Consider the following 56,174-nt stretch of genomic DNA (forward strand, 5'->3'; position numbering starts at 1 on the left):
CCGCCGCGATGATCACCGGCGGTGCCGCGGACTCCGTGCTGCTGATCGCGGCGGACACCTTCTCGACCATCGTCGACCCCGCCGACCGTCGCACCGCCTTCCTGTTCGGCGACGGCGCCGGGGCCGTGGTCCTGCGGGCGGGCGGCGGCACCGTGCACGACATCGTCCTCGGCAGCGACGGCGGCCAGGAGGACCTGATCATCACCCCGGGCGGCGGCTCGCGCGACCCCGGCTCCGAGGACCGCTGGTTCACCATGCAGGGCCAGGCCGTGTACCGCCAGGCCGTCGACCGGATGACCCGCTCGACCGAGGAGATCCTCACCCGCACCGGCTGGACCGTCGACGAGGTCGACCGGTTCGTCGGGCACCAGGCCAACCGGCGGATCCTGGACGCCGTGGCGCACCGGCTGGGCCTGCCCGCGGACCGGGTCGTGGCCAACCTCGACCGGGTCGGCAACACCGCCGCCGCATCCATCCCGGTCGCGCTGTCCGACGCGCACGAGCGCGGGCTCCTGCGCCCCGGCGACAAGGTCGTGCTCACCGCGTTCGGCGGCGGGGCGACCTGGGGCGCCGCCGCGCTCACCTGGCCCGACCTGCGCTGACCCGAGGCTCCGCAGGCAGCGGCCGGGCACCCTGCCCGACGCCCTGCCTGACACGATGGCCCCGTGGAGGATCTCGCGGGCTTCCTGGGACGGACCGCGCCGTTCAGTTCCCTCCCGGAGCACGAGCTGCGCCGGGTCGCGGAGGCGGCCGAGATCGTCGACCACCCGCCGGGCGCGCAGATCCTCGACGCCTTCGCGCAGGCCGGTGAGGCGGTGCACGTCGTGCTCACGGGACAGGTCGAGATGTGGACCGTCGACGACGCCTGCGACCGCCCCGCCGACGAGACCGTCGGGCGCGGCGGGGTCTTCGGGCAGACGTCGGTGCTCACCGGCGCGGCCGTCGGGCCGCGGACCGTGGCACTCGGCCCGGTGCGGCTGGTACGGATCCCGCGCAAGGCCGTGGCCTCGGCCTTCTCCTCCCCGGCCGGTGTGCGGCTGCTCGCCCACGACCTCTTCGCCGCCCGCAACCGCACGGGCCCGGCGCCCCGCTTCCGGACCGTCGACGAGCTGGTGGTGTCCGAGCCGGTGCTCGGTTCGCCGCGGACCACGGTGGCCGAGGCGGCCCGGCTGATGAGCGAGCGCGGGTCCGGCTACCTCGCCGTCCCGCTCGGCGAGGGCCGGTTCGGGCTGGTCACGGACGCGGTGCTGCGGGCGCGCGTCGTGGCGGAGCGCAGGCCGGGCGACACCCCCGTCACCGAGGTGATGACGCCGGTGGCCCGGACCGTCCGGACCGGCACCCCCACCGCGGACGTGCTGCAGGAGCTCACCGAGCACCGGCTCGACCTCCTGCTGGTGGTCGACGCCGACGGCCGGCTGGCCGGCGCGGTCGACCCGCAGGACTTCCTCGCCTCACCGTCCGCGGCCGGGGTGATGCTGCGCGAGCAGGTGGTGCGCGCCGAGCGGCTCAACGACGTCGTGACCCTGGCCCGGCAGCTCCCCCTCCTGCTCGGGGACCTGGTCCGGCAGCGGCGGGAGGCCTCGGAGACCACCGCGGTCTACTCGACGGTGGTCGACGCCGTCCTGCGGCGGGTCCTGACCCTGGTCCTCGCCGACCGTGCGGACCTCGACGAGGGCGAGGTCACCTGGATGCTGCTGGGCAGCAACGCCCGCCGCGAGCCCACCCTCGGCTCGGACGTCGACTCCGCCGTCGTCTTCGCGGAGTCCGTCGACGCGCGCCGGGCGGCGGCCTACCGGGGCGCCTTCGCCGAGGTGGCCGACGTGCTGTGCCGGGCCGGGTTGCGGGTCGACGCGCACGGCGCCACGCCCGCGTCGCCCACCTTCGCGCGCACCCGCACCGAGTGGCGCGCCGCCGCGGAGCGGTGGCTGACCGCGCCCCTGGACAACCAGGGGATGCTCATGGCCTCGCTGCTGCTCGACGGCCGCCCGATCCAGGGCGACCCCGCGCGGCCCGTGGTCACCGAGGTGTTCGCCGGGGTCCGCGACCATCCCGCCACGATGAAGCTGCTGGTCCGGGAGTCGCTGTCGCACCGGGCGCACCTGCGGTCGGTGCGCGACGTGCTCGCCGGGCGCGGCGGCACGTTCGACCTCAAGGCGCACGCCCTGCGCCCGGTCGTCGAGATGGCCCGGTGGGCGGCGCTCAGCGTGCGCTCGCCCGAGCTGTCCACGCGTGCCCGGCTGGCTGCCGCCGCGGGCTCGATGCTGCTGTCGAAGGACCAGGGCGACACCCTGGTCGAGGTGTTCGAGGTGCTCCAACGGGTCCGGCTGCGCCATCAGCTCGCGCAGTTCGACCGCGGCGAGCCCGTGTCGGACGTCGTGTGGATGCGCCGGCTCACCCCGCTCGACCGCAGCCTGGTCGCCCAGTCGGTGCGGGAGATCGCCACCGTGCAGAAGCGGCTCTACAACCTCCTGCAGTACACCTCCCCGCAGGAGTGGGGCCGCCCCGACCACGCCTGAACAGGTGAACGGCGCTCTCGCTCACATCTAGTGAGCGTGAGCGCCGTTCGTTCAGCTGTCGATCAGGCCGTGGATCTGGCCGTGGGTCAGGCCTTCGCGTCGGCCCGCTTGGGCAGCACCCAGTCCGGCCGCGGGAAGTGGCAGGTGTAGCCCCACGGGATGCGCTCCAGGTAGTCCTGGTGCTCGGGCTCGGCCTCCCAGAAGTCGCCCGCGGGCTCGACCTCGGTCACGACCTTGCCGGGCCAGAGCCCGGAGGCGTCGACGTCCGCGATGGTGTCCTCGGCGACGCGCTTCTGCTCGTCGTCGAGGTAGTAGATCGCCGAGCGGTACGACATGCCGATGTCGTTGCCCTGCCGGTTCTTCGTGGTCGGGTCGTGGATCTGGAAGAAGAACTCCAGCAGCTCGCGGTAGCTGGTCCTCTCCGGGTCGAACACGATCTCGATGCCCTCGGCGTGCGTGCCGTGGTTGCGGTAGGTGGCGTTCGGGACGTCCCCACCCGTGTAGCCGACGCGGGTGCTCACCACGCCCGGCCGCTTGCGGATGAGGTCCTGCATGCCCCAGAAGCAGCCCCCTGCCAGGATCGCCTTCTCGTAGCGGCTCATCTCTGCTCCCTCCTCGTCGTGCAGTCCCGTGGATCTCAACGGATCGGCGCCTCCCGATAGTCCCGCACGTCCCCGCCGGCGACGGCCGCGCGGGCGGCGGCGTCGTCGTGTTCCTGGATCGTGCGGGCCAGCGCGGCCAGCGTCGCCCGGTCCTCGTCGCCCCCCTCGTCGTCCCGCACGGCGATCGAGAACTCGACGTCCGTGACGACGCCCGCGAACCGCTCCAGGAGCCGCTCGGCGATGACGTCGTAGGTCCCGATCACGGCGAACCGGTCCAGCACCGCGTCGTCGATCAGGCCGGGCAGCTCCTCCCACCGCTTCGCCTTCGACAGCACGGCGGCCTCGGTGGCCAGGTCGCCGAGCCCGAGGTGCTCGAACGCGGCGCGGTAGCCCGGGGTGGAGGCGTAGAAGGCGATCCGGGCGCGGGCGTCCCGGACCTTGACGGCCAGCTCCTCGTCGGTGCGGGCCGAGGCGACCAGCGGCTTCATGCAGACCCGGAAGTCCTCGAGCGACCGGCCGGAGCGGGCGGCGCCGCGGCGTACCGCGGGCAGCATGACCTCGGCGATGTACGACGGGGTGCACACCGGGTGCGGGCGCACCCCGTCGGCGACCTCGCCGGCCACCGAGCACATGTAGGGGTTGACGGCGGCCAGGTGGACCGGGACGTCCGGGTGCTCGATCGGCCCGGCGTCGAACAGCGGGACCATCAGCGTGAGGTCGTAGTGCTCGCCGTGGAAGTCCAGCGGTTCGCCGGTCTGCCAGGTGTGCCACACCGCCCGGACGGCCCGCACGTACTCGCGCATCCATGGCCCGGGCGGCGACCACGGCATGCCGTAGCGGCGGGTGATGTGCCCGCGCACCTGCGAGCCGAGCCCGAGGGTGAACCGCCCGCGGGAGAGCTTCTGCAGCGTCCAGGCGTGCAGCGCGGTCACGGTGGGGCTGCGCGGGAAGGCGATCGCGACGGCGGTGCCCAGCCGCAGCCGGGTGGTCGCCTGCGCGGCGAGCGTGAGGACGGCGAAGGGGTCGTCCTTGGTCTCCTCGACGACCAGTCCGCCGTACCCGACCTCCTCCAGCAGCGCCGCCTTCTCCCCCACCGACCAGATGTCGAGCGGGGTGTCGGGCGTGCGGAGGCCGGGATCGACCTTCCCCAGCGGCAGCAGGGTCTCCAGGCGCATCGGCGCACACCCCCGGGTCTCGTCGTCGGGATCGGCTCCCCGCAGCCTAGGACCCGACCGGGCGCGCCACGTAGATCGCGTTCTGCGGGCGCGGGGAGGGCAGCCGGGCCTCGACGGCGAAGCCCGCCTCCGCGAGGAGCGCCTCCGCCCGTTCGTGCCCCCACATCGCGCCGAGCCCGGCCCCGCCTCCCGCGAGCGAGACGGGCAGGCAGTGCAGCACGCTGATGCCGAAGGCCGAGGTCGCGCCGGGGTCGCCGGCGAGAGCCGGCAGGTGCCCGGTGTAGGAGATGTCCACCATCACGAACAGCCCGCCGGGTGCCAGCAGCCGCCGGATCCCGCGCAGTGCCGCGGCGGGGTCGGCGAGGTCGTGCACCACGTCCACGGCCAGCACGACGTCGATCGATCCCGGCGCTCCGTCGAGGTCGGCGGCGTCGGCGACCCGGTAGTGCAGGTTCGTCCGCTCCCCGCCCGCGGCCGCGGCCGCCGCGATCGCCTCGGGCACGACGTCGACGCCGGTGACCGTGCTGGCGGGGAACGCGTCGGCGACGAGCCGGGCGACCTGCCCGCTGCCGCACCCGACGTCGAGCACCCGGGCCCCGGCGCGCAGCCGGTCGGTGAGCCCCGGGACCGCGCCGAGGAAGCCCTCGACGAAGTGCTCCTCGTACAGCCAGCGGCGGGAACCGCCGAGCGCCTCGCCGGCCCGCTCGGCGTAGACCCGCGGCGGGATGCCGCCGCCGTCGCCGAACCGGGCGCCGACCTCGGGCGCCATGCCGGTCAGCCGCACGAGCATGTCCGCGGTCGGGGCGAGGTTGGCGGCCGTCGGCCCGCTCAGGACGGCCTCGGCGCCGTCGGCGAAGCGGTAGGTCGCACCGGCGGGGTCCACCTCGACGAATCCGGCCCCAACCAGCGCACCCAGCCACTCCCGGACGTACCGGGGGTCCGCCCCGGCCCGCGCCGCGATCTCCTCGGCGGTCGCCGGTCCGGCGGCCAGCGCGTCGAGCAGGCCCAGGCGGTGCCCGAGGGCGACCATCGTGACCACGACGTGTCCGACCAGCATCTCCGCCAGCCGCTCGGCCGCAGTCCCCGCCATGCGCGGGACGCTAGGCGGGCGCGGCCTCCGTTGTCATCACCGTCATCACGAGCACCACCTTCCCCTGCGCGTGCCCCGCCTCCACCTCGGCGAGCGCGGCGCCGGCCTGATCGAGCGGCAGCACCCGCGTGACGTGCGGGTCGAGCGCGCCCTCCTCGACCAGCCGGACCAGCGCGGTGAGCACGGCGGTGCTGCGGTCGCGGACGACGTCCCGGCCGCCGAGCTCCTTCACCAGCGGCTTGTCCGCCACCGACAGCAGCCGCGAGCGATCCGCGAGCAGGGTGGCGACGGTACGCAGCGCATCGCCGCCGACCAGGTCGAACACGGCGTCGACGCCTTGCGGAGCAGCGGCCCGTACCCGGTCGAGCACGCCCTCGCCGTACGCCACCGGGACGGCCCCGAACCCCGCCACGAGATCGTGCTTGGCGGGGCTGGCCGTGCCGATGACGTGGAGCCCGCGGGCCCGCGCGAGCTGCACGACGGGCACGCCGACGCCGCCACCGGCACCGTTGACCAGGAGCGTCGATCCGGGCGGGAGCTGCAGGTTCTCCAGGGCGTCGTACGCGGTGCCGGCGGCGACCGGCAGCGCCGCGGCGGCCTCCGGTGCCACGCTCTCCGGCCGGTGCGCGGCGAACGACGCCGTGACCAGGGCCTCCTCGGCCCAGCCGCCGACCATGCCCGGGCAGCCGCCGAAGACCTCGTCGCCCACCGCGAACCCGTCGACGCCCGGGCCGAGGGCGACGACCGTGCCGGCCACCTCCCGGCCGAGCACCGCGGATCCCTCGGTGCCGTACGAGCCTTCGCGCAGCCGCCAGTCACCCGGGTTCACCCCGGCCGCACGCACCCGCACGCGGAGCTCGCCGGGCCCGGGCTCCGGGACCGGCACCTCGAGGAACGTCTCGTTCTCCGGTCCGCCCACCGCCGTGAAGCCGTACGCCCGCATGCCGTCACTCCCTCCGCCGACCCTGATGATCGCACCACCCGGGCGCACCGCCGCGCGTCGGCCGCGACGTGAGCCACGCCTCGCCGGGATCCACGTGTGACGGGCGGCGCGGTGTGCAAACCCGTGAGTAACAAACCCGAATCGCACGCCCGACCCGACGCACGAGGAAGGTTGTCCCGTGGCGAATCCCGCCGTCATCAGCCAGCTCCGCACCCTGGAGCAGCTCACCCGCACCGAGGTCCAGATCGCGCGCACCCGCGTGGCGCAGGCGCGCACCGACGCCGTGCGCCGCGAGCTGGAGCAGAACGGCGACAACGCCGAGCGCCGCGCCGAGCGCATCGCCGCCGCGCTGCGCGACCTGGGTGAGGTGCCGGACGTCGTCGCCCCGGCCGTGGGTTTCGCGGCGTACCTGGTCAAGAGCACGGTCGAGCAGGCCCAGCCGCTCGACGAGGCCCTGCTGGGCGATCTCGCGCTCGAGCACCAGCTGCTCGACCGCGCCCGCTACCTGGTCGGGCTGACCGCGACGGACGGCCCGGTGAGCGTGCACGCCCTCGCCGAGCAGCTGGTCACCGCGCACACCGCGACCGTCGACTGGCTCACCACCGTCCTGGCCGAGGAGGCCCTCGGCGGGCCGGCCGCGCTGCGCCCGACGCCGCTGCAGGCCGTGGCCGGGGGCGTCACCCGGGCCGTCCAGCTGCCCACCCGGCTCACCGTCGGCGGCGTGAACCGCGCCGCGCACCGGGTCGCCAGGGCCGGCGACGAGGTCCGGGCGCGGCTCGGCCGCATCGGTGACAAGGTCGGCCTGATCGGCAGCAAGGTCGAGCGGGTCGCGACCGACACCCGTGAGGTCGTCGGCACGGCCGTCGACGCCGGCCTGGAGCGGGCCGAGGACGTCGCGCACGCCGACGGCGGCCCCCGCGCCGGCGCCACCGTGCACACGGTCCGCCGGGACGCCGGCGCGCTGCGCGCCGACGAGCTGCCGATCGAGGACTACGACGCCAAGAGCGTCCAGGAGGCCGTCGCCGCGATCCGGACGCTCCGTACGCCGGACGGGATCCAGGCCGTGATCCGGTACGAGGAGCAGCACAAGAACCGTGCCCGGATCGTCTCGGCCGCGCAGACGCACTTCGCGTCGCTGGCCAAGGAGACCGTCAGCGTCGAGTGAGCACAGGTCACAGGCGGGGGGTCGCGCACGTCTCGTCCCGGACGGGACGGTGCGGCTCCCCGCCGGCGTTCTCCCCGAGGAGATGAGCACACCGCTGCGTTCGGCCTCCCGCACCCGGCTCTGGGTGCCGAAGCGCGTCCTGGTCACCCGCTCGGCCGCCGAGCTCCCGCACACCGCCGAGATCCTCGCGCGGTGCGAGGCCGCCGGCGTCGACGACGTCGAGTTCCTCCGCTCGGACCGGCTCCCCGGCCTGCGGGGCGAGGACGAGCGGGCCACCTACGCGCGGGCCAAGTCCACGCTCGCCGTGGTCGTCAGCCCGCCGTCGGCGCGCAGGCTCCAGCCGATCCCGCCCAGCGCCGACTGGCGCGTCGACCTGGCCCGCGGCTGCCCCGCGCACTGCCAGTACTGCTACCTGGCCGGCTCGCTCCCCGGCCCGCCCGTCACGCGTGTGTACGCCGACCTCGACACGATCCTCGCCGGGATGGACGCCTACGTCGGCACCGGCGCGGTCACCTCGGGCACCGAGGCCCGCGGCCACGAGGGCACCACCTTCGAGGCCTCGTGCTACACGGACCCGCTGGGCATCGAGCACGTCACCGGCAGCCTCGCCGCCGCGATCACGCACGTCGGCACACACGACTTCGGCGGGCCGGCGCAGTTGCGCGCGACCACGAAGTTCGGCGCGGTGGAGCCGCTGCTCGAGCTGCCCCACCACGGGCGCACCCGGATCCGCGCGTCGGTCAACGCCGACGCCGTCGCCGGTCGCTTCGAGGGCGGCACCGATCCCGTTCCCGTCCGGCTCGCCGGGCTGGGCGCGCTCGCCCGGGCCGGCTACCCGGTCGGCCTGACGATCGCCCCGATCATGCCCGTGGAGGGCTGGCGCGAGCGCTACACCGCGCTGCTCGCGGACGCCGCCGCGGCGCTCGACGGGGTGCCCGGGCTCGACCTCACCGTCGAGTGCATCACCCACCGGTTCACCCCGGGCAGCAAGGAGGTGCTCGAGGGCTGGTACCCGCGCACCAAGCTCGAGATGGACCCGGATCGGCGCTCGCGCAAGCGCGGGAAGTTCGGTGCGGTGAAGTACGTGTACCCGGCCGCGGAGATGGCCGAGCTGCGCACCTGGTTCAGCGCGGCGCTCGCCGACCTGCTGCCGGCCGGACGCCTGCTGTACTGGACCTGATCACGCGCCGAGCCGGTACAGGAAGATCCCGTACGGCTCGGCGTCGTCCACCCACGAGGTCTGCAGCGTGAACCCGTGCCGGCCGACCTCCTCGGCCAGCCCCTCGGGCTCGAACTTCGCCGAGAACCCCACGTTGATCGACCCGCCCCGGCGCAGGTCCAGGACCGTCCCGATGCCCGGGAGGGCGGCCGTGTGGTCCTCCAGCACGTGCAGGTGTCCCTCGACGACCGGGCCCACCGCGTGCGCCCGCGGCTCGTAGCGCTCCAGCCGGAAGTCCGCGCCGAACCGGTGGTTGAGGTGGCTGAGGTGGTTGAGCCGGAACCGGCGGAAGGCGTCGTGGCCCGGCGGGTCGTTGTAGCAGCGTTCGAGCTCCTCGGGCGGCTTGACCAGGTCGGCGGAGACAAGGAAGCCGTCGCCCGGCCGCAGCGCGGCGGCCACCTCGCCGAACAGGGCGTCGCGCTCCGCGGGGGTGGTGTTGCCGACGTTGCTGCCCAGGAACGCGACGACGACCGGCTCCCCCTCGGCCCCGCCGCCCGTCCCGGCCTCGGTGCGCAGCTGGGCCAGCCCGGCCTCGTACCGGCCCCACAGCCCCTGCACGACGAGCCCGGGCAGCGCGGCCGTGAGCTCCGCGGCGCTGTGCTCCAGCATCTCCCGGCTGACGTCGACGGGCAGGTACGTCGTGGGCCTGCGGCGCAGGCAGGCGTCGAGCAGCAGCCGGGTCTTCTTCCCGCTGCCGCTGCCCAGCTCGGCCAGCCGCGGCGTGTCCAGCGCGGCCGCGATGTCCTCGGAGTACCGCTCGAGCAGCGCCCGCTCCACCCGCGTGAGGTAGTAGGTGGGCAGCTCGGTGATCGCCTCGAACAGCCGGGAGCCGAGCGCGTCGTAGCCGAAGTGCGGCGGGATCCGGGGCACCGGTTCCCGCAGGCACTCGGCCAGCAACGCACCGTCGTCCCAGAAGGCGCGGTCGACGGGCAGGATCGAGACGTCGGCAGGCAGGGCGGCCACGCCCCCGGAGGCTACGGACGATCAGCGTCCAGCGGGAGCCGAAGGCTGCTCTCGCCCCGGTCCCAGCAGCCGAGCAGCCGCTCCCCCATCCGCTCGCCGAGGAACAGGCTCGCCCGGATCCCGAACACGACGTCCGCCGCCAGCTCCGGCTCCGCCTCCAGCAGCGGGGCCAGCACGCCGCGCCGCACGACCTGCTCGTGCACCGCGTCGGCCTCCACGTGCTCGTCGTAGAACCGGATCGAGGCCGGGCCGCAGCCCAGCCGGCGCATGCCGCGGACCAGGCGTTCCGAGCCGGGCGACGAGGTCAGCTCGACCATGGCGAACTGCCCGACCGACGCCCCGCGCAGGCTGCGGTGCAGCCCGCACAGCGACATCAGGTTGACCTCCGCCAGCGTCTCGCCCGGCACGTGGTCGACGTAGGCGCAGTAGGCGTCGGACAGCCCGAGCTCGGCCATCATCTCGGCGAAGAGCAGCGCGTGCATGCGCTCCGGGCGGCCGGAGCCGTACTCGTCGTGCTCCACGGTGACCAGCCCGGCCTTGGCCGCGCCGCTCAGCCGGGGGATCGCCCAGGCCTGCGGGTCGGCCTCCTTGAGGTGGTAGATCGAGCGGTGCGCCACGTACTCGCGCAGCTGGTCGAGGGTGCCCTCGCGCTGCAGGTGGTGCGACACCCCGCGCACGCCCGGCCCGATCGGCTCGACGAGCAGCGCGTCGACCTCGGCGGTGACGTCGTCGCCCGGCTCCACGTCGGCCCGCAGCGCGGCGAGGAACACCCGTTCCAGCTCGCGGCGCAGGCCGAGCAGCTCCGGGTCCCACTCGCGCTCGGCGTCGACCCCCGCGAAGCCGCGGTAGTGCAGCTCGTAGCAGCAGTGCAGGGCGAGCTGGAGGTCCTCGCCGTACGGGTCGGCGCCGGCGGCGTCGACCGACCGGAGCGGCCCGCCGCGCAGCGCCTCCACGACGGCCTCGGAGAGCGGGCCTCGCAGTGTGGGCAGATCCGGGGCCGCCGTCCGGTGCAGGAAGCTCGGTTCGAGGGTGCGGGTCACGCGTCGGGTCCTTCCTGCCGCACCTTGCGTCGGTGGCTGGCGTCGCAGATCGGGTAGCGCTTGCTGCGCCGGCAGTGGCAGACGGCCGTGACCGCCCGGTCGGAGCGGACCCGGGTGCCGTCGGGGAGCTCCAGCTCGACGGGCCCGGCGATCAGCGCGGGTCCCTCGTCCGTGAGCAGCACCCGGGTGGGCTCGGGTTCACCCACGGCGGCCCTCCACCACGACCAGCTCCTCCAGCCGGTCGCCCGGCTCGATGAGCCCGCGCTTCTCGAGCAGGGTCGCCCGGGAGCGCATCACGGGGCCGAACGGGATGCGGGCCCGCTCGACGACGTCCGCCGCCAGGCCGGTCCGCTCCAGGCGCTCGACGGTCTCCTCCGGCCCGCAGACCTGGGAGTGCACGATCAGCACCACGCCACCGGGCTCGAGGTGGTCGGCCGCGCCGTCGCAGATCCGGTCGAGGATCGCGCGACCGTCCGGCCCGGCGTCCCAGCTGCGGCCGGGGGTGTGCCGGGGCAGCACCGCGGTCTCCGACGGGACGTACGGCGGGTTCGCCACGATCATCCCGAACCGGCGCTCCGCGACGGGCTCGAAGAGGTCTCCGCGGTGCACGCGCGCGGGCGCCCCGTGCAGCAGGCAGTTCAGCCGGGTCGCGGCCACGCAACGCCGGGAGAGGTCGACGGCGGTCACCGACGCGGCACCCTCGCGCCAGGCCGCGAGGGCCAGCGCGCCGGTGCCGGTTCCGAGGTCCAGGACGTCGCGGCCGGCGGCGTGCCGGGCGAGGCGTCCGCCCAGCAGCTCGGTGTCGGACTGGGCCCGGTAGACACCGGGCGGGCAGAAGAGGATCACGTCGGGTCCTGCCTGTCGTCAAGGCCCGTCGCCGGGGGCACTGGTGTGGCGGTCGTGACGGTCGTGGTGGGCGACACCGCTGAGCTACCCGCCGGTCGGACGACTAATCCGACTCCGATGGCCGACTCCGACCACCCACTTCGCGCTCCGCCGGAGGCGCTCCGGTCGGGCCCCGGCCGCGTTCGATCAGAGCGGCGGGAGCGCCTGCGCCAGCCCGATCAGGGGCCGCAGCGGGTCGCCGTGCCGCGCCAGGCGCTCGGGCAGGGTCCGGACGGTCCAGCGGTCCGGGCGCAGGTCCGGGTCGTCGAGCTCGTCCCACTCGATCGGCACGGACACCGGGGCGTCGGGCGCGGGGCGGGCGCTGAACGGCGCGACGAGCGTGCGGTTGATCGCGTTCTGGGTGTAGTCCAGCCGGATGAGGTCGGAGCGGCGGTCGGTGTACCACTCCCAGGTGACCAGCTCGGGCACCGTCCGGCCGACCGCCTTCGACAGCCGCTCCACCCAGCGCCGGGTGTCGGCGAAGGTGTAGCCCGCCCGGATCGGCACCCAGATCTGCACGCCGCGTATCCCGGTGACCTTCGGGGCGGCGCGCACCCCGAGGTGATCGAGCGCGGCGCGGTAGAGCCGGGCCAGCACGAGCACGTCGGCGAACGTGCTGTGGGTGCCGGGGTCGATGTCGATGAGCGCCCAGGTGGGCCGGTGGACCTCGGGCAGCCGGGAGGTCCACGGGTGCAGCTCCAGGGCACCGAGGTTCGCCATCCAGACCAGCGCGGCGGCGGAGTCGACCACCGCGTGGACCTGCGTCTCCCCCGGGTCGGCGTCCGGGTTGCGCCAGCGCCGCAGCCACTCGGGCGCGTGCGACGGGACCTCCTTCTGCCGGAACCCGGGCCCGTCGACGCCGTCCGGGTAGCGGTGGAGGTCGACCGGCCGGTCCCGCAGGTAGGGCACGAGGTACGGGGCGACGCCGGCGTAGTGGCGGATCACGTCCCGCTTGGTCAGCGGCGCCTCCCGCGCGCCGGGGAACAGCACCGTGTCGAGGTTGGTGAGCGCCAGCTCGCGGCCGCCGACCTCCCACGTCCCCGTGCGGCCCAGCAGGTCCAGGGCGGCGAGCTCCTCGGGGGTGACGACGTCGGCGGGCCGGTCGCCGTCCGCGTCCGTCGGCGGGGTCGGTGACGGGGACGGCGGCAGGGACGGCACGGGCGCACCGCGTTCCCGGACGACGGCCGGGAGCGGGTCCCCGCCGGACAGCGCCGGCAGCACGATCTCCTCGGGCTCGCGGTCCGTCCGCAGGCCTCGCCACACCGAGTGCCGGAGCTTCCCGTCGTGGGTCAGCGTGCGGTACTCGACCTCACCGACCAGCCGCGGCTCGAGCCACGTGACGCCCCGGGCCTGCTCGCGCGGCACCGTCTCGTCGAAGGGGCTGGTGGCCCGCCGCAGCGGGGCCATGGTGTCCAGCAGCGCCCGCAGGGTCGCCTCGGTGAACCCGGTGCCGACGTTGCCGACGTAGCGCAGCCGCCCCTCGGTGTCCCGCGCGCCGAGCAGCAGCGAGCCGAGCGTGGAGCCGCGATTGCCGCGGCCGGGCGTCCAGCCGCCCAGCACGACCTCCTGGCTGTGGAACAACGCCGTCTTCACCCAGGCCGCCGAGCGCCGCCCCGGCTCGTACCGGGAGGTGCGGCGCTTCGCGACGATCCCCTCCAGCCGGTGCTGCCGGGCCACCTCCAGCGCCTGCGCGGGTGTGACGTCGGTGAACGAGGGCGGCACGGACACGCCCTCCCATTCCTGCGGGCCGAGCTCGTCGAGGCGCTCGCGCCGGGCGTCGTAGCTCTCGCGCAGCAGCCGCTCGCCGTCGACCCGCAGCACGTCGAACAGGTACAGCTCCACCGGGACCGAGGCGAGCAGCGCCGGCGGCGGGGTCCGCACGTGCATGCGGTGCTGCAGCAGCCCGAAGTCCGGCCGGCCCGTGGCGTCGAGGGCCACGATCTCCCCGTCGAGCACGAGGTCCCGGTCCGTCGGCACGGCCGCGACCAGCTCCGGGTAGCCGCCGGTGACGTCGTTGCCGTTGCGGCTGACGAGGCGCACCGCCCCGTCCTCGACGACCACGAGGGCGCGCACGCCGTCCCACTTGAACTCCACGGCCCACCCCGGGTCGACGGGCGGCTGCCCGGCCGTGGCGAGCATCGGGCGCAGCTCGGCGTCGTCACCGGGGGCGGCACCGGCGGCGCTGCGGTGGGCGCCGGGGGCTCGGCGCGGGCGGGCGGACACGGCCCCACCCTGCCCACTCCGCGCCCGGCCGGCCACCGTGAACCACCCGGTCGGGGTCTGCGGGGCTGCGTCGGGCGGCGGCCGGCCCGGCAGGCGCGCGCCGGGGAGGGCTCGGCCGAACGGGTCACATCACCGGCTCGCCCATCCGCGAGCCCCGCGCAGAGGGCGTGGTCGATCGCGTTGACCACGCCGCGGGCCAGTTCCAGCACGGCGACGCCCAGGGACCAACGTCCCGGCCGCGGCGGGTCCTCCGCCCGGATGCGGCGGACGGGCGCGCTGGAAACCTCGGCGGCCCGTCGAGCGGGAAGGGGCGACACCACGTGACCACGTACTCGTTCCGGTGCGAGGAGCACGGCACCGTCGACGTCCGCCGCGGCTTCGGCGCGGCTCCCGCCGTCGCGCCGTGCCCCGTGTGCGGCCGGCCGATGCGCCGGGTCTGGACCGCGCCGATGGTCTCCCTCGCACCGCGGGCGGCCGTCGAGGCGATCGACCGGGCGGAGCGCAGCCGCACCGAGCCGGAGGTGGTCACCCGCGTTCCCGGCAGGCCCGGCCGCACGGTCGCGCCGACCCCGGCGCAGCGGCGGCTGCCACGTCCCTGACCCGCCCGGCGGGCCCAGCGCCCCGCGGCCCGGCCGGAAGGACCCGACCGGACCCGGGGCGTACGCCCTGCCCGGAGAGGAGATCCCATGGCCAGCGTCGGCCTGTTGTACGTCGGAGCGGTGCTCTTCCTGAACGGCGCGATGCTGCTCGGCTGGGTCGAGGCGACGTCGGCGGCACCCCTGAACCTGTTCGTCGGCGTGCTGCAGGTGGTCACCCCGACGTACCTCATCTTCACGGCGGCGGGCGACCCGGCCATCGTGCTCAACGCCTCGGGCCTGTACCTGTTCGGCTTCACCTACCTCTACGTGGCGTTCAACCTGTGGGGCAAGCTCGACGGCACCGGCCTCGGCTACTTCTCCCTGTTCGTCGCGGTCTGCGCCGTCGCGTACTCGGTGCTCAACTTCGTCCGCCTCGGCGACCCCGTCTTCGGCGTCATCTGGCTCTACTGGGCCTTCCTGTGGGCCCTGTTCTACGCGCTGCTGGGACGCGAGGCCGGCCGGCTCGGCCGCTACACCGGTGCGGTCGCGGCGATCCAGGGCTGGGTGACCGGCGCGATCCCGGCGTTCGTGCTGCTCAACGGCTGGTGGGGGTTCGCCCCGGGGTGGACGGCCATCGGGCTCGCGGCCTTCGGGATCGTGGTCTTCGCCGCCCTGTACCCGCGCCTGACCCGCCCGAGCGCGGACACCACCCCGCCGACCGAGCGCACGCCGCAGGACCGCGGCGCGGCCGTCGGCACCTGACCCGCACCTGCACCGCCGGCACACGAATCGAGGTACCACCATGCCCGAGGTCGTCTTCCCCCTGGACTCGATGAAGCGGTTCACCGAGCAGCGGATCGTCGGCCACAACCGCTGGCACCCGGACATCCCCGCGCTCGTCCGGGTCAATCCGGGCGACACCTTCCGGGTCCACTGCCGGGAGTGGTTCGACGGCGCCATCCACAACAACGACTCCGCGGACGACATCCTCAACGCCCCGCTGCCGAGCGTGCACGTGCTCAGCGGCCCGATCTCGGTCGAGGGCGCCGAGCCCGGCGACCTCCTGATCGTCGACATCCTCGACGTCGGCCCCATCCCGCAGGAGGACTCCGGCCCGCTCGCGGGGCAGGGCTGGGGCTACACCGGCGTGTTCGCCACCCGCAACGGCGGTGGCTTCCTCACCGAGCAGTTCCCGGACGCCTACAAGGTGATCTGGGACTTCCGCGGCGGGGTGGCCACCTCCCGGCACGTCCCGGGGGTGTCCTTCGTCGGCATCGTGCACCCCGGCCTCATGGGGACGGCGCCGTCGCACGACCTGCTGCGCAAGTGGAACGCCCGCGAGCAGGCCCTGATCGACACCGACCCCGACCGGGTGCCACCGCTCGCCCTGCCGCCCAACCCGGACTCGGCGATCCTGGGCAACCTCTCCGGCGACGACTTCGACCGCGTGGCCCGCGAGGCCGCCCGGACGGCCCCGCCGCGGGAGAACGGCGGCAACCAGGACATCAAGAACCTGACCAAGGGCTCGCGGATCTTCTACCCGGTGTTCGTGGAGGGCGCGAACCTCTCCATGGGCGACCTGCACTTCTCGCAGGGCGACGGTGAGATCACCTTCTGCGGCGCCATCGAGATGGGCGGGTTCATGGACCTGGGCGTCGACGTGATCAAGGGCGGGATGGACACCTACGGCGTGTCGGAGAACGCCCTGTTCATGCCGGGCCGCACGGACCCGCAGTACAGCGAGTGGCTGGCCTTCTCCGGCACGTCGGTGACCCTGGGCGGCGAGCAGCGCTACCTCGACTCGCACCTGTCCTACCAGCGGGCCTGCCTGCACGCGATCGACTACCTGCAGAAGTTCGGCTACTCCGACATCCAGGCGTACATGATCCTGGGTGCGGCGCCGATCGAGGGCCGGCTGTCCGGCGTGGTCGACATCCCGAACTCGTGCTCGACGGTCTACCTGCCGACGGAGATCTTCGACTTCGAGGTCCGGCCCGGCAAGGGCGAGCCGGCGCGGATCGACCCGGGACCCGGCGTGCCGGTGGCGCGCGCCTGACCGGCGCGCGTGACGGGACCCACCCGGCGTCCCCACCCCGTCCCGGTAGGGGCGGGCGGGGTGGGGTGGGTGGGGCGGGGCCGCGCGAGCCGGGGGGATGCGCGGCCCCGGTCCGGGCAGCCGTCCGGGCGGGCTGCTTCAGGCCGCTCAGGCCGCGGAGCCGTCGGCCGGCTGGACGCCGGTGTCGAGGAGGTGGTCGACGAGCCGGGAGACCAGCGAGTGCGCGCCGAAACGGTGCCCGAAGTCCTCCCAGATCAGCAGCTCGCGCGCGAGCAGCTCGCCGACCGGGCCCGGGTAGCGCTCGCCCGCGAGCAGGACGGCCTTGCGCAGCCGCATCCGCAGCTCGGGCGGCATGCTCGCGCCTCGCCGGCTCGGCCGGTCGAGGTGGTCCCCGCCGTGGTTCTCGCCGTGGTTCTCGCCGTGGTTCTCGCCGTGGTTCTCGCCGTGGTCTCCGCCGTGAGCCGTGCCGTGGGCCGTGCCCGGGTACGCCGGGCCGGGCCGCGCGCGGGGGTCGGGACTGTCCTGGGGCACGGGTCACCGCCGGGGAACTCGCCGTTGGGGTGCTCCGATCCCACCGTCGGGCCCGGCGCGCGGACCACCGCCGGACGGCGCAACTTCCGGCGGAGATGCTCGGTGTAAGAGAAGTACCGGATCCCGCCCTATCCCCGCTCGTCGTGGGCGCGGCGGACCCGTCGGTTCAGCTCGAGCTGCAGGGCCACCCGGTCCGCGGCACGCGTGCGCAGCGCAGGCACCATGCGCGCCAGGGCGTCGGCGAACTCGGTGACGTGCCGGGGCTCGGAGGACCGGACGGCCTGCTCGACGTCGTCGGTGAACAGGTCGAACATGGCCGCGATGGTCGCCCGGCCGCCCGGCGTGAGCACGACGAGCACGCTGCGCCGGTCGACCGGGTTGGGCTGGCGCTGCACGTAGCCGGCCACCGTCAGGCGGTCGAGCAGCGAGGTCACGCTGGCCGACGCGATGCCCAGGCGGCGCGCGATGGCCGAGGGCGGCAGCGGTCCGCGGTGCAGCAGCTCGCCGAGGGTCATCGCCTCGTTCTGGCCGATCCCGGCGGCCTGCGCCATGGTGCGACGGTACTCGTCGGTCACGACGACGAGCTCCCGCACCCGCGACGCCAGGGTTCGCACGGCGTCCTCACCCGGCGACGACACCCGGGCCCGCCAGGATGTTGCTGGCCGCCCGCAGGAACCCGGCGACGGCGGCCACGTCCTCGCCGGGGAGACCCGCCACCACCCGGTGGATGCGTTCCCTGAAGTCGCCGTAGGTCGCCGCGACGTACCGGTGGCCGGCGGGCCGCAGCTCGACCAGGCAGGAGCGGCGGTCGGCGGGGTTGGGCCGGCGGCGGACGTGCTCCGCGGCCTCCAGCCGGTCGAGCAGTTGGGTGGCCGAGGCCGTGGTGATCCCGAGGTGCCGGGCGATGCGGCCCGGAGTGGCCGGTCCCTCGAGGTACAGCAGGGCGAGCGTGGTGACGGCGCTCGGGCCCAGACCCGCGGACCGGCCGACCTCGCCGCGGTACCGATCCCCCGCCAGCACGAGGTCCCGCACCGCGCGGGCGACCTCGTCGTCGCTGCTCATGGCCGGGAAGGCTAGCCGGTCGCTAGGTTTCCTAGCAAACACTCCGTGACCGGGCGCGTGCGTTTCCGCGTGTCCTCACACCGGCGCGACGGCCAGGGGGCCCGCGGGTTGCGCGGCGTCGAGGGTGCCGGCGGTGCCGACGGTGGGGGCCGCCACCGGGGCGGGACCCGCCGGCGGGCAGGACCAGCCGCAGGCGAGGACGTCCCAGTAGCAGTGGGTCGTGTGCCGGTGGCCCGAGCGCGGCGGGCCGCCCGGGACGGGATCGGGATACGGGGCGGACGGCATCGGGGCACCTCCTGTGGTGACCGGGCGGCCCGGTGAGCCTGCTCGCCCGGACCGCCGCCCGCCAGGGCCGGACGGCCCGGACACGAGATGCGTCGAACCGTGGCGGCGGGCCGCGCGGGCGCCGTGACTTTCGGCCCTGCCCCCGCATCCGCGTGGTCGGGAAGGGTGGGAGGGCACGGGGCGGGGTAGTCCGGGGGACATCGGGTACGTGGGGACCGACGGGGGCGCCATCCGTCCGGCACCGGCCGGCACGGCGCCCGGGGACCACGAACGGCACGGCCACCGCGCGCGAGCGCGGCGGACCGGGCCGACGGGGGGTGCGCGCGTGGCGACGAGCGGCGACGTCGTGACGCCGGCGGAAGGGCCGGAGCGGCCGGCGGGCCTGCCGGACCGTTATCGGCTGGACGCCCGGCTCGGCTCCGGCGAGGGCCGCCGCCTCTACCGGGGCTGGGACGAGATCCTCTGCCGCCCCGTCGTCGTCGAGCTCCTGGAGCCGGAGGGCCCCGCCGCCGGACCCGCCGTCGCCGGCCTGCACCACCCGGGCCTGGCGGCCCTCTACGACATGGGCCCGTGCGGCGACCTCCACTACCTCGTGACGCAGTTCGTCGACGGCCCCTCGCTCGCCGACCGCGCCGCCCGGCGCGCCCTGTCCGTGCCGGCGGTCCTCGCCGCGGGTACCCGGCTCGCCGAGACCCTGGCCTACCTGCACGCCCACGGCGTGGCGCACGGTGCGGTGGGACCGTCGGCCGTGCGGTTCGACCGGGCCGGGGAGGTGCACCTGCTCGGCCGCGTCCACCGGCCGCCGGAGGCGGACCACGGCACACCGGCCTTCGACGGCCGCGCCGCCGGGGACGTCGCCCAGCTCGGCCGGCTGCTCCGCGGCTGCCTCCCCGGACGGGGAGCGGCGTGGTGGGGCCGGACACCGCCGGGTCCCGCCCTGCCCGCGGGAGCCGCGGCCCTGGTGGCCCGGGCGACGGCCGGCGATCCCGCCGACCGGCCCTCCGCCGGTGATCTCGCGGCAGGCCTGGCCCGCGAGTTCGGGACGGTGGAGGGCCCCGGAGCTGCCGAGCAGGCCGGCCCGCCGCGCGCCGCCCGTCCGACGGCGCGCCGCCGGGTCGCCCTGGTCGCCGCGCTGGGCGCCGCGGTCGCCGTGCTGGTCGGCAGGCCGGCGATCGAGGCGGCGGTCGTGGCCGAGACGCCCGCCTCCCCGGCCGCGGCCACCGCCGACCCCGGGTCGTCGGGCGTTATCCGGGACGTGACCGTGCTGCCCGCGCCACCCGTGATGCTGCCGGTGCTGGCCGAGGCGGCCGCGGGCGCGCAGGCCCAGGCGACCCGGGTGGTCCGCGCGGCCGCGCGGCAGGCACCGCCGGCGTCGGCCGTCCCGTCCCCCGGTGGTCGCCACGAGGAGACCCGGGAGGACCGGGAGGAGACCCCGCCCGACGACCGGGACGCCGATCGCGACGTGTGGGACAGCTGGGACACGGCCTGGGACCTCGAGCCGGACGGCGGGTGGGCCGACGATTCCGACGACAACGGCGACCACGGCGACCACGGGGACGACCTCGACGACCCCGCCGACGACCGGGCCGACCGGAAGGCCGACCGCGCCGCCGACCGGGCCGACCGGGCAGAGGACCGCGCCGACGCCGGCCGCCGGTCCTGAGCCCGGGCGAGGTTTCCCGCCTGCGGCTCCACCTCCCGCCTCGCCGGGCGCCTTCTGGACAGCGCCCCCGGCCGGGCCCATAGTGGGACGTCTCGCCGCCCGGGCCGTGCCCCCCGAGCGGTCGGTGGGAGCCCCTCGACGTGACGGGTGGTGACGGCCGGTGGTGCAGACTCGGCCGCGGAACGGGGACGGTCTCGGGGGGCCGGGCGACGAGCCGGACCCCGAGTCCGGTCTGGGCTTCGGCGACGTCCCCCGGCTGGAGCTCGACCAGCTGCTGGAGCAGATCGTCGAGCGCGCCGAGGAGGTCATGGCGACCCAGGGGCGGCTGCGCGGCCTGCTCCGGGCGCACCGGGCGGTGGGGGCGGACCTGGAGCTCCCCGTCGTCCTGCGCCGCGTCGTCACCGAGGCCCGCGCGCTGGTCGGGGCGCGCTACGCGGCCCTGGGCGTCCTGGGTGCGGACGGTCACCTCGTCGAGTTCCTGCACGAGGGCATGACTGACGAGGAGGTCCGCGCGATCGGCCGGCCGCCCCGCGGCCAGGGCCTGCTCGGCGCGCTGATCGACGACCCGCAGCCGATCCGGCTCGCGGACCTGCACGAGGACGAGCGCTCCGCCGGGTTCCCGGTCGGTCACCCCCCGATGACCAGCTTCCTCGGCGTCCCGATCCGCGTGCACGACGAGGTCTTCGGCAACCTCTACCTCACCGACCGGCAGAGCGGCGGCGTGTTCAGCGCGGACGACGAGGAGCTGGTCCAGGCCCTGGCGACCTCCGCCGCGGTGGCGATCGAGAACGCCATGCTGTTCGCCGAGACCCGCCGCCGGCAGGCGTGGCAGGCCGCCTCGACACAGGTGGCCACGGACCTGCTCGCCGGCGAGGAGCCCGCGGAGGTACTGGAGGGGCTGGTCGCGACGCTGCGCGAGCTGAGCGAGAGCGACGGCGCGGCCCTGCTGGTGCCGGCCGAGGGCACGGGCGAGTTCCTGGTGGCGGTGGCCGAGGGCGAACCGCTCGCCGCCGTGGAGAACACCCGCCTGCGGGCCCGGGACAGCGAGGCCGGCCTCGCGCTCCTGGCCGGCCGGCCGATCGCGACGGCCGACGCCCCCGGCGACCCGCGGCTCGTCGGGGTCCCGCTGTCCCGGCTCGACGTCGGGCCCGCGCTGGTGGCGCCGTTGAACACGGCCGGTGCCCCACGGGGAGCCCTCGCGGTGTGCCGGCGCCGCGGCGGCGCGCCGTACCGGCGGGAGGACCTCGACGCCGTCGTCTCGCTGGCGGGCCACGCCGGCCTGGTCGCGGCCTACGCCCGGGTGCGGCTGGAGCAGGAGCTGCGCCGCCGGCTCGACGACCGCGACCGGATCGCCGACGACCTCAACACCTCGGTGATCGCCGAGCTCCTCGCGGTGGCCACGGACCTGACCGGGCTCGCCGGCAGCATGACCTCGCCCGTGCACCGCGCGAAGCTGCTGGCCCAGGCGAACCGCCTCGACCGCGTGGCCCGCGGCATCGGCTCCAGCGTGTTCGACCTGGCGCGACCGGACGACCCGCCCGGGGCCTGACCCGGCAGGCGCGCGCCTCAGCCGCCGGCGGGTTGGCCCAGGGCCTCGCGGGCCCGGACGATCGCGGCCCGCACCGCCTCGGCGGTGTCGTCGCGCTGCAGGTCCGCGAGGATGTCGCACACGGTGGCGAGCCGCTCCCGGAACCGCCCGGGAGGCACCGTCGCGACGGCCGCCCGCGCCTGGTCGAGGGCGGCGTGCCGGGCGGTCGCCGGCGCACCCCGCCGGTCCAGGTCCACGCACCGCCGGACCAGCCGGGCGGCCCGCTCGGCGTCGTCCGCGCCACCGGGCCCGGCGGGCCGCACCGCTTCGGGACCCTCGCGCATCGGACCTCCCCCCGCCGCCGTGCGGCGCACGAGCGGAAGCCTGACCCAGCTCCGGGGGCCACAACAGGGACCACCGGCCCTGTCGACAGGGCCGGCCGGGCCCGAGCCCCGGCCCGGGCCCCACCTCCCCCGGCGGCACCCTGGATCCGGATCCGCCGCCGGGTTAGGGTCGGAAGTAGTCGTCAGGTTTGCGACGACGGTGACTGACGGACAGCGGCGACGACGAACGACGACGACCGGGGGTGGCCGTGCGCGCGGTGGTGCTGTCGGGTGGGCTCACCCACGACTTCCCCGCCACCACGGCCTGCCTGGAGGTCCTGCTCGAGGAGGCCGGCTTCGACGTCGAGGTGCACGCCGGCACCGCGGGCGTCGACTCGGCGCTCGGGGCGCTGCCCGGCGCGGCGCTGCTCGTCGTCAACGCCCTGCGCTGGACCATGACCGGCCCGGGCACCCCGGACCGCTACCGGGACCGCGCGGCCGAGGAGGGCGCGAGCCCCTCCCCCGCGGCCCGCGAGGCCCTGGCCACGCACCTCGCCGCGGGCGGCGGGCTGCTCGGCCTGCACACCGCCAGCATCTGCTTCGACGACTGGCCGGAGTGGGGCGACGCGCTCGGCGGCAGCTGGGAGTGGGGCCACTCGCACCACCCGCCGCTCGGCCCGCGCGTGGCGGTCACGGTCGGGTCGGCGCACCCACTGGTCGACGGCGTGGACGACTTCACGATCGTCGACGAGGTGTACGGCGACCTGCGCACCCGGCCGGACGTCACCGGCCTGCTGCACGCGCCGACGCCCGGGACGGACGGGCCGCCGCGGCCCCTGCTGTGGGCCCGCGAGCACGGCGGCGGACGGGTGGTCTACGACGCGCTGGGCCACCACCCGCCCTCCTACGAGGTCCCCGCGCACCGGGAGATCGTGCGCCGAGCCCTGCGTTGGACGACCCGTGGCTGACCGCGGCCCGCTCTCCCTCTCCGCGGGGAACGTCCTCGAGCTCACGCCCGACGGCGTGGTCCGCTGTGCCGCCGAGGCCGGCTTCCCGCTGGCCGGCGTGCGGTTCACCGATCCCCGCGCGCAGGCGCCCGTGGTCGCGGACGCGGTGCGGCGCACCGGCGTCCGTCTGCTCGACGTCGAGGTCGTGCGCCTCGGGCCGGACGGCCTCACGGACGCGCACCGGCGGCTCGCCGACACCGCCGCGGTCCTCGACGCCGCGTTCCTGCTGACCGTCTCCGAGGATCCCGACGAGGCGCGCACCACCGGGTCCGTCGCCGCCCTCGCCGAGGTGCTGGCCGGCTCGGTCACCCGGGTCGCCCTCGAGCCGATGGCCTTCACCGCCGTGCGGTCCCGGGCGGCGGCCGAGCGGATCGCGCGTGCCGTGCCGGGCACCGTGGTCCTGCCCGACGCGCTGCACCTGCACCGGATGCACGAGCCGCTCGACGCGCCGTGGCCGGCCGACCTCGTCGGCTACGCGCAGCTGACGGACGCCGGGGCGGCGGCGCACCCGGGGGACGGGGAGCTGCTGGCGCACGAGGCGCGGCACGAGCGGGTGCCGCCCGGCGAGGGCGTCCTCGACCTGGCGGGGTTCGTCGCCGCCCTGCCCGCGGGCGTGCCGCTCGCCGTCGAGGTGCAGTCCGACCTCCTCGCGGCCGAGCACACGCCGCTGGACCGCGCGGTCCTGCTGCGCAAGGCCGCGTCCGCGGTCCTGACCGGAGGGAGCTGAGGTGGGACGTCCGATCGACGGCATGTCGGTGCTGGTCACCGGGGGTGGCTCCGGCATCGGCGAGGCCGTGGTGCACCGGCTGGCGAAGGCCGGGGCGCGGGTCACGCTCTCGGGGCGCCGCGCGGCCAGGGTCGAGGCGGTCGCGGCGGCGGCGGGCGCGCACGGCGTCGTCGGCGACGTGACGGTCGCGGCCGACCGGGAGGCGATGGTGGCCGGGGCGGTGGCCCACGGCGGCGGGCTCGACGCGGTGGTGCACGGCGCCGGGAACATGTACCGGGGCCCGCTCGAGGAGCTCACCGAGGAGGAGCTGCACGCCGTCTTCGCCTCGAACACCATCGGACCGATGCTGCTCACCGGCCTGGCGCTGCCGCACCTGCGCGAGACGCGGGGTGCGGTCGTGTTCTTCGGCAGCGTGCACACCCAGCGCGCCTTTCCCGGTGCCTCCCCCTACGCCGCGACGAAGGGGGCGCTGGAGACGCTCACCGGCGTGCTCGCCGCGGAGCTCGGGCCGCAGGGCGTGCGGGTCGGGTGCGTGCGCCCGGGCGGGGTGCTCACCGAGATCAACCAGCGGGCGGGCCTGTTCGACGACGCCACGGCGGCCGCCCGCATGGAGTCGCTCGGTCCCGCGCACGCCCTGGGCAGGCCGGGCACCACGGACGAGGTGGCCGAGGCCGTGGAGTACCTGCTCGCCGCGGAGTGGGTCACCGGGAGCGTCCTGACGGTCGACGGCGGCCTGAGCCTCGGCGTCACGAACGTCTGATCAGCCCCTCGCGGCCGGGCGCGGCTCGAGGGACTGTTCAGCGTCTGTTCAGCGCTGTTCAGCGGCGCCGGCGCGGCGGGGCCGCCGCCCCCGCCGGTCCGCGGCGCAGCAGGGCGGCGGGGATGCCGTGGTCGGCCCGCAGCCGGCGCAGCGCCGGGTCGGAGGTCCAGAAGGACTCGAAGTCGTCCGGCGCGAACTTCTCGGCGATCAGGTGCATCGCGATGTCGTGTCGCACGTACTCCACGGCCACCAGCACCACGGCCGGGTCGTCCGTGAACACGCCCCACGCGTCGCCGTCGACCACCCCGCCGATCACGGCCTGCTCGCGGTCCGCGGCGACCACGAGCAGCCGGCAGCCGAGGTTCTCCAGCACCACCTCGGGCGTCGAGAACCGGTGCGGGATGGTGCGGCCGACGGGGTCGGGGTCGTCGCCGAAGGTCACGACGGACACGTCGACGCCCTCGTCGTCCGCCCGGCGGACGACCGGCTTGAGCGCGTCGATCTCCGCGGGCCAGCCGGAGAGGAACAGGTCGTTGCGGGCCGCCGCGACGACGTCCTCGGCCCGGGCCAGGAGCGACGCCCGGTCGGAGAGGTTGTGCACGAGCCGCACCTGCGGCGGCGAGGCCACCTGCGGCAACGCGGAGCTCAGCGTGTCGATGGACGCCTCGAACTCCCGCCGCATCCGGTCGAGCAGCGCCGACGGCGGCAGCGAGATGTAGCCGACGCTCGCGTCGCCGGCCCGGACCTCGTACGCCGCCCCGCGCCCGACGAGCTTGCCCAGCGTCTCGTACACCGTGCTGCGCGGGACGCCGGAGCGCTTCGCCACCTCGTACCCGTTCAGCGGGGTGCCCGCCGCGACGAGCGCCACGTACGCCTTCGCCTCGTACCCGGACATGCCGAGGCGCTGCAGCTCCTCGATCACGCTCTGCTGGGACATGGCGTCATCGTGCCACCGGGTCACCGTCCGCCGTCGGGACCCGCCGGATCGCCCGCCGGGTCCACGCCCACCGAGTCCACATCCGCCGGGCGCGGCATCCGGTGCAGGGCGCTCCTGGTGATCCCGCCGTCGACGGCGAGGGTCTGGCCGGTGACGTAGGCGGCCTTCGGCGAGGCGAGGAACAGCACCGCCTCGGCGACGTCCTCGGCGGTGCCCAGCCGCCCGAGCGGCACCCGGCCCTGCCGCAGCGCCCGCACCTCGGGATCGGCGTAGATGGCGTCGGACATCCCGGCGTGGATCAGGCCCGGGGCCACGGCGTTGACCCGCACCCCGGCCCCGCTCCACTCCAGTGCCATCTGCTCGGTCAGCTTGATCACCGCCGCCTTCGACGAGGTGTAGGCGCCGGCGTTGGGCGCCGCGGCGATCCCGTTGATCGAGGCGATGTTGACGATCGCGCCCCCGCCGGCCGCCGCCATCCTGGCCGCTGCGGCGCGGGCGACCAGGAACGTGCCGGTCAGGTTGACGTCGACGGCCAGCCGGAAGTCCGCGGCGGAGAGCTCGAGGAGCGGGCCGAACCGGACCACGCCTGCGTTGTTGACGACCAGCGCCGGGGCGTCCGGCAGGGCGGCCATGGCCTCCGCGACCGCCGCCTCGTCCGTGACGTCGACGCGGGCGGCCACGCAGCCGGCGCCGATCTCGTCCGCCACGGCCCGGGCGGCCTGCTCGTCGATGTCCCACGCCGCGACGCGGTAGCCCTCCTTCGCGGCCAGCCGGGCGATCACGGCACCGATGCCGTGACCCGCCCCGGTGACCACGGCCCACTCGCTCGTCACGGTCGGTCCCCTCCGGTCGTGCTGGCGCCGCGGTGCGCCGGGATGGCGACGACGAAAAGCGGCGTTGGCTGGGTAACGACGCTACTGCCCGCACCGGCCGGACGTCCACCATCGGGGCGGGGTCTGTGCGAGACTGGCGCGCGGGCGCGGTAGTCGTCAGTCGGCTCACGGCCGGAAACCGCGCCGCGGACTCAGCGAGGAGGCGCGCCGTGGCGGACGGCATCCTGATCACCGGCGGCACCGTCGTGGACGGCACCGGGGCACCACCCCGCGCCGGCGAGGCGGTGCTGGTGCGCGCGGGCCGGATCGCGGCCCTGGGCGCGGCGGCCGTCGAGGCCGCGGGCCCGGAGGTCGAGCGGATCGACGCGACCGGGAAGACCGTGATGCCGGGCCTGATCGACGCCCACACGCACCTGACCTTCGGAGAGCCCACCGGCAACGACGAGCTGTTCCATCACCGCACCGAGGCCTACAGCTCGATGCTCTCGGCCTACAACGCGCGCAAGGTGCTGCGGGCGGGCGTGACCAGCGTGCTCGACGCGGACTGCCTCTGGAACATCGGCGTCGAGCTGCGGGACGCCATCGAGGCGGGGATCGTCGAGGGCCCGCGCATGCGAGCCGGCGGGCAGGCACTGATGACCATGCTCGGTGGCACCGCCGGCCGGATGATCAAGGACGAGGGCCGCACCGGCTACGCCACCGTGGTCACCGGGCGGGACGTGATGGTCAACGAGATCCGCCGGCAGATCAAGTACGGCGTCGACTGGATCAAGATCATGGTCACCGGGCTGATCCCGTCGATGAAGGGCCCCGAGGTCAAGGTCTGGAACTTCGACGAGCTGCGCACCGTCTGCGACACCGCGCACGAGCTGAACACGAAGGTCGTGGCGCACTGCCGCAACTCCGACTCGACCCGGGACGCCGCCCGGGCCGGCGTCGATCTGATCTACCACGCGTCCTACCTCGACGACGAGGCCATCCAGGCCGTGGTCGACGCGGGCAGCGCCATGTGCCCGACCTTCACCCTGCTCGGCAACCTCGCCGACTACGGCGAGAAGGTCGGCAGCGCGCCCGAGCTGCTCGACGTGTTCCGCGCCGAGATCGAGGTGACCGCCGCCCAGCTCACCAAGGCGCACGCGGCCGGGGTGACGTTCCTGACCGGCTCCGAGACGGGCTTCGCGGTGACCCCGGTGGGCGAGTGGCACGCCCGCGAGCTGGAGATGTTCGTGACCTACATGGGCATGACGCCGATGGAGGCGATCGTGGCGGCCACCGCCAACGGCGCCTTCGCGATGCGGCTCGAGGGCGAGGTCGGCACGCTCGAGACCGGCCGGATCGCCGACGTCCTCGTGGTCGACGGCGACCCGCTCGCCGACGTGCGGATCCTCCAGCACAAGGAGCGCATCGTCGAGGTGATCAAGGACGGCCGCCGGATCGACCTCACCGCCCCGATCCCGGAGCGCCGCCAGCGCACCGAGGACCAGGTGCGGTTCCTGGCCGCCTGCCCGCTCACCCGGTCGCTGGCCTTCACCGAGGAGCAGCTCGAGCGCCTCTCGCATGTCTGAGCCGGATGCCGGGCCGGATGCCGGGCCGGATGCCGGGCCGGATGCCGGGCCGGATGCCGGGCCGGGTGCCGGGCCGGTCGACGGGCTGGTCGACGTGCACGCCCACGCCGTCCTGGCCTCGTCGGAGGGCGCGGCGGGGGCCGCCGGCCCGGAGCTCGGCACGTCCCCGGACGGGCGCCCCTTCTACCGCGTCGGCGACTACGTGCTGCACGGCGTGCGGTATGCGGGCAGCCCGTTCATGGACGTCGACCTCCGGCTGGCGGCGATGGACGAGACGGGGATCGCGGTGCAGGTCCTCTCCCCCAACCCGCTGACGTACTTCGGCGCGCTGCCGCCCACGGACGCCGTCGCCTTCGCCCGCAGCCACAACGACGGCCTGGCCGCCCTCGCCGGCGCCCACCCGGACCGGCTGCTGGCCTGCGCCCAGCTGCCCGTCCAGGACGTGCCGGCCGCGGTCGCGGAGGCCCGCCGGGCCGTGCGCGACCTCGGGATGGTCGGGATCTACCTGGACACCGACCCGGCGGGCCGCACACTCGACGACCGGGAGCTCGACCCGCTCTACGAGGCCGTCGTCGACCTCGACGTGCCGTTGTTCGTGCACCCCTCGCCGCTGGGGGCCGAGGGGCCGCCGGACGACCGCCGGCTGCGCCGGTTCGACCTCGACCTGCTGCTCGGCTTCGCCTACGACGAGACGCTCGCCGTCGCCGCCCTGGTGTTCGGCGGGGTGCTGGAGCGCCATCCCGGGCTGGACGTGTGCGTCTCGCACGGCGGCGGGGCGGCGGCGTTCCTGTCGGGCCGGTTCGCGCGCGCCGTGGAGAAGCGGCCCTGGGCCTCGGAGGCGCTGCGCGCCAACGGCTTCGAGCACTACTACCGGCGGATCTGGTTCGACACCCATGTGCACGACGAGCTCTCCCTGGAGCTGCTCGTGGCGCACGCGGGCGTCGACCGCCTGGTGTTCGGCACCAACTTCGCCGGCTGGGACTCCGGCGCGGCCGACGCGCCGGCGGGCGACCTGGCCGGGACCCTCACGGCGAACGCCCGCCGGCTGCTGCGACTCTGAGTCCCTACTCCGTCCGGAGCGGCCGGCCCGCCGTCTCCCGGAGCCGCAGCACCGCCGGCAGCGAGACCACCGCAAGGATCATCACGTAGAACGCGCCGACGAGGCTGCTGCCCGTCACCGCGCCCAGCCAGGTCAGCAGGTACGGGGCCGACCCGCCGAACAGGGCCACGGACAGGTTGTAGGTGATCCCGTGGCCGCTGACCCGCACCCGTGTCGGGAACATCTCGGTGAGCGTCGAGTTGGTGACGGCCGCGTAACCGCCGGCGAGCAGGCCGAACACCACGAGCCCGACCGCGATCAGCCCGAACGAGCCGGACGTGATCAGCAGGAACGACGGGTACGACAGGACCAGCAGCCCCACCCCGGAGACCAGCAGCACGGTGCGCCGGCCGATCCGGTCCGACCACCAGGCCCCGAGCACCTCGGCGACCAGGCACGCCGTGAGGGCGATCAGTGACGGCGCGAAGGCCTGGTAGCCGGTCAGCTGCAGGCTCTTGGACGCGAAGGACGGCAGGTAGCCCACGATCATGTAGAACGAGGCCGCGTTCACCGCGATGAGCAGGAAGGACCGGACGAGCAGGCGGCGGTTCTCCCCGCCGCGCAGCGCCGCCCCGACCGGGTTGGCCGCCCGCGCCCGCTCCTCGCGCAGCGCCGTGAAGTGCGGCGTCTCGTCGAGCCGGCGCCGGATGTAGAGGCCGATCACGCCCATCGGCAGGGCGAGCAGCAGCGGGAGGCGCCAGCCCCACGCCTGCATGGCCTCCGTCGACAGGGTGAGCAGCAGGATCCCGGGGAACACGCTGCCCAGCAGGGTGCCGACGACCGAGCCGACCGAGATCAGGCCGACGTAGAGGCCGCGGCGGTGCACCGGCGAGTGCTCGGCGATGAAGGACACCGCGCCGGAGATCTCGCCGCCCGCGGACACGCCCTGCAGGAAGCGCAGCACGATCAGCAGGACCGGCGCGGCGACGCCGATCGTGGCGTAGCCGGGCAGCACGCCCATCAGCGTGGTCGCGACCGACATCAGGATCACGGTCAGCGCGAGCGTGCGCTTGCGCCCGATCCGGTCCCCGACCGCGCCCCACACGAAGCCGCCGAGCGGCCGGGCGAAGAACGCGACGGCGAAGACCGCGAGGGAGGACAGCAGGCCCGTCGCCGGGTCGGCCGCGGGGAAGAAGACCGCCGCGAGCGTGGCCGCGAGCACCGCGTAGACCGAGAACTCGTAGAACTCCACGAAGGAGCCCACGACCCCGCCGAGGACGGTGCGGCGGACGGCGCGGCTCGTGGTCCGGTCGACCTCGGGCACGGTTCTGGTCACGGTCGGCTCCCGGTGACGTCGTCGTCGTGACGGGGGCACCCGTCGGAGCGACGTTAGAAAGCTGACGACGCTCCTGTCAACGGCCGGTCACGCCCTACCCGAAGACGTCGACCTCCTCGCCCGTGTCCGCGTCGTGGACCAGCAGGGCCCCCGACGGGCAGGCACGGGCGAGGTCGAGCGCGCGCTCGTCGGCCGGCTGCGGGGCCCCGGGTACGGGCTCGGCGATCTCGTCGGCGTCGAAGCGGAAGAGGTCGGGCGCGTCGGCGACACACCTCCCGGAGCTGATGCACACCTCCGGGTCCACCGAGACGCGGTAGCTCATCGGTCTCCTCCCAGCAGGACGGGGTAGGTGCCCCAGTACGGCCGGGCGGTCGCGGTGTCGCGCCGGGGCGGGGTCGCCGGGTCGCGCCGCACACCGGCGGCGAACAGCTGCCCGACCGCGCCGGTGACCAGCCCGAACAGGTGGGCGTCCGGATCGGCGCCGCCGCGGGCGACCACGCCCGCGGCCAGGTCCTGACCGATGCACACGTGCATGCCCGCGGCGAAGCTGAGCCCGAACGGCGCCACGCCGGGCGGCACCGCACGGTCCGGGTCGAACTCCGCGGCGTCGGGCCCGAAGACGGTGACGTCCCGGTTGACCGCGTGCAGGTCGATCACCACCGTGGCGCCCTCGGGGATCTCCACGCCGGACCGCAGCCGGACCGGGGCGAGCGCCCGTCGTCGCCCCACAGGGCTCGACGGGTTCAGCCGCACCGTCTCGTGCACGCACCGCTGCAGGAACAGCGGATCGGCGACCCGCGCCCGCTCGTCCGGCCGCGTCTCGAGCCGGTCGAGCAGGTGGTCGACGGTCCGCACGAAGGCCGTGGCGCTGGTGTGGCCGCCCGCGAGCAGGAAGAACGCGACCTCGCGGCGGATCACGTGGTGCGGCAGCCCGAGCTCGTCCTCGTGGCGCAGCAGGGTGGCCAGGACGTCCCGCGGCAGCTCCTCCCCCGCCGCCAGCAGCGCCCGCCGCCGCGCGATCGAGGGGGCCAGGAACTCGGCGTCCCAGTCCTCGAGGGCCTGCGCGACGGCCGCCGCCTCCGCCGCCCGGTCGCCGGTGGAGTGCGCGAGGGTGGCGCCCTGGATGAAGCGCATCATGTAGGCGTAGAGCCGGGCGGTCTCCTCCGCCGTGCCCTCGGGCCGGTCGACGCCCGCGGTCAGCGCGGCCAGGTTGAGCATCAGCTCGTGGCCGAGGTGCACGAGGTCGACCCCGCCGCGCTCGACGTAGGGCTGCAGCGTGCGCGCGACGACCCCCGGGAACAGCTCCCGCTCGTAGCGCTCGAAGACCTCGCGGCGGAACATCCGGTTCTCCACCCGCCGCCGGTCGCGGTGCTCGCGGCCGTGCAGGTTGACCAGGACGTCGGCCATCACGACCTCGCCCTCGTCGTAGAGCGACTGGCGCAGCTCGGCGCTGCGGTAGGCCTCCTTGGCGTCGGCGAAGGAGGTCAGCGTGACCACCGTCCCGCCCTCGGTCACCGTCGGTGCGCTCATGGTCCCTCCCGGACGCCGTCGGCCTGCCCCGGACAGTAGTCGTTAGCCCTCTGACGTCAACCGCGCCGCCGCGCCCCGCGTCGTCCGCTGCCCGGCGCCGCGACCGTAGACGTCGGTCCGGCCGCGTTGCTAGCGTCGCTAGAACTGTCACGACGCAGGGACGCAACGAGGCGGAGCATGCAGACGATCACGCTCGACCGGTACGCCGACGTGCGCGAGGCCTACCGGCAGCACGACCTGGAGCAGGCCCTCTACGACGCCGGCGGGGTCGTGATGGCGGACTGCCTGCTCGTGCTGCACGGCGCGGACCACCGCCGGCGCCGCCGGGTGGAGAACCGGTTGTTCCGCCGCGGCACGTTCCGGTACTGGGAGCGGGCGTTCCTGCGCGACGTGGTGCAGGAGACCCTGGCCCCCTTCGCCGCCGCGGGCCGGGCCGACCTCCTGGAGCTCGGCTACCGCACGATCATGAACCTCACCGCGATGGTCGCCGGGCTGGACAAGCCGACGGGGAGCACGGCGGAGACCGATGCCGCGGTCGACGCGCTCTACCGCTTCGCGAAGAAGTTCTCCGAGGGCGCCACCCTGGTCCACACCACCCGTGACCCGGAGGAGGTCCGGGCGGAGGTCGCCGCGGCCCTCGAGGAGTTCGACGCACTGTTCCTCCAGCCGTCGATCGAGCGCCGGGAGGCCCTGCTCACGCAGCTCGCGGCCGGCGGGATCACCGAGGACGACCTGCCGAGGGACGTGCTCACCGCGCTGCTGCGCAACCGGGACGAACTCGGGATCGACCGGGACGTGCTGCGCCGCGAGTGCGCCTTCTACCTGCAGGCGGGCTCGCACTCCACCGCCGACGCGTTCACCCACGCCGCGGACGACTGGTTCGCCTGGGCCGGCCGGGAGCCCGCGGCGGCGGAGAAGGCCCGGCACGATCCGTCGCTCCTGCAGCGCTGCGTGTACGAGACCCTGCGCCTGCACCCTGCCAGCCCGGTGGCGCAGCGCCGCGCGCTCGCCCCGATCAGCCTGCGCGGCGGGATCGAGATCCCGGAGGGCTCGTTCGTCGTCCTCGACATCGCGGCGGCCAACCGGGACCCGCAGGTCTTCGACCGGCCCGAGGTCTACGACCCGCTGCGCGAGGTGCCCCCGGACGTCCCGCGCTGGGGCCACGCCTTCGGCGGGGGCATGCACGCCTGCATCGGCACCGAACTGGCGGGCGGTGTGCCGGCGCCCGAGGGGCACCCGGTGAGCGAGTCCGAGCGGGTGCTCGGCACCGTCACCCTCATGCTCGAGGCGCTGCTCGCCGCGGGCGGCCGGCCCGATCCGGACGCCGCCCCGCAGCGGGACCCGCACTCCGCGCGGGACCACTTCGCGCGCTACCCGGTGGTCCTCGGGGGATGACCCCGCACCCCCGTCCGGCGATCTCGCTAGGCGGCTACGCGGCCACGGTCTACTCGCGCCCGGTCACCGTCGGCGCCGACGAGGACGCGTACGTCCAGGTCGCGGGCGACACCGACGCCGTCGTGGTCGGGTTCCGCGGGGTGCTCGCCGCGCTGGTCGGCCGGCCGGACGTCCACCTCGCCCCTGCGGCTGCTCTTCCCCGAGCCGCCGGACGTCCAGGTGGAGCGGCTCGCTCTCGCCGCGATCGCGGGTTGATCCTTGCCGTCGGGACGGAGCGACGTTAGGTTCCTAACGTCCACTCGGCGTGACCGGGAGCACATGGTCCGCTCCATCCACCATACGGCCGGTAGGCAGCAGGACGAGGAGGTCCGCACATGGGATCCATGGTCGGCGCGGCGGTGGTCCGCAAGGAGGACCCGGCCCTGCTCACCGGGCGCGGCACGTACGTCGACGACGTCCGGCTCCCCGGCACCGTGCACATGGCGTACGTGCGCTCCTTCCTCGCACACGCCCGCATCCTGTCGATCGACACCGGCGAGGCGGCGGCGATGCCCGGTGTCCTGGGCGTGTGGACGAACGCGGACCTGGAGGGCCTGCCGCCGAACCGGTCGGTTCCCGGGATGGAGCGGCCGTGCCTGGCGAAGGACCGGGTGCACTTCGTGGGCGAGTGCGTCGCCGTCGTCGTCGCCACCGACCGCTACCTCGCCGCCGACGCGGCTGAGGCCGTCCACGTCGAGTACGAGGAACTGCCGGTGATGGCGTCGATCGCGGCCGCGACCGCCGAGGACGCCGTGCCGATCATCGACGGGACCACGTCCAACGTCGTGCTCGAGCAGGTCCTGTCGGCCACGGACGCCGAGGAGGAGCTCGCCGCGGCCCCGCACCGGCTCGCGATCCACCTGCGCAACCAGCGCTGCGCCGCCGTGCCGATGGAGCCGACAGTCTGCCTCTCGGACTGGCAGAACTCCGGCCTCACGATCTACGCCACCACGCAGACCCCGCACCACATGCGCAACGAGATGGCCCAGCTGTTCGGGCTGTCCCAGCAGGAGGTCCGGGTCGTCGCGCCGGACGTCGGCGGCGGGTTCGGCGCCAAGGCCTCCTGCTACCCGGAGTTCATCCTCACCGCGGAGCTGTCCCGGCGGCTGCGGCGTCCGGTCAAGTACCTCGAGACCCGTAGCGAGAACATGACCTCGATGGTCCACGGCCGGGCCCAGGAGCACGACGTCGAGGTCGGCTTCGACGACCACGGCCGGCTGCTCGCCCTGCGCGTGCGGATCACCCAGGACTGCGGCGGCTGGCCCGACGCCACGGGCATCGGGCTGCCCACGTTGACCTCGTTCATGTCCGGCGGCTGCTACAAGATCCCGGTCATCGCGCCGAGCTTCCGGTCGGTCGTCACCAACACGACCCCGGTCGGCTCGTACCGCGGCGCCGGCCGCCCGGAGGCCTCGTTCATGATCGAGCGGGTGGTCGACCACGTCGCCGCCGAGCTCGGTCTGGACCCGCTGGAGGTGCGGCGGCGCAACTTCGTCCAGCCCGGCGAGATGCCCTTCGCCACCCAGTTCGAGGGCATCGTCTACGACGAGGCGGACTTCCCGGGCGCGCTCGACAAGCTCCTCGAGCACGTCGACTACCCGATGCTGCGCAAGGAGCAGGCCACCCGGCGGGAGGACCCGTCCGCGCCGCTGCTCGGGATCGGATTCTCCACGTTCGTCGAGATGGGCGGCTTCGGCCCCACGCCGCTGTTCGAGCAGTTCGGCTACGTCGGCGGCTGGGAGTCCGCCAACGTCCGGCTCAACGTCGACGGCTCCGCGGTGATCAAGGTCGGCACCAGCCCGCACGGCCAGGGCCACCAGACGGCGTTCGCCCAGATCGTGGCGGACGAGCTGCAGATCGACTTCGACCGGATCACCCTGATCCACGGCGACACGGCCACCGTGCAGGAGGGCATCGGCACGATGGGCAGCCGCGGCGTGCCCGTCGGCGGCTCCGCCGTGATGAAGGCCGCGATCAAGGTCCGGGAGAAGGCGGCGCGCATCGCCGCGCACATGCTCGAGGCGGACGAGTCCGATGTCGAGCTGGTCGACGGCGCGTTCCGGGTCAAGGGCGCCCCCGGCAAGGCGGTGGGCACGGGCGAGGTCGCGGTGCGGGCGTTCAAGCCCCACCTGCTGCCCGACGGCTTCGACCTCGGCCTCGACGAGACGGCCTTCCACGAGCCGCAGAACCTCTCCTACCCGTCCGGCGCGCACTGCTGCGTGGTCGAGGTCGACCGCGAGACCGGCAAGGTGCGGATCGCCCGGTACGTCGCCGTCGACGACTGCGGCACGGTGATCAACCCGCTGATGGCCAAGGGGCAGATCCACGGCGGCGTCGCGCAGGGCATCGCCCAGGCGCTGCTCGAGGAGGTCTCGTACGGGCCGGACGGTCAGCCGCTGGCCGGCACGCTCGTCGACTACACCCTGCCCAGCGCCGTCGACCTCCCCCACTACGAGACCGACCACCTCGTCACGAGGACCAGCTTCAACCCGCTCGGCGCCAAGGGCCTCGGCGAGTCGGGCGCGACCGCCGCGCCGCAGGCCGTGGTCAACGCGGTGGTCGACGCGCTGTCCCACCTCGGCGTCCGGCACGTCGAGATGCCGTGCACCCCGCAGAAGGTCTGGCGGGTCCTCCAGCAGAACGGGAGCTGACATGTCCCACCACAAGGTCCGGATCACGGTCAACGGCACCGTCGGCGAGGACGAGATCGAGTCCCGCCTGCTGCTGGTGCACTACCTGCGCGAGACCCGCGGGCTCACCGGCACCCACGTCGGCTGCGACACCTCCAACTGCGGCGCCTGCACCGTGATGCTCGACGGGCGGACCGTCAAGTCGTGCACCGTGCTGGCGGTGGCGGCCGACGGCGCCGAGATCCTCACCGTCGAGGGGCTGGCCGGCAGCGGCGAGCTGTCCCCGGTGCAGGAGGGCTTCCGGCAGTGCCACGGCCTGCAGTGCGGCTACTGCACGCCCGGCATGGTCATGGCCGCGACCGGGCTGCTGCTGGAGAACGAGGCGCCGGACGACACGGAGATCCGCGAGGGGATCGAGGGCAACCTCTGCCGCTGCACCGGCTACGACATGATCGTCGACTCCGTCCGGTGGGCGGCGGCGAACGGCGGTCCGGGCGAGGCCGCCGAGCGGCACGCTCACGGCCGCGGCGTCCCGGTCTCGGACGAGGCCGCTCCCGCGCCGTCGGGCACGCAGCCGGCCCCCGTCGTCACACCCTGACACCCCCTCGCACCCCGGACACCCCCTGACGTCCACCACCACCACCGAGGAGGACCTCATGGCCGCCGTCCTGCGCGGACTCGAGGGCAAGAACGTGCTGATCACCGGCGCGGCGAAGGGCCAGGGCTTCAGCCACGCGAAGGCCTTCGCCGACGCCGGCGCCGACATCGCCGCCCTCGACATCACCGAGCCGATCACGGACATCTACCCGCTCGCCACCGCGCAGATGCTCGAGGACACGGTGCGGGCGATCGAGGACAAGGACCGGCGGGTGATCCCGCTGCCGTGCGACATCCGGGACGAGTCCCAGGTCGAGAGCGCCGTGGCCAAGGCGTTGGACTTCTTCGACGGGCGGATCGACATCCTGGTGTGCAACGCCGGCGTCGCCGCGCTGGACTCGATCCAGGGGATGCGCTCGCACGTCATGGACGCCGTGATCGACACGATCGTCAAGGGGCACATGTACGTGGCGAAGTACGTGGTCCCGAACATGATCGGGCGGGGCTCCGGCAAGATCGTCAACATCTCGTCCGGCGTCACCGGCTCCGGGCACGCGCAGCTGTCCCACTACGTGGCCGCCAAGCACGCGATCGAGGGCCTGACCTCGGCGTGGGCCTTCGAGCTCGCCGAGTTCGGGATCAACGTCAACTGCATTGCGCCCGCCACCATCCGGCCGGGCGAGGGCCAGGGCTCCGGCATGGTGCTGGGGCTCGCGGGCGAGGTCGACATGACCCCCGACGCCGCCTACGAGATGTTCTCCGCCGCCGGCAACATGCCCGGCCCGAAGTGGCGCACCGAGGTGCAGCACATCACGGACGCGGTGCTCTTCCTGGCGTCGGACAACGCCGACCAGATCACCGGTCACGTCCTGCGCGTCGACGCGGGACAGGGAGCCAAGTAGCAGACACCGCCACCGGACACCGTCGTCGGGGGACGCACATGACCACCACGGAGAAGAGACCGACCAAGCCCGTCTTCGACCAGGACCAGGAGGCGATGCGCTGCCCCTATCCGCACTACGCGGAGCTGCGGCGCACCGCCCCCGTCTACCACGACCCGGAGTACGACATCTACGTCGTGACCCGGCACGCGGACATCGAGAAGGTCAACACCCAGCCGCGGTTGTTCTCCAACCAGAACCCGATGGGGCCGACGGTGTCGGGGGCGATCGCCGCGATCACCCGGGCGATGACGGACGTGACCCCGGAGTTCGCGGAACGGGTCCGGGTGGTGATGAGCCGGGGCGACGTGCTGTTCACCCAGGACCCGCCGCACCACAGCCGGCACCGGCGGATCCTGAACAAGGCGCTGACCCCGCGCTCCGTGGCGCGCATCGAGCCGCAGATCCGGGCGATGTGCCACGCGCTGGTGGACCGGTTCGCCGCGGACGGGCAGGTCGACCTCGTCCCGGCCTTCTGCTCCCCCGCCCCGATCCACGCACTGGCGACCCTGCTCGGGGTGCCGGTGGAGAACTCCACGGACTTCCGCCGCTGGGCGGACGCGATCAACTCCACGATCGGCACGTCCATGACGGACGAGCAGCTGCTCGCCACGCTCGAGACGCAGATCGAGTTCTGGACGTTCTTCGAGAACGAGGTGGAGGACCGCCGGCAGCACCCGACGGACGACCTCATCACCGCCGTCGTCCAGGCCCGCAACGAGGGGGACGCACCGCTCACGCCCAACGAGATGGTCGGGTTCTTCAGCCAGCTCATCGGGGCCGGCGCGGACACGACCACCAAGCAGATCTCCTCCTTCATGCTGATGCTCTGCGAGGACCCGGCCCTGATGGCCCGGCTCCGTGAGCACCCCGAGGACCTGCCGCGGTGCCTCGAGGAGGGCCTGCGGTTGGAGTCGCCGGTGCAGGGGCTGTTCCGGGTGGCGACGGCGGACACCGAGCTGGGCGGCGTGCCGATCCCGGCCGGCGCGCACGTGTGGGTCGTCTACGCCTCCGGCAACCGGGACGACGCCGTCTTCGACCGCCCGGACGAGTTCGACCCCGGGCGCGAGAAGCTGCGGTCCCACCAGGCCTTCGGCCACGGGCCGCACTCCTGCATCGGGGCGCCGCTGGCCCGGGCGGTCTCGCGGATCGGGTTCGAGGTCCTGCTGGAGCGGCTCGATGACATCCGGCTCGCGGAGCCCGGGTTCGTCCCCCGCTACGACCCGAGCTACGTCATGCACGGGATGCAGTCGCTGCCGCTCACCTTCCGGGCCCGATGAGCCCCGACCTCGCCGCCGAGCTCGCGGAGCTGCGCCGGAGGGTCGACGTCCTGGAGTCGCAGGACGCGATCCGCCGGCTGCGCAACCGCTTCCACGACTTCGTCAACACCGACCGGTGGGCGGAGATCGGCGGGCTGTTCACCGAGGACGCCGAGCTGGACTACGACTACCTCGGGAAGGCCTCGGGCCGGGCCGCGGTCGGGGAGTTCTTCGGCCGGATCCCGGAGCTGCTCCCGGCGGACGACGGGGCGCCCTTCGTGCGGCAGTTCCTGCACGGTCACTCGGTCGAGGTCACCGGTGACGAGGCGACCGGCACCAGCCACCTGCTCGCCACCCCGATCTACCACGGCACGAGCTTCCTGTTCTCCGGGCGCTTCGCCGACACCTACGCCCGGGTCGGCGGCGAGTGGCTCTTCTCCTCCGTACGACTGCAGATCTGGTACTCGGTCCCGCTCGCCGAGGGGTGGGCGACTCCGGACAGGCATCGGATGGCGCTCTAGCCTGCGGATCCACCGTTCGGCGACGACCTGTTTGGACTCCTCCGATTCGGTAACACCGGTCCGGTGAGGAGACTGGCGGCGGCGAGGGGCGGGCCGATCCGGGTCGCGTCGGCGTTGCCGGTCGCCCTCGTGGCGCCGCTGCTGCTGGCCGGCTGCGGCACGGTCTCCTCCGGCGCGGAGACCGTCGCCCGGCAGTTCGTCGACGCGTCGGCGGCCGGCGACGTCCGGACCGAGTGCGCCCTGCTCGCCCCCGCGACCCGGGACACGCTCGAGCACCAGCGTGGCGGGCCGTGCGAGACGGAGCTGGGCCCGCTCGCGCTGCCGCGGGGCACGGTCGTCGGGGCCGAGGAGTGGTCCGACCGGGCGCAGGTCCGGACGACGGCGGACACGCTCTTCCTGACCCGGACGTCCGAGGGCTGGCGGATCGCCGCGGCGGGCTGCGTCCCGCGCGGCGAGGCCCCCTACGTGTGCACGGTGGAGGGGCCGTGAACGGGACACGCGCGATCTTCACGGCGTACCTGCTGCTCATCGGCCTGTGGCTGGCATGGGTGACGGTCGCGGGGGTGCTGCACCGATGAAGCGCTTCCTGCGGGACAACGGGCTGAGCCTGGCCTTCGGGCTCGCCTTCCTGCTCACCCTGGGCGGGCAGGCGCTGGCGGGCTACGCGGACTTCACCCAGCAGCAGGTCGCGTCGGGCGGCGAGGCCGTCGGCCTTGCGACCTACGTGACGTCGTCGAGCTTCGGGGTGGACGTCGCCGAGAACTGGCAGTCCGAGTACCTGCAGTTCTTCCTCTACACCATGGCGACGGTGTGGCTGCTGCAGCGCGGCTCGCCGGAGTCGAAGCCGCTCGGTGACGCGGGCCGGGAGTCCGACGAGGAGCAGGCCGTGGGCCGGTACGCCCCGGACGGCGCCCCTCCCGCCGCCGAGGCCGGCGGCGTGCGCACCCTCCTGTACTCCCGCTCGCTCGGCCTGGTCGTCGGACTCGTGTTCCTCGCCTCCTGGACCGCGCAGTCCGTCGCGGGCTGGGCCGCCTTCAACGCCGAGCAGCTCGCGGACCGCCAGGACCCGGTGTCCTGGACCGGCTACCTCGGCGAGCCGGACTTCTGGAACCGGACGCTGCAGAACTGGCAGTCCGAGCTGCTCGCGGTGGGGTCCTTCGCCGTGCTGGCGGTGTTCCTGCGCGAGCGCGGGTCCCCCGAGTCGAAGCGGGTGGGCGCGCCGCACGACGCGACCGCCGACACCGGCTGAGCGACCGTCCGGCGACGAGCTGCCTGGTCACACCACGCCGTGCAGCAGGTGCCACGCCCGGGTCGCCACGTGCAGGTTCAGCCGGGTGTCGACGGCGCCCAGGTCGTGCCCGCTGATCTCCCTGATCCGCCGGAGCCGGTAGCGCAGCGTGCTGCGGTGGATGACCAGGGCGCGGGCGGTGGCGTCGTAGTTGCCGCCCTGCTCCAGGTACTGCCACACGGTGCGGACCAGCTCGGACCCGCTGGTGGTGTCGTAGTCGAGGAGCGACCCGAGCCACTCCCGGACGTACCCGCGGACCTCGCGGTCGTCGCCGTCGACCGTGAGCACGCGGTAGATGCCCAGGTCCTCGTAGCGGGTCACCCCGCTCGGCCGGCCCGAGCCGAGGCGCACGGTGAGCGCGCGCCGCGCCTCCTGGTAGGAGCGGGCGAGACCGGCCGGGTCGCGGCACACCGCGCCGACGCCGATCGCACCGCCGTCGCCGCGGACCCGGTCGACCACCGCCCGGTGCAGCTCCTCCCACGGGCACCGCCCGTTCGGCTCCTCCGGCTCCGGGGCCACCAGCACCACCCCGTCCGGGCGCCGGGCCAGCAGGACGGTCGCCCCGAGGGCGGCCCGGGTGGCGTGCTCGACGGCGCGGACCAGGCCCTCCTCGGCGTCCTCGGCGGGCCAGCTCAGCACGAGGACGCGGTGCGGGCTCGCGAGGTCGTGCCCGAGGGCCTCGGCCCGCGCCCGTGCACCGACGGCGTCCGTGCCGGCGAGCAGGTCGTCGACGAGGTCGCGGCGCAGCCGCAGCTCGGTCTCCACCAGGTTCCGCTGGTGGCTGAGCTCGACGGTCAGCATCAGCGCGCCGTGCTGCAGGACGAAGGTCTCGTACTCTCCCGCCCGGCCGTCGGGATCGACGAGCGCCAGCACGCCCAGCACCTCGTCCCGCGGGCGGGCCACGGCGACCAGCCGGTCCCGGTCGCGGACGGGCCGGGGGCTGCGGCAGGCCTCGTCCAGCAGCGCGGTGCGCCGCCGGCGCACGGTGCGCGGCGGGTTCTCCGGCCGGCCCGGCCCCGCCCACGCCCGCAGCCCGCCGAAGGCGTCCTCGACCGCCACCGGCATGCCCGTCAGTCGGTGCACCTCCGCCGCGATGCCGGCCTCGCCCGTCTCGGCGGCCACCGCACCGGCCAGGCGCTCGTGGGCCTCCCGTCGGCGTTGCAGGTCCAGGACCACGGCCGCGAGCTGCTCGTTCGTCACGCCCGGCGACCCGCCGGCCCGCCCCCGCTCCTTCGCCGCGGTCCGCTCACGACGGCGCAGCTGTGCGGTGGTGAGCGCGAGCCCGGTCTGCTGCACGAGGATCCGCAGGACCGCGAGATCCTCCCGGGAGGGCTCGTGCGCGCAGTGCACCACCAGGTGCCCCACGGGCCGGTCCCGTGCGCACAGGGGGTAGGCCGTGGCCCACGGCGCCCCGGCCTCGGCGGACACCCGGCCGTCGGCGCCGCCGAACTCGGTCGGGCGCGCGACCGGGCCGGGCTCGGGCACGCGGCCGTCCGGGGAGCGGACGGCCGCGTGTCCGTCGCCGGCCGGCGCGGCGACCGCGGTGCACGAGGTCAGCGCCTCGGCCGCGGCCGCCGCCCGGCACATGATCTCGCCGTCGTCGAGGAGCTCCGCCATCGCCGAGGACACGGCGAGGAGTCGACGGAGGTTCGCGTTCTCCCGGCGCAACGCCCGCTCGGTCCGGCAGCCTGGCATCTCGCTCTCCTCACCACCACGACGCCTGGGTCTACCCCCGGGCATGCGATCCATGCGCCGGCGTCGCCCGGCGAGCGGTGTACGCCAGGGTCCCCTCCGGCACCCCGTCCCGGCGGGGTGAGGCCCCCGAGGGTGTTTGGCGTCACCGGGCCGGTTCCCGGTCGCGGCCGCCGGGGTCACTCTGGGTCCTACCGGGTGGCCGCGCCGGGGCCGCCGGAACACCGGTGAGGAGGTGGTGTCTGTCGAGATGCTCGCCAGGCAGCCAGGTAGGCGCCGGACGGCCGGGACGCCCCCCGCCCGTCCGGCGCCTCTGCCGTGGACCTGCCGTGCCGGGACGCGCGTCGACGGCGCTCCACCCTGCCCGGCACCGCACGATCAGCGGGATCAGCGCCGACCCGACCCGGGTCGGCGCTGATCAGCGCGGGACGAACCGCACCGGCATCCTCCGCGGACCGGTGATGAAGGTCGAGCGCTGCCACTTGACCGGGCCGGCCGGCTCGAGCCCCGGCAGCGCGAGGATCTCGCGGAGCATGGCGTCGATCTCCAGCCGGCCGACGTGCGCGCCGAGGCAGAAGTGCGGTCCGCCGCCGAAGGCGAGATGGTCGTTCGGTGTGCGCCGCAGGTCCAGCCGCTCCGGCTCGGGGAAGCGGGCGGGGTCCCGGTTGGCGGCGCCGTAGTAGAGGACGACCTTGTCCCCGGCGGCGATCTCCCGCCCGCCCAGCACGGTGTCGCGGGTGGCCCGCCGGCGCATGTAGACGACCGGGCTCACCCAGCGCAGCAGCTCCTCGACCGCGGTCGGCAGCAGCCCGTCCGGGTCGGCGCGCAGTTCCGTGAGCTGCTCGGGGTGCGCGAACAGCGCCTCCATCCCGCCGGCGACGAGGTTGCGGGTGGTGTCCCCGCCCGCGTCGATCAGCAGCAGGAAGTAGAGGGCGAAGTCGAGCTCGTCGAGCGGCCGGTCGCCGGCCGAGGCGTGCACGATCCGGCTCGCCAGGTCGTCGCCGGGGTGAGCGCGCTTGCGCTCCCACAGCTCGTGGGCGTGCCCGAACATCAGCTGGACTGCCTCGGCGCCGGTCGGCCCCGTCCGCCCGTCCTCCGGGCTGGCGTGGATCGCCTCGGTGAGGTCGTAGAGGGCCACCCCGTCGGCGTGCGGGATGTCCAGCAGCTCGGCGATCACGTACGACGGCATCAGCCCGGCGAGGTCGGTCACCAGGTCGCACTCCCCGCGGCCCTCGACCGCGCCCACGATCTCCCGCGCCAGCTCGGCGATGCGCGGCCGCAGCAGGCGCGCGGCCCGGGGCACGAAGTCGGCCGACGTGATGCGCCGCAGCCGCGTGTGGTCCGCGCCGTCGGCCATCAGCATCATCTTGTGCACGCCGTCGCCCGGCTCGAGCGGGTCCGCGATCATGATCGTCGGCTCCGACGAGAAGGTCTCCGCGTCCCGGCCGACCGCCCGCACGTCGGCGTACCGGGTCAGGGCCCAGAAGCCCGGCCCCCCGGGTTCGGCGTGCCGGTGCACCGGATCGTGCTCGCGCAGCCGGCGGTAGAGCTCGTGCGGGTGTCCCCCGGCGAACGCGTTCGGATCGAGCAGGTCCACAGGGGGTGACGTCGTCGGCACGTGATCGACGGTAACCGGCGCCGGCCGGCCGGAGAAGACCCTTTGATGCAGGTGTTTGACCGGGCGCGGCCGGGCTCGTAGCGTCGCGGACGGGCACGCCGCGACGGTGCGGCGTGGGGGAAGGCGGTCCGTGTGATCACGACGTTCGACGACTACCCGCTGCACCAGACGGCCGAGCCGGTCGCGGTGCCCGGCACGGGCGACCGGAACTACTACGACCGGTACTTCTTCAACGGCTACGACCCCGAGGGCGGCTTCTTCTTCGCCGTCGCGCTCGGCCTCTACCCGAACCGCCGGGTGGTCGACGCGTCGTTCAGCGTGCTCCACGCGGGGGTGCAGCGGTCGGTCCACTCCTCGGCCCGCGCCCCGCTCGACCGGGCCGCGGCGACCTCCGTGGGACCGATCGCCGTCGAGGTGGTCGAGCCGCTCCGGGTGCTGCGCGTCCGGGTCGACGCGCCCGAGCAGGGGCTCGCCGCGGACCTCGTGTTCCACGCCCGCACACCGGCCGTGGAGGAACCGCGCATCATCCGGCACACCGGCGTGACCGCGACGATGGACTACACCCGGCTGACGCAGTGGGGCACCTGGGAGGGCCGCTTCCGGAGCGGCGACGCGGAGCTGAGCTGCGCCGGGACGCCGGGGACGCGCGACCGGTCGTGGGGCGTCCGGGCCGTCGGCGAGCCGCCCGGCGGGGCGCCGCCCGCGGAGCCGCCGCAGTTCTTCTGGGTCTGGGCCCCGCTGCACCTCGACGACCACTGCACCCACCTCGCCCTGGTCGACGACGCCGAGGGCCGGCACGTCTACGAGAGCGCCTGCGTGGTGCCGTTGCTGCCCGGCGCCGACGAGTCCACCCCGCTCGACCACGCCCGCACCGCCGACGTCGAGATCGAGTGGGAGCCCGGGGCCCGGCTCGCCCGGGCGGCCACGCTGCGGACGGCGGGCTGGGACGGCAAGGAACGCACCACCCGCCTCACCCCGCTGCTGACCTTCCGGATGCGCGGCATCGGCTACTTCCACCCGGCGTGGGCGCACGGGGTGTGGCACGGCGAGCACGAGACCGGCGGCTCGGAGTGGCGAACCACGGACCTGGACCCGGCGGCGCCGGAGAACGTGCACGTGCAGCAGCTGGTGCGGGTGGACAGCGACGGCCGCACCGGGATCGGGGTGTTCGAGCACCTCGCGATCGGGCCGCACCGCCCGTCGGGTCTCACCGGCGCCTTCGACGCTCCGGGCGCGCGGTGAGCACCGCCGAGCTCCCCGCCCCGCTCGCCGATCCCGCCGCCGTCACCCCCGGGTGGCTGAGCGACGTGCTCGGCGCCGGAGCGCGGGTCACGGAGGTGCGCGCGGAGCGGATCGGGACCGGCCTGGTCGGGCAGAGCGTGCGGTTCCACCTGACGTGGGACGAGCCGGGCGCGGGGCCCGCGACGGTCGTCGGGAAGTTCCCGTCGCCGGACCCGAAGAGCCGCGAACGGGGCCGCACCGGCGGCGAGTACCTGCGCGAGGTGCGCTTCTACCAGCGCCTCGCCGGCGGGGCCGGCCTGCGGTTGCCGGCCTGCCACCTCGCGACGATCGACGAGGCGACCGGGGACTTCACACTGCTGCTCGCCGACCTCGCCCCGGCCCGCCAGGGCGACCAGCTCGCCGGCTGCACGCCCGACGAGGTCGCGGCGGTGCTGGCGGAGGCGGCGCGGCTGCACGCCGCCCACTGGGCCGATCCGCGGCTCGACGCCGAGGAGTGGCTGCGCCGGCCGCGCGCCGAGCGGGAGGGCACCGGCGCCCTGCTCACGCAGCTCTGGCCCGGCTTCCTCGACGCGTACGGGTCGGTGCTGCCGGCGGGTGGCGCCGAACTCGGCGCCCGTTTCGTCCGCGCCCTGCCGGCCTGGGCGGAGCGGGACACCGCCCCGCGTTGCCTCGCCCACGGCGACCTGCGCGTCGACAACGTGCTGTTCGGCACGGGGCGGCCCGTCGTCGTCGACTGGCAGACGGTGGGGCAGGCGAGCGCGGCGAGCGACGTCGCCTACCTGCTCGGCGCGAGCCTCACCGTGGCCGACCGGCGCGCCCACGAGGACACGTTGCTGGCCGGGTACCACCGCGAGCTCACCGCCCTCGGTGTGGACCACCCGCTCGACCGGCTGCGGGAGGACCACCGGCGCGCGACCTTGTGCGGGGTCGGCATGACGATCGGGGCGTCGATGCTGGTGGGCGTGGACGACCGAGGCCGCCGGATGTTCGCGACCATGGCCGAGCGGCACCTCACCCACGCCCTCGACCTCGGCGCGGAGGAGTTCCTCGGCTGATCACCTCGTCCTGAGCGCGCCCCCGCGCGGCCCGACAGCAGCGTCTCCCGAGCAGACACTCTTTCCGAACACCGTGAGATGTCTGAGCATCGGACTGCCCCACCGTTCAGGCGTCTGATGCTTCGAAATCTCACGGTCCGCCGAACCGTCCCGGCCGCCACCGGACCACCGCCGCCGAGAACGACGAAGGCCGGTGTCCCCGTCGAACGGACACCGGCCTCCGTCGACGGCGCGCGGCGCCCTTGACCTCGACGACCTGGGCCTCGACCTCCACGACAGATGCTCCGCGCCTCGGCATCGCTGTCGTGGTCGCGGCGGCCGACCCCTCCGCGGCCGCCGCGAGCACGGCCTACGGGGCGATGTTCTGGTTGAACCGGAAGAGGTTGGTCGGGTCGTAGCGGCGCTTGAGCTCCACCAGCCGGGCATAGCGCCGTGGACCGTAGGCGTCGCGCAGACGCTGCTCGCCCTCGCGCTCGGTGAGGAAGTTGACGTAGGTGCGGCCGTGGGGCGCCATGGCCGCGGCGAGGTCCCTGGCCCACGCCTGGTTCGCTGCGTCGTCCGCGGGATCGTCCCAGATACCGACGACGTTGAAGGTGAACTCCGCGTCCCGCCCCGGGTACGCGGTCGCGTCCCCGGACACGCGGGCGACGGCGCCGCCCATGTGGTGCAGGTGGAACTCGCTGGCCGTCGACGGGCGCGCCCGGATCGCCTCGACGATCGTCCCGATCATGTCGTCCGGGCATCCCGCGGTGTAGCCGCCGGCGAAGTGGTAGCGCCGCCCGGCCGGCACCTTCGCGTCGAACATCGTCTGCCACGCGGCGTACGGCATCGGCCCGAAGAGGTCGGCTGCGGGGCGGAGGGCGCGCAGCGGGGCGAGCTCGTCCTGCGCCTGCGCCGGAGGCCCGCAGTGGCAGCCGGCGACGGCGACGACGGGCCGATCGCGTAGCTCCGGTGGGATGAACTCCGCCGCCGGCGCGGTGAGGAACCCCAACAGCGTGCGGAACTCGTCGCTCAGGCTCCCGACGCGATCGCGGAGGAACGCCGCCACCTCGGCCGCGCGCTCGAACGGGAACACGGCGAGGCCGGCGGTGACCTCGGCGACGGGGTGCAGCGCGACGGCGAACCGGGTCGCGACGCCGAAGTTGCCCCCGCCGCCGCGCAGGCCCCACATCAGGTCTGGCTCCTGCTCGTCGTCCGCCTGCACCACCCGCCCGTCGGCGGTGACGAGCTCGACGGCGCGCAGGTTGTCGCACGCCAGTCCGTAGCGGCGGGAGAGCCAGCCGATGCCGCCGCCGAGGGTCAGCCCGGCGACGCCGGTCGTCGAGACCAGGCCACCCGGGGTCGCCAGCCCGTGGGCGGCGGTGGCGGCGTCGACGTCGCCCCACCGGGCACCACCACCGACGTGGGCCAGCCGGGCCGCCGGGTCCACCCGGACCTCCCGCATCCCGGACAGGTCGACCAGTTGCCGGGCCGTCGCCCCGGCCCCGGGCACGGCGAGGGACGGGATGCGCCAGGCGACCTCGCCCTCGACCCGCAGCGACTCGCGGCTCGTCGCGAGGACCACCACGCCGGGACACCGGCGCAGCACCTCGTGGACCAGGTGTGCGCAGGGGTCGACGAGGTGCTCGCAGTTGTCCAGCACCAGCAGCAGCCGGCGCCCGCCGAGCTGCCGGAGCAGCGCCGGCTGCGGTGCGCCCCGCTCAGGGAGGGTCAGCCCCAGCGCGCCCGCGATCTGGTGGGCGAGCAGGTCGCCCCGGGACAGCGCGGCGAGCTCGACCAGCCACACCCCGTCGGGGTGACGTCCCAGCCGTCGTCGCGCCAGCTCCGTCGCCAACCTCGTCTTCCCCGCACCGCCCGACCCCGTGATCGTGAGCATCCGGGTCCGGTCCAGGAGCGCGCCCGTCTCCTCGAGCTCGTCCGCGCGGCCGATCAGCGCGGTGACCGCCGTGGGCAGGTTGTGCGGCCCCGAGGCCGGGCCGCGGCCCATGACGCGGCCGCGGCCGGCGCACGCGGCCGGGCTCCCGGCCGGGCTCTCGGCGGTGCCGTCGTCCAGGCTGTCGGGCGGGCCGTCGGTCGAGCCCGCGAGCAGGTCGCGGTAGAGCCGGCGGGTGCGCGGATCCGGGACGCCGCCGTACTCGCGCCCGATCCCGTCCCGCACCCGCTCGAACACGGCGAGCGCTTCGGAGCGCCGCCCGTCCGCCGCCAGTGCCCGCATCAGCGCCCGCGCCACCGCCTCGTCGAGCTCGTCCTCGGCCAGGACCGGCAGCAAGGCCTCGACCGCGTGCCGGTGCCGACCCTGCCCGCCGGCAACAGTCGCCGCGGCCAGTGCGAGCTCGGTCCGCAGGCCCCGGAGAGCGTCGCGGTGCGGCTGGGCCCAGGCCTCGTGGCGGTCCTCGGGCAGCAGCTCGCCCGCGCCCGCGGCCAGCGCCTGTTCGAGGAGCCGGAGGTCGGACGAGTCGCGGGCCTCCCGCGCCCGCCGCCGGAACTCCTCGAGGTCGACGACGACCTGCCGCCCGGGCGCGAGCACCACCAGGTCACGACGCAGGACGACACCCCGGTCGATCCCGACCGTGCCGAGGGCGCCCCGCGCCGCGTGCACCACCTGGTGCAGGTTGCGCCGGGTGGCGATCCCGTCGCGGTCCGGCCACCAGAGCCGGCACAACCGGTCCTGGTGGACCCGCCGGTCCGGCTCGAGGGCCAGCAGTGTCACCAGGGTGCGCGCCTTGCGCAGCCGCCACACGCCGTCGTCGACGGTCCTGGCGCCGACGCCGACCGCGAACCCGCCCAGGAGCCGGACGGACAGTGCCTCCTCCACGCTCCGCCCCTTCCCGTGGTCGCGAGGAGCGTGGGGCGAGTCTGCTGGGCACCGGGAACCGCGGCAAGGACGCCCGCGGCGTCGCCGGGCGCCGGCGGGCGCGGAGGTGTGCCGACGATCCCGCGCCGGTCGTGTCGGTGAAGACCGAGGCCCCGCCGGCAGCCCGGTACGCGTCCGTCGATCGGGGGACAGCAGGACCCTCCGGCCAGAGGTTCGGTCGACCGACGGTGCGAGCACCCGGTGACGCCCACCCTTGAGTCACCGGGGAGACGCCCCGGGAACCGAGGAGGAGAGATCCGATGGACGCAGCCAGGACCCCTACCGACGACAGCACCGCGACCAGCCAGGGTGTCGTGCTCGGCGCTGCCACGACCGTCGTGGGCGACCCCACTGCCATGGGCGCCCCGAGCATGGGTGAGCACACCCGCAGCGGGGACGTCTTCGGGCGCGAGCAGCGGGAGAACCGCACCGTCATGGCCGACCCGAGCACGGGTGAGCACACCCGCAGCGGGGACGTCTTCGGGCGCGAGCAGCGGGAGAACCGTGACGAACGGGACCGCGAGCGCGAGCTCCGGGAGCGGGAGCGCGAGGAGCACCGCGAGCGCGAACACCGCGAGCGGGAGCGCGAGGAGCACCGCCGCGAGGAGAACCGCGAGCGCGAGCACCGGGAGCGGGAGCGCGAGGAGCACCGCCGCGAGGAGCACCGCCGCGAGGAGCACCGCCGCGAGGAGCACCGGGAGCGCGGGCGGGAAGAGCACCGCGACCGCGGGGAGCACCGCGGGCGCGAGGAGGGTCGCGGGCGCGAGGAGTACCGCGGGCGCGAGGAGTACCGGGACCGCGAGGAGCACCGCGGGCGGGAGGAGTACCGGGACCGCGAGGAGGGTCGCGGACGCGAGGAGTACCGCGGACGCGAGGAGCACCGGGACCGCGAGGAGGGTCGCGGACGCGAGGAGTACCGCGGACGCGAGGAGCACCGGGACCGCGAGGAGTACCGCTGGCGCGAGGAGCACCGCGAGGGGCACCGGGGCGGGCACGACGACCGCGGGGAGCAGCGCCGGCACTTCGAGGGCACCCGGCGTCACGGCGGCGAACACCGCGACCGCGACGACCACCGCGACCGCGGTCGCGACGAGTCCCGGGACCGCAACCGGGACGAGCACCGGAACCGGGACGAGCACCGCGACGACCGCCGCGCCGACGAGCACCGGGACGACCGGCACTGGGACGACCAGCACCGGTACGAGCACCAGGACGTCCGCTCCGAGCACGACGACCGCTACGACCAGGGCCGGATCGAGGACCGTGGTCACGAGGAGCACCGCGACATGGAGGGGTCGCACCACATGTCCGGGACCGAGCACGTCTGATCCGCGACAGGCGCCGCCCTCCGGGGCGGCGCCGGGCAGGGCAGGGGCCGCCGGGTGCATGATCTCCGTCACCTCGCGGCTTCGATGACGATCGCCGCTGCTCAGCAGGAGGCCGACGACCACGGATCCGCGGCGGAGAACGACGAAGGCCGGTGTCCCCGTCGAATGGACACCGGCCTCCGTCGACCGTCGGGACGACAGGATTTGAACCTGCGACCCCTTGACCCCCAGTCAAGTGCGCTACCAAGCTGCGCCACGTCCCGGCCGCCCCCGTGAGGGCTCGATCAGCCTACCGCACCACCGATCGACTCCCTGCACCGACCCGGACCTCGCTCCCCCCAACTCGTCCGCGAACGAACTCGCCGGGGGCCACACGGTGGGGCACCACCGTGCCGGTCGCGATCAGTGTCGTCCGGGCGGACCGGCGGCACCACCGCCCTCGGTCGCCCCGCGGAGGCGACTTTCGTGGGTACCGGCGGGTAACCCCTGCGTGACCTGGAGCTTCCGCGGCGGGCCCGCCGAGGTGTGCGGTGCGGGCGCCACGTGACGCTGCCCGTGCGGCGGGGTCTCGGGGGCCAGGGGCAGCACGGCCCGCACCCGGAAGCCCCCGTCCTCCGGCCCGCACACCAGCTCCCCGCCGGCTGCGGCGACGCGTTCGCCGAGCCCGGCCAGACCCGCTCCCCCACCGCCGAACGTGCCCCGCACGGCACGCGGGGCCGGCCCGTTGTGGATCTCCACCCGGATCCGGTCGGCGGCCCGCCAGTCCACCTCGACCCGCACGGTGGAGCCCGGGCTGTGCCGGGCGGCGTTGGTGAGCGCCTCCTGGACCACCCGGTAGACGGCCTGGTCGGGCGCCACGGGCAGGGTCCGGCCGGTGCCGAGGGCGACGAGCTCGACGTCCAGCCCGGTCTCCCGGGCCCGGTCGACGAGCTCGCCGATCCCGGCGGCGCCGGCAGGGGCGGGCCCGACCAGCCCGAGCGCGCTGCGCATCTCCGCCAGCGCCTCCTTGGCGTGCGTCCGCAGGAGCTCCGCGGCCTCGCGGGTGCGCTCCTCCCCGGTCGACGCGGACAGCGCGGCCGCGCCCACGGCGATGAGGGTGGCGTGGTGGCCCACGGCGTCGTGCACCTCGCGGCCGATCCGCGACCGCTCCTCGGCACGGGCCGCGCTCTCCCGGGCGGCGAGGGTGGCCTCGCGGGCGTCCTCCAGCTCGTGCAGGCTCGCCGTGAGCCGCTCACGGGTGGCCGTGAGCAGGCCGAACCCGAGCGGGCTGCCGGCCGAGAGCACGGCGAACACCACGGTGAGGATCACGGACTGCCAGCTCAGCGCCTCGCGCGCCAGCACCGGGACCACCGCGGCGGCCACGACGAGGACCAGCCACGGCACGGTCGCACCGAGCCGGGTCCGGCGGCCGAGGGCGAACAGCGCGACGATCTGCGCGGGCCAGCCGAGCCCGCCCCCGATCGCCCACAGCGACCCGACGACCGCGAGCCACGGCCGGACGTGCCGCAGCGGCAGCAGCGCGCAGCCGACCAGCCCGGCGGTGACCGACCACGGGTACGGACCGGGCGCGCCGAGCAGCACGAACACCGCCGGCAGCCCGACGGCGAGGACCTCGGCCCCGAGCCGCCACGCCGGCCCGCCCCGCCGGAACGCCGCCGCGAACCCTGCCGCAACCTGCGGCATCAGGCGCCCCAGCTCTGCGCGAGCAGTGCCGCCTGCACCCGGTTCTCCGCGCCCAGCTTCACCAGCAGCGCCGAGACGTACTTCTTCACGGTCGCCTCGGCGAGCCCGAGCCGGCAGCCGATGGCCGCGTTGGACTCGCCGTCGGCCAGCAGCCGCAGCACCTGCGTCTCGCGCAGGGTCAGGTCGGCCGGGCGCGGCGGGGTGGGCGCCGGCTCGGGAACCAGCCGCGGCAGCAGCCGCGCGGTGATCCGCGGGTCCAGCACCGCGCCGCCGGCCGCGAGGTCGAGCACGGCGCGGATCAGCGCGTCCGGCTCGGCGTCCTTGAGCAGGAACCCCTGCACGCCGATCCGCAGCGCCTCGGTGACGTACTCGTCGAGGTCGAAGGTCGTGAGCACGGCCGCGGGGACGGCGTCGGGCCGGGCACAGAGCACCCGCAACGCATCCAGCCCGGACCGGCCCGGCATCTGTACGTCGGCGAGCACCACGTCCGGCCGGTGCGCGTCGACGGCGGCGATCAGCCCGTCGCCGTCGCCCGCCTCCCCCACGACGACGACGGTGCCCCGCGCCTCCAGGACGGTGCGCAGACCCGCCCGGAGCAGCGCCTCGTCGTCCGCGAGGACGACCCGCACAGGTCCGGAGGGACCGCTGGGGGAGTCAACGGCCATGCGGGGAGGGTAGTCGGTCGGGCATCGCGACCGGGAGGACTCACCCCGCCGGGCCGGTGCGGGGCCGGTCAGCGGCGCCCGCTCCTGCGGTCCCGCTTCTCCCGGACCCGCACGGACAGCCGGATCGGGGAGCCCTCGAACCCGAACTCCTCGCGCAGCCGCCGTTCCAGGAACCGGCGGTAGCCCGCCTCCAGGAACCCGCTCGTGAACAGCACGAACGTCGGCGGCCGGGTGCCCGCCTGGGTGGCGAAGAGGACCTTCGGCTGCTTGCCGCCGCGCACCGGCGGCGGGGTCGCGGCGATGACGTCGGAGAGCCAGCTGTTGAGCCGGCCGGTCGGGATCCGCTGGTCCCACGAGGCCAGCGCGGTCCGCATCGCGGGGGCGATCTTCGACGTCGCCCGGCCCGTGAGCGCGGAGACGTTGATCCGCTCGGCCCACCGGACCCGGCCGAGGTCGCGCTCGAGCTCGCGCTTCATCGCCAGCCGCCGGTCCTCGTCGACGAGGTCCCACTTGTTGAACACGATCACGAGGGCCCGGCCGGCCTCCTCGACCATGGACAGCACGCGCTGGTCCTGCTCGGAGATCGGCTCGCTCGCGTCGAGCAGCACGAGGGCGACCTCGGCGGCCTCGATCGCGGCCTGGGTGCGCAGGCTGGCGTAGTACTCCATGCCGCTGGCCGTCTTCACCCGCTTGCGCAGGCCGGCGGTGTCGACGAACCGCCAGATCTCCCCGTCGAGCTCGACGAGGGAGTCGACCGGGTCGACGGTCGTGCCGGCGACGTCGTGCACGACCGAGCGCAGCTCGCCGGAGACCCGGTTGAGCAGCGAGGACTTGCCGACGTTCGGCCGCCCGACCAGGGCCACCCGGCGCGGCCCGCCGACGGTCGCCTCGAAGGACTCCCGCGGGGTCTCGGGCAGGGCCTCGAGGATCGCGTCGAGCAGGTCGCCGGAGCCGCGGCCGTGCAGCCCGGACACCGGGTACGGCTCGCCGAGCCCCAGCCCCCAGAGCGCGGCGGTCTCGGCGACCGCGCGCTCGTCGTCGACCTTGGTGGCGGCGAGCAGGACCGGCCGGTCCGAACGGCGCAGCACCCGGGCGGCGGCCTCCTCGACCTCGGTCGCGCCCACCCGCCCGTCGACGACGAGCAGGATCGCGTCCGCGGTGCGCATCGCCAGCTCGGCCTGCGCGGCGACCTCCTTCTGCAACCCGACGGCGTCGGGCTCCCAGCCGCCGGTGTCGACGACGGTGAACCGCCGCCCGTTCCACAGCGCGTCGTACGCCACCCGGTCCCGGGTGACGCCGGGGATGTCCTGCACGACCGCCTCGCGGCGGCCCAGAAAGCGGTTGACCAGCGTGGACTTGCCCACGTTGGGCCGCCCGACGACGGCGAGGACCGGCGCGGGGCCCTGCTCGTCGCCGGCGTCCGCACCCCCGCCGAACTCGTCGTCGGCGGCGGCGAAGTCCGCCGGGTCGAGCCCCAGCTCCGCCATGGCGGCACGGTCGCCGCCGGTGATCGTCTCTTCCATCAGGCACTACTCCGCATGTTCGTGGCTCGCATCGCGTCCAGGTCCGCGACCAGCGCGGCGAGGGCACCGCGAACGGTCTCGGTGGCCGCGGCGAGCTCCGCGCGGCCCTTTCCGGCGGGGGCCGGCAACGGCTCGCCCACCAGCACGTCCACCCGCGGGCGCCACCGCCGCCCGCTGCCCTCCGGGCGCCGGGTCCCCCGGCAGACGACCGGGAGGACCTGTGCGCCGGAGGCGCGGGCCAGCCACGCCGCGCCCTGCTGGGCCGCCGCGACCTCGCCGGCGCCGCGCGTGCCCTCGGGGAACACCCCGACCAGCCCGCCGCCGCGCAGCACGCCGAGCGCCGCGGTCAGGGGCGCCCGGTCGGGCTCCCCGCGTCGCACGGCCAGCTGCCCGATCCCGCGCAGCCCCGTCCCCAGGACGCCGGTGAACATCTCCTGCTTCACCAGGAACACCGAACGGCGCCCGAGTAGTCCGAAGAGCAACGGACCGTCGACGAGCGCGCTGTGGTTGGCGACCAGCACCACCGGTCCCGTCGCCGGTATCCGCTCACGGTGGTGGACGTGCACCCGGAAGACGGGCCGGAAGCACCAGGTCCCGATCCAGCGGGCGAGGTCGTGCAGCCTCGGGTCCGCGCCGGCGGGGAGGTCGGGCGCGCTCATGAGACGAGCCCGCGCTCCCGGACCAGGCGCAGCAGCTCCTCCAGCACGGCGTCGACGGACAGCTCGTCCGTGTCGACGACGAGCGCGTCCGCCGCGGCGTGCAGCGGCGAGGTCTTGCGCGTCGAGTCCAGCCGGTCCCGGCGCTGGACGTCGGCGAGGGTGGTGGCGTGGTCGCTGACCCGGCCGGCCTTGGCGTCCTGGCGGCCGCGGCGCGCGGCCCGGACCTCCTCGGAGGCGGTCAGGTAGACCTTCAGCTTCGCCTCGGGCGCGACCACGCTGCCGATGTCGCGGCCCTCGACCACGATCCCGCGGCCCCCCGCGAGGGCCCGCTCGATGTACTCCCGCTGCCGGGCGACCAGCGCGGTCCGCACCGCCGGCACCGCGGACACCGCGGACACCGCCCTGGTCACCGGCTCGTCCCGGATCTCGGCCTCCACGTCCTCGCCCGCCAGCAGGATCCGCGGCGCCGCCGGGTCCGTGACCGACTCCTGCTCCGCCGCGACCGCGACGGCCGCGATCCGCTCGGCGTCGCTCCCGGCGGCGAGCCCGGCACGCAGGCAGGCCAGCGTGGCGGCCCGGTACATCGCCCCCGTGTCCAGGTAGGCGGCGTGCAGCGTGCGGGCCAGCCGCCGCGAGACGGTCGACTTGCCGGTGCCCGAGGGCCCGTCCATGGCGACGACGTCGTTCAGGACCCCGTCCGGCCTCGGCCCGGTCATGCTCACCCCTCGTGCAGATCTGCGGAGGCTCCGGGTCGGTGTTCCGCGACCGCACGCGAGCCGCGCACCATTGTGCCTGCCCAGGTGTGCGGTGCCCCGACCCCCCTCGGGCCGGTCAGGAGGGCAGGTCGCGCCGCAGGGCCGCCGCCCCGCGCAGGTACACGTGTCGCAGGTCGGCCCGGGCGAGGTCGGTCTCGACGTGCGCGAGCAGCCGGAGCACCCGCGGCATCGCCCCGGGTACCGCGATCTCGGTGGCGCACATCAGCGGCACGTCGGTGAGCCCGAGCAGCCGCGCGGCGTACGCCGGGAACTCGGCCGTGAGGTCCGGCGTGGCCGTGAAGAGGATCGAGATGACGTCGTCGCTCGTGAGCTCGTTGCGCTTGAGCACGGCGCTCACCAGCTCGGCCGACCCCTCGAGGATCTCCTCCCGCGAGTCGCCGTCGACCTGGATCGCGCCGCGGATCGCCCGGACCGCCACCCCGCCCCCTACAGCCCGACGGCCTTGTAGAGCGAGCCCACCTCGTGCTGGTTGAGCGGGCGGAGCTTGCCGGGCCGCTGGTCGCCGAGGCGGACCTCGCCGATCGCGGTGCGGACCAGCCGCTGCACGGGGTGCCCGACCTCGTCCAGCAGCCGGCGGACGACGTGCTTGCGACCCTCGTGGATCACCACCTCCACCATCGACCGGCCGGGCAGCGAGTCGACCAGCCGGAACGAGTGCACCCGGACGGGCCCGTCCTCCAGCTCGATGCCCTCGCGGAGCCGCCGGCCGATCTCCCGGGGGACCTGGCCGAGGACCTCGGCCACGTAGGTCTTCTCCACCTCGTACGACGGATGCATGAGCCGGTGGCCCAGCTCGCCGTCGTTGGTCAGCAGGAGCAGGCCCTCGGT

Annotated in this window: 55 protein-coding genes and 1 tRNA gene (2 of these 56 running past the window's edge); 26 read left to right on the forward strand and 30 right to left on the reverse strand. The window is 75.0% G+C overall.

Annotated features, from left to right (window positions below):
• A protein-coding gene (locus ABD990_RS06205; RefSeq protein WP_345378933.1) for a beta-ketoacyl-ACP synthase III crosses the window boundary here: on the forward strand, positions 1-602 show its 3' portion. It extends 379 nt beyond the left edge of the window; 602 of the gene's 981 nt are visible here — the last part of the coding sequence; its start codon lies beyond the left edge, outside the window; the stop codon is at positions 600-602.
• Between the two features lie 63 nt (positions 603-665).
• Complete coding sequence (locus ABD990_RS06210; protein ID WP_345378934.1) at positions 666-2,516, forward strand: putative nucleotidyltransferase substrate binding domain-containing protein; 1,851 nt, start codon at positions 666-668, stop codon at positions 2,514-2,516.
• Between the two features lie 86 nt (positions 2,517-2,602).
• On the opposite strand, the gene msrA is transcribed toward ABD990_RS06210, so the two are convergent.
• The 4 genes from msrA to ABD990_RS06230 are packed head-to-tail and all read right to left on the reverse strand — an operon-like array spanning position 2,603 to position 6,326.
• Positions 2,603-3,118 carry a peptide-methionine (S)-S-oxide reductase MsrA gene (gene msrA, locus ABD990_RS06215; RefSeq protein ID WP_345378935.1) on the reverse strand — a complete coding sequence of 172 codons (516 nt, stop codon included), beginning with the start codon at positions 3,116-3,118 and terminating at the stop codon, positions 2,603-2,605.
• A 35-nt stretch (positions 3,119-3,153) separates the two neighbouring features.
• Positions 3,154-4,293, reverse strand: coding sequence for a TIGR03617 family F420-dependent LLM class oxidoreductase (locus ABD990_RS06220; protein ID WP_345378936.1), 1,140 nt, complete (start codon positions 4,291-4,293; stop codon positions 3,154-3,156).
• Between the two features lie 46 nt (positions 4,294-4,339).
• Positions 4,340-5,383, reverse strand: a complete 1,044-nt coding sequence (locus ABD990_RS06225; RefSeq protein WP_345378938.1) for a methyltransferase domain-containing protein — start codon at positions 5,381-5,383, stop codon at positions 4,340-4,342.
• A 10-nt stretch (positions 5,384-5,393) separates the two neighbouring features.
• Entirely contained in the window at positions 5,394-6,326 is a 933-nt protein-coding gene (locus ABD990_RS06230; RefSeq protein WP_345378939.1) for an NADP-dependent oxidoreductase, read from the reverse strand.
• Positions 6,327-6,504: 178 nt separating this feature from the next.
• Between ABD990_RS06230 and ABD990_RS06235 the strand changes: the two genes are divergently transcribed.
• Positions 6,505-7,491, forward strand: coding sequence for a ferritin-like domain-containing protein (locus ABD990_RS06235; protein ID WP_345378941.1), 987 nt, complete (start codon positions 6,505-6,507; stop codon positions 7,489-7,491).
• Positions 7,492-7,573: 82 nt separating this feature from the next.
• A complete protein-coding gene (locus tag ABD990_RS06240; protein WP_345378942.1) occupies positions 7,574-8,671 on the forward strand; it encodes a spore photoproduct lyase family protein in 1,098 nt (365 codons plus the stop codon).
• Here the strand turns inward: ABD990_RS06240 and ABD990_RS06245 are convergent, their stop codons facing one another.
• The 5 genes from ABD990_RS06245 to ligD all read right to left on the reverse strand — a co-directional run bounded on the left by ABD990_RS06245 (position 8,672) and on the right by ligD (position 13,821).
• Entirely contained in the window at positions 8,672-9,673 is a 1,002-nt protein-coding gene (locus ABD990_RS06245) for an L-histidine N(alpha)-methyltransferase (RefSeq protein WP_345378943.1), read from the reverse strand.
• Positions 9,674-9,684: 11 nt separating this feature from the next.
• Positions 9,685-10,713, reverse strand: a complete 1,029-nt coding sequence (locus ABD990_RS06250) for an iron-containing redox enzyme family protein (RefSeq protein WP_345378945.1) — start codon at positions 10,711-10,713, stop codon at positions 9,685-9,687.
• Positions 10,710-10,919 carry a CDGSH iron-sulfur domain-containing protein gene (locus ABD990_RS06255; protein WP_345378946.1) on the reverse strand — a complete coding sequence of 70 codons (210 nt, stop codon included), beginning with the start codon at positions 10,917-10,919 and terminating at the stop codon, positions 10,710-10,712. Before ABD990_RS06255 ends, ABD990_RS06250 begins: the two co-directional genes overlap by 4 nt.
• On the reverse strand, positions 10,912-11,559 hold the full coding sequence (locus tag ABD990_RS06260) for a HemK2/MTQ2 family protein methyltransferase (RefSeq protein WP_345378947.1): 648 nt from the start codon (positions 11,557-11,559) through the stop codon (positions 10,912-10,914). Before ABD990_RS06260 ends, ABD990_RS06255 begins: the two co-directional genes overlap by 8 nt.
• Positions 11,560-11,745: 186 nt before the next feature.
• Positions 11,746-13,821 (reverse strand): DNA ligase D, encoded by a 2,076-nt coding sequence (gene ligD / locus ABD990_RS06265; protein ID WP_345378949.1) that lies wholly within the window; start codon positions 13,819-13,821, stop codon positions 11,746-11,748.
• Positions 13,822-14,141: 320 nt separating this feature from the next.
• On the opposite strand from ligD, the gene ABD990_RS06270 reads away from it, so the two are divergent.
• The 3 genes from ABD990_RS06270 (at position 14,142) to fmdA (ending at position 16,455) form a co-directional block, all read left to right on the forward strand.
• Positions 14,142-14,420, forward strand: coding sequence for an FmdB family zinc ribbon protein (locus tag ABD990_RS06270; RefSeq protein ID WP_345378950.1), 279 nt, complete (start codon positions 14,142-14,144; stop codon positions 14,418-14,420).
• Positions 14,421-14,507: 87 nt separating this feature from the next.
• Positions 14,508-15,161, forward strand: a complete 654-nt coding sequence (locus ABD990_RS06275) for an AmiS/UreI family transporter (protein ID WP_345378951.1) — start codon at positions 14,508-14,510, stop codon at positions 15,159-15,161.
• A 40-nt stretch (positions 15,162-15,201) separates the two neighbouring features.
• On the forward strand, positions 15,202-16,455 hold the full coding sequence (gene fmdA, locus ABD990_RS06280; protein WP_345378953.1) for a formamidase: 1,254 nt from the start codon (positions 15,202-15,204) through the stop codon (positions 16,453-16,455).
• A gap of 147 nt (positions 16,456-16,602) precedes the next feature.
• Here the strand turns inward: fmdA and ABD990_RS06285 are convergent, their stop codons facing one another.
• From ABD990_RS06285 to ABD990_RS06300, 4 genes are all read right to left on the reverse strand, one after another.
• Positions 16,603-16,986, reverse strand: coding sequence for a hypothetical protein (locus tag ABD990_RS06285; RefSeq protein WP_345378954.1), 384 nt, complete (start codon positions 16,984-16,986; stop codon positions 16,603-16,605).
• A 128-nt stretch (positions 16,987-17,114) separates the two neighbouring features.
• A complete protein-coding gene (locus ABD990_RS06290) occupies positions 17,115-17,600 on the reverse strand; it encodes a MarR family winged helix-turn-helix transcriptional regulator (RefSeq protein ID WP_345378956.1) in 486 nt (161 codons plus the stop codon).
• A 7-nt stretch (positions 17,601-17,607) separates the two neighbouring features.
• Entirely contained in the window at positions 17,608-18,048 is a 441-nt protein-coding gene (locus ABD990_RS06295) for a MarR family winged helix-turn-helix transcriptional regulator (protein WP_345378958.1), read from the reverse strand.
• Positions 18,049-18,123: 75 nt separating this feature from the next.
• Positions 18,124-18,333 carry a hypothetical protein gene (locus ABD990_RS06300; protein WP_345378959.1) on the reverse strand — a complete coding sequence of 70 codons (210 nt, stop codon included), beginning with the start codon at positions 18,331-18,333 and terminating at the stop codon, positions 18,124-18,126.
• A gap of 325 nt (positions 18,334-18,658) precedes the next feature.
• Here ABD990_RS06300 and ABD990_RS06305 point away from each other — a divergent pair, with 325 nt between their 5' ends.
• Positions 18,659-19,996 carry a protein kinase family protein gene (locus ABD990_RS06305; protein WP_345378960.1) on the forward strand — a complete coding sequence of 446 codons (1,338 nt, stop codon included), beginning with the start codon at positions 18,659-18,661 and terminating at the stop codon, positions 19,994-19,996.
• Positions 19,997-20,156: 160 nt separating this feature from the next.
• Entirely contained in the window at positions 20,157-21,545 is a 1,389-nt protein-coding gene (locus ABD990_RS06310) for a GAF domain-containing protein (protein ID WP_345378962.1), read from the forward strand.
• 17 nt (positions 21,546-21,562) lie between these two features.
• Here ABD990_RS06310 and ABD990_RS06315 read toward each other — a convergent pair whose 3' ends face one another.
• Positions 21,563-21,868, reverse strand: coding sequence for a hypothetical protein (locus tag ABD990_RS06315; protein WP_345378964.1), 306 nt, complete (start codon positions 21,866-21,868; stop codon positions 21,563-21,565).
• Positions 21,869-22,110: 242 nt separating this feature from the next.
• Here ABD990_RS06315 and ABD990_RS06320 point away from each other — a divergent pair, with 242 nt between their 5' ends.
• Genes ABD990_RS06320 through ABD990_RS06330 form a run of 3 tightly spaced genes read left to right on the forward strand, consistent with a single transcriptional unit; the run spans position 22,111 to position 24,341 of the window.
• Positions 22,111-22,815 (forward strand): ThuA domain-containing protein, encoded by a 705-nt coding sequence (locus ABD990_RS06320; protein ID WP_345378965.1) that lies wholly within the window; start codon positions 22,111-22,113, stop codon positions 22,813-22,815.
• On the forward strand, positions 22,808-23,581 hold the full coding sequence (locus ABD990_RS06325; RefSeq protein WP_345378967.1) for a TIM barrel protein: 774 nt from the start codon (positions 22,808-22,810) through the stop codon (positions 23,579-23,581). Before ABD990_RS06320 ends, ABD990_RS06325 begins: the two co-directional genes overlap by 8 nt.
• 1 nt (position 23,582) lies before the next feature.
• On the forward strand, positions 23,583-24,341 hold the full coding sequence (locus tag ABD990_RS06330; protein ID WP_345378969.1) for an SDR family NAD(P)-dependent oxidoreductase: 759 nt from the start codon (positions 23,583-23,585) through the stop codon (positions 24,339-24,341).
• A gap of 58 nt (positions 24,342-24,399) precedes the next feature.
• Here the strand turns inward: ABD990_RS06330 and ABD990_RS06335 are convergent, their stop codons facing one another.
• Together ABD990_RS06335 and ABD990_RS06340 are read right to left on the reverse strand one after the other, a co-directional pair.
• A complete protein-coding gene (locus tag ABD990_RS06335; RefSeq protein WP_345378971.1) occupies positions 24,400-25,278 on the reverse strand; it encodes a TrmB family transcriptional regulator in 879 nt (292 codons plus the stop codon).
• A gap of 20 nt (positions 25,279-25,298) precedes the next feature.
• Positions 25,299-26,111, reverse strand: a complete 813-nt coding sequence (locus ABD990_RS06340) for an SDR family NAD(P)-dependent oxidoreductase (RefSeq protein WP_345378972.1) — start codon at positions 26,109-26,111, stop codon at positions 25,299-25,301.
• Between the two features lie 209 nt (positions 26,112-26,320).
• Here ABD990_RS06340 and ABD990_RS06345 point away from each other — a divergent pair, with 209 nt between their 5' ends.
• Positions 26,321-27,676 carry a metal-dependent hydrolase family protein gene (locus ABD990_RS06345; protein WP_345378973.1) on the forward strand — a complete coding sequence of 452 codons (1,356 nt, stop codon included), beginning with the start codon at positions 26,321-26,323 and terminating at the stop codon, positions 27,674-27,676.
• Positions 27,669-28,736 carry an amidohydrolase family protein gene (locus tag ABD990_RS06350; protein WP_345378974.1) on the forward strand — a complete coding sequence of 356 codons (1,068 nt, stop codon included), beginning with the start codon at positions 27,669-27,671 and terminating at the stop codon, positions 28,734-28,736. Before ABD990_RS06345 ends, ABD990_RS06350 begins: the two co-directional genes overlap by 8 nt.
• A 4-nt stretch (positions 28,737-28,740) precedes the next feature.
• Here the strand turns inward: ABD990_RS06350 and ABD990_RS06355 are convergent, their stop codons facing one another.
• From ABD990_RS06355 to ABD990_RS06365, 3 genes are all read right to left on the reverse strand, one after another.
• Entirely contained in the window at positions 28,741-30,051 is a 1,311-nt protein-coding gene (locus ABD990_RS06355) for an MFS transporter (RefSeq protein ID WP_345378975.1), read from the reverse strand.
• Positions 30,052-30,145: 94 nt separating this feature from the next.
• Entirely contained in the window at positions 30,146-30,373 is a 228-nt protein-coding gene (locus ABD990_RS06360; protein WP_345378977.1) for a ferredoxin, read from the reverse strand.
• Complete coding sequence (locus ABD990_RS06365) at positions 30,370-31,581, reverse strand: cytochrome P450 (RefSeq protein ID WP_345378979.1); 1,212 nt, start codon at positions 31,579-31,581, stop codon at positions 30,370-30,372. The genes ABD990_RS06360 and ABD990_RS06365 overlap by 4 nt, the downstream gene beginning before the upstream one ends.
• A 177-nt stretch (positions 31,582-31,758) precedes the next feature.
• Here ABD990_RS06365 and ABD990_RS06370 point away from each other — a divergent pair, with 177 nt between their 5' ends.
• From ABD990_RS06370 to ABD990_RS06410, 9 genes are all read left to right on the forward strand, one after another.
• Entirely contained in the window at positions 31,759-32,976 is a 1,218-nt protein-coding gene (locus tag ABD990_RS06370; protein WP_345378981.1) for a cytochrome P450, read from the forward strand.
• Positions 32,973-33,260: a hypothetical protein gene (locus ABD990_RS06375; RefSeq protein WP_345378982.1), complete on the forward strand. Its 288-nt coding sequence runs from the start codon at positions 32,973-32,975 to the stop codon at positions 33,258-33,260. Before ABD990_RS06370 ends, ABD990_RS06375 begins: the two co-directional genes overlap by 4 nt.
• A 90-nt stretch (positions 33,261-33,350) precedes the next feature.
• Positions 33,351-35,666: a xanthine dehydrogenase family protein molybdopterin-binding subunit gene (locus ABD990_RS06380; protein WP_345378983.1), complete on the forward strand. Its 2,316-nt coding sequence runs from the start codon at positions 33,351-33,353 to the stop codon at positions 35,664-35,666.
• A gap of 1 nt (position 35,667) precedes the next feature.
• Positions 35,668-36,243 carry a (2Fe-2S)-binding protein gene (locus ABD990_RS06385; RefSeq protein WP_345378984.1) on the forward strand — a complete coding sequence of 192 codons (576 nt, stop codon included), beginning with the start codon at positions 35,668-35,670 and terminating at the stop codon, positions 36,241-36,243.
• A gap of 58 nt (positions 36,244-36,301) precedes the next feature.
• Positions 36,302-37,144 carry an SDR family NAD(P)-dependent oxidoreductase gene (locus ABD990_RS06390; protein WP_345378985.1) on the forward strand — a complete coding sequence of 281 codons (843 nt, stop codon included), beginning with the start codon at positions 36,302-36,304 and terminating at the stop codon, positions 37,142-37,144.
• Positions 37,145-37,182: 38 nt separating this feature from the next.
• Entirely contained in the window at positions 37,183-38,463 is a 1,281-nt protein-coding gene (locus ABD990_RS06395) for a cytochrome P450 (RefSeq protein WP_345378986.1), read from the forward strand.
• On the forward strand, positions 38,460-38,963 hold the full coding sequence (locus ABD990_RS06400) for a nuclear transport factor 2 family protein (RefSeq protein ID WP_345378987.1): 504 nt from the start codon (positions 38,460-38,462) through the stop codon (positions 38,961-38,963). Before ABD990_RS06395 ends, ABD990_RS06400 begins: the two co-directional genes overlap by 4 nt.
• Before the next feature lie 63 nt (positions 38,964-39,026).
• Positions 39,027-39,452, forward strand: a complete 426-nt coding sequence (locus ABD990_RS06405; protein ID WP_345378988.1) for a hypothetical protein — start codon at positions 39,027-39,029, stop codon at positions 39,450-39,452.
• A gap of 85 nt (positions 39,453-39,537) precedes the next feature.
• Positions 39,538-40,212 (forward strand): DUF6766 family protein, encoded by a 675-nt coding sequence (locus ABD990_RS06410; protein ID WP_345378989.1) that lies wholly within the window; start codon positions 39,538-39,540, stop codon positions 40,210-40,212.
• Between the two features lie 27 nt (positions 40,213-40,239).
• Here ABD990_RS06410 and ABD990_RS06415 read toward each other — a convergent pair whose 3' ends face one another.
• Positions 40,240-41,946, reverse strand: coding sequence for a helix-turn-helix domain-containing protein (locus ABD990_RS06415; protein WP_345378990.1), 1,707 nt, complete (start codon positions 41,944-41,946; stop codon positions 40,240-40,242).
• Between the two features lie 415 nt (positions 41,947-42,361).
• On the reverse strand, positions 42,362-43,561 hold the full coding sequence (locus ABD990_RS06420; protein ID WP_345378991.1) for a cytochrome P450: 1,200 nt from the start codon (positions 43,559-43,561) through the stop codon (positions 42,362-42,364).
• Positions 43,562-43,693: 132 nt separating this feature from the next.
• Between ABD990_RS06420 and ABD990_RS06425 the strand changes: the two genes are divergently transcribed.
• Both ABD990_RS06425 and ABD990_RS06430 read left to right on the forward strand, forming a co-directional pair.
• On the forward strand, positions 43,694-44,803 hold the full coding sequence (locus tag ABD990_RS06425; RefSeq protein WP_345378992.1) for an Rv3169 family protein: 1,110 nt from the start codon (positions 43,694-43,696) through the stop codon (positions 44,801-44,803).
• A complete protein-coding gene (locus ABD990_RS06430) occupies positions 44,800-45,858 on the forward strand; it encodes an aminoglycoside phosphotransferase family protein (protein ID WP_345378993.1) in 1,059 nt (352 codons plus the stop codon). Before ABD990_RS06425 ends, ABD990_RS06430 begins: the two co-directional genes overlap by 4 nt.
• Positions 45,859-46,207: 349 nt before the next feature.
• Here the strand turns inward: ABD990_RS06430 and ABD990_RS06435 are convergent, their stop codons facing one another.
• Entirely contained in the window at positions 46,208-48,673 is a 2,466-nt protein-coding gene (locus tag ABD990_RS06435) for an FAD-binding protein (protein ID WP_345378995.1), read from the reverse strand.
• A gap of 299 nt (positions 48,674-48,972) precedes the next feature.
• Here ABD990_RS06435 and ABD990_RS06440 point away from each other — a divergent pair, with 299 nt between their 5' ends.
• Positions 48,973-50,040, forward strand: a complete 1,068-nt coding sequence (locus tag ABD990_RS06440) for a hypothetical protein (RefSeq protein WP_345378997.1) — start codon at positions 48,973-48,975, stop codon at positions 50,038-50,040.
• 189 nt (positions 50,041-50,229) lie between these two features.
• Here the strand turns inward: ABD990_RS06440 and ABD990_RS06445 are convergent.
• From ABD990_RS06445 to ABD990_RS06480, 8 genes are all read right to left on the reverse strand, one after another.
• A tRNA-Pro gene (locus ABD990_RS06445) sits at positions 50,230-50,303 on the reverse strand.
• Between the two features lie 139 nt (positions 50,304-50,442).
• Positions 50,443-51,723 carry a sensor histidine kinase gene (locus ABD990_RS06450; RefSeq protein WP_345378998.1) on the reverse strand — a complete coding sequence of 427 codons (1,281 nt, stop codon included), beginning with the start codon at positions 51,721-51,723 and terminating at the stop codon, positions 50,443-50,445.
• Complete coding sequence (locus ABD990_RS06455; RefSeq protein ID WP_345378999.1) at positions 51,723-52,388, reverse strand: response regulator; 666 nt, start codon at positions 52,386-52,388, stop codon at positions 51,723-51,725. Before ABD990_RS06455 ends, ABD990_RS06450 begins: the two co-directional genes overlap by 1 nt.
• Before the next feature lie 68 nt (positions 52,389-52,456).
• The gene (gene der / locus ABD990_RS06460) at positions 52,457-53,911 is read right to left on the reverse strand and encodes a ribosome biogenesis GTPase Der (protein WP_345379000.1); all 1,455 of its coding nucleotides are present in this window, start codon (positions 53,909-53,911) and stop codon (positions 52,457-52,459) included.
• The gene (locus ABD990_RS06465) at positions 53,911-54,570 is read right to left on the reverse strand and encodes a lysophospholipid acyltransferase family protein (protein ID WP_345379001.1); all 660 of its coding nucleotides are present in this window, start codon (positions 54,568-54,570) and stop codon (positions 53,911-53,913) included. Before ABD990_RS06465 ends, der begins: the two co-directional genes overlap by 1 nt.
• A complete protein-coding gene (cmk, locus tag ABD990_RS06470) occupies positions 54,567-55,286 on the reverse strand; it encodes a (d)CMP kinase (protein WP_345379002.1) in 720 nt (239 codons plus the stop codon). The genes ABD990_RS06465 and cmk overlap by 4 nt, the downstream gene beginning before the upstream one ends.
• A gap of 115 nt (positions 55,287-55,401) precedes the next feature.
• Entirely contained in the window at positions 55,402-55,764 is a 363-nt protein-coding gene (aroH, locus tag ABD990_RS06475) for a chorismate mutase (protein ID WP_345379003.1), read from the reverse strand.
• A gap of 8 nt (positions 55,765-55,772) precedes the next feature.
• Positions 55,773-56,174 carry the 3' portion of a pseudouridine synthase gene (locus ABD990_RS06480; RefSeq protein ID WP_345379004.1) on the reverse strand. It continues 378 nt past the right edge of the window, so the window shows 402 of its 780 coding nt (coding positions 379-780); the start codon falls outside the window, past its right edge; its stop codon occupies positions 55,773-55,775.

It is taken from the genome of Pseudonocardia yuanmonensis, assembly GCF_039542425.1.
In the GTDB taxonomy this organism is placed as follows: Bacteria; Actinomycetota; Actinomycetes; order Mycobacteriales; family Pseudonocardiaceae; genus Pseudonocardia; species Pseudonocardia yuanmonensis.

Excerpts from the sequence above, each read along its gene's own strand:
- ABD990_RS06400 (WP_345378987.1), top strand. The coding sequence starts at position 38,460 with ATGAGCCCCGACCTCGCCGCCGAGCTCGCGGAGCTGCGCCGGAGGGTC.
- ABD990_RS06440 (WP_345378997.1), top strand. The coding sequence starts at position 48,973 with ATGGACGCAGCCAGGACCCCTACCGACGACAGCACCGCGACCAGCCAG.
- ABD990_RS06220 (WP_345378936.1), bottom strand. The coding sequence starts at position 4,293 with ATGCGCCTGGAGACCCTGCTGCCGCTGGGGAAGGTCGATCCCGGCCTC.
- ABD990_RS06410 (WP_345378989.1), top strand. The coding sequence starts at position 39,538 with ATGAAGCGCTTCCTGCGGGACAACGGGCTGAGCCTGGCCTTCGGGCTC.
- ABD990_RS06365 (WP_345378979.1), bottom strand. The coding sequence starts at position 31,581 with ATGAGCGCACCGACGGTGACCGAGGGCGGGACGGTGGTCACGCTGACC.
- ABD990_RS06465 (WP_345379001.1), bottom strand. The coding sequence starts at position 54,570 with ATGAGCGCGCCCGACCTCCCCGCCGGCGCGGACCCGAGGCTGCACGAC.
- ABD990_RS06240 (WP_345378942.1), top strand. The coding sequence starts at position 7,574 with ATGAGCACACCGCTGCGTTCGGCCTCCCGCACCCGGCTCTGGGTGCCG.
- ABD990_RS06335 (WP_345378971.1), bottom strand. The coding sequence starts at position 25,278 with ATGTCCCAGCAGAGCGTGATCGAGGAGCTGCAGCGCCTCGGCATGTCC.
- ABD990_RS06380 (WP_345378983.1), top strand. The coding sequence starts at position 33,351 with ATGGGATCCATGGTCGGCGCGGCGGTGGTCCGCAAGGAGGACCCGGCC.
- der (WP_345379000.1), bottom strand. The coding sequence starts at position 53,911 with ATGGAAGAGACGATCACCGGCGGCGACCGTGCCGCCATGGCGGAGCTG.
- ABD990_RS06385 (WP_345378984.1), top strand. The coding sequence starts at position 35,668 with ATGTCCCACCACAAGGTCCGGATCACGGTCAACGGCACCGTCGGCGAG.
- cmk (WP_345379002.1), bottom strand. The coding sequence starts at position 55,286 with ATGACCGGGCCGAGGCCGGACGGGGTCCTGAACGACGTCGTCGCCATG.
- ABD990_RS06455 (WP_345378999.1), bottom strand. The coding sequence starts at position 52,388 with ATGGCCGTTGACTCCCCCAGCGGTCCCTCCGGACCTGTGCGGGTCGTC.
- ABD990_RS06390 (WP_345378985.1), top strand. The coding sequence starts at position 36,302 with ATGGCCGCCGTCCTGCGCGGACTCGAGGGCAAGAACGTGCTGATCACC.
- ABD990_RS06450 (WP_345378998.1), bottom strand. The coding sequence starts at position 51,723 with ATGCCGCAGGTTGCGGCAGGGTTCGCGGCGGCGTTCCGGCGGGGCGGG.
- ABD990_RS06225 (WP_345378938.1), bottom strand. The coding sequence starts at position 5,383 with ATGGCGGGGACTGCGGCCGAGCGGCTGGCGGAGATGCTGGTCGGACAC.
- ABD990_RS06350 (WP_345378974.1), top strand. The coding sequence starts at position 27,669 with ATGTCTGAGCCGGATGCCGGGCCGGATGCCGGGCCGGATGCCGGGCCG.
- ABD990_RS06295 (WP_345378958.1), bottom strand. The coding sequence starts at position 18,048 with ATGAGCAGCGACGACGAGGTCGCCCGCGCGGTGCGGGACCTCGTGCTG.
- ABD990_RS06360 (WP_345378977.1), bottom strand. The coding sequence starts at position 30,373 with ATGAGCTACCGCGTCTCGGTGGACCCGGAGGTGTGCATCAGCTCCGGG.
- ABD990_RS06275 (WP_345378951.1), top strand. The coding sequence starts at position 14,508 with ATGGCCAGCGTCGGCCTGTTGTACGTCGGAGCGGTGCTCTTCCTGAAC.
- ABD990_RS06370 (WP_345378981.1), top strand. The coding sequence starts at position 31,759 with ATGCAGACGATCACGCTCGACCGGTACGCCGACGTGCGCGAGGCCTAC.
- ABD990_RS06375 (WP_345378982.1), top strand. The coding sequence starts at position 32,973 with ATGACCCCGCACCCCCGTCCGGCGATCTCGCTAGGCGGCTACGCGGCC.
- ABD990_RS06315 (WP_345378964.1), bottom strand. The coding sequence starts at position 21,868 with ATGCGCGAGGGTCCCGAAGCGGTGCGGCCCGCCGGGCCCGGTGGCGCG.
- msrA (WP_345378935.1), bottom strand. The coding sequence starts at position 3,118 with ATGAGCCGCTACGAGAAGGCGATCCTGGCAGGGGGCTGCTTCTGGGGC.
- fmdA (WP_345378953.1), top strand. The coding sequence starts at position 15,202 with ATGCCCGAGGTCGTCTTCCCCCTGGACTCGATGAAGCGGTTCACCGAG.
- ABD990_RS06300 (WP_345378959.1), bottom strand. The coding sequence starts at position 18,333 with ATGCCGTCCGCCCCGTATCCCGATCCCGTCCCGGGCGGCCCGCCGCGC.
- ABD990_RS06415 (WP_345378990.1), bottom strand. The coding sequence starts at position 41,946 with ATGCCAGGCTGCCGGACCGAGCGGGCGTTGCGCCGGGAGAACGCGAAC.
- ABD990_RS06395 (WP_345378986.1), top strand. The coding sequence starts at position 37,183 with ATGACCACCACGGAGAAGAGACCGACCAAGCCCGTCTTCGACCAGGAC.
- ABD990_RS06230 (WP_345378939.1), bottom strand. The coding sequence starts at position 6,326 with ATGCGGGCGTACGGCTTCACGGCGGTGGGCGGACCGGAGAACGAGACG.